55 protein-coding genes (2 of these 55 cut by a window edge) are annotated in these 56,059 nt (G+C 64.9%); 34 read left to right on the top strand and 21 right to left on the bottom strand.

The genetic code is table 11. The features are described from left to right. Together RB623_RS15210 and RB623_RS15205 are read left to right on the top strand one after the other, a co-directional pair. Positions 1–170, top strand: partial view of an ABC transporter permease gene (locus RB623_RS15210; protein ID WP_308057714.1) — the 3' portion only. The gene continues 709 nt to the left of window position 1, outside the view; the window shows 170 of its 879 coding nt (coding positions 710–879); the start codon falls outside the window, past its left edge; its stop codon occupies positions 168–170. After that, positions 170–805 (top strand): hypothetical protein, encoded by a 636-nt coding sequence (locus RB623_RS15205; protein WP_308057713.1) that lies wholly within the window; start codon positions 170–172, stop codon positions 803–805. Before RB623_RS15210 ends, RB623_RS15205 begins: the two co-directional genes overlap by 1 nt. A 164-nt stretch (positions 806–969) precedes the next feature. Here the strand turns inward: RB623_RS15205 and RB623_RS15200 are convergent, their stop codons facing one another. Next, positions 970–1,911, bottom strand: coding sequence for a LysR substrate-binding domain-containing protein (locus RB623_RS15200; protein WP_308057712.1), 942 nt, complete (start codon positions 1,909–1,911; stop codon positions 970–972). Positions 1,912–2,030: 119 nt separating this feature from the next. Here RB623_RS15200 and RB623_RS15195 point away from each other — a divergent pair, with 119 nt between their 5' ends. From RB623_RS15195 to gph, 9 genes are all read left to right on the top strand, one after another. Further along, positions 2,031–3,080 (top strand): class 1 fructose-bisphosphatase, encoded by a 1,050-nt coding sequence (locus tag RB623_RS15195; RefSeq protein ID WP_308057711.1) that lies wholly within the window; start codon positions 2,031–2,033, stop codon positions 3,078–3,080. 11 nt (positions 3,081–3,091) lie between these two features. Next, positions 3,092–3,964: a phosphoribulokinase gene (locus RB623_RS15190; RefSeq protein ID WP_308057710.1), complete on the top strand. Its 873-nt coding sequence runs from the start codon at positions 3,092–3,094 to the stop codon at positions 3,962–3,964. 213 nt (positions 3,965–4,177) lie between these two features. After that, positions 4,178–6,181: a transketolase gene (gene tkt / locus RB623_RS15185; RefSeq protein ID WP_308057709.1), complete on the top strand. Its 2,004-nt coding sequence runs from the start codon at positions 4,178–4,180 to the stop codon at positions 6,179–6,181. Between the two features lie 149 nt (positions 6,182–6,330). Further along, positions 6,331–7,410, top strand: a complete 1,080-nt coding sequence (gene fba / locus RB623_RS15180) for a class II fructose-bisphosphate aldolase (protein ID WP_308057708.1) — start codon at positions 6,331–6,333, stop codon at positions 7,408–7,410. A gap of 35 nt (positions 7,411–7,445) precedes the next feature. Continuing rightward, on the top strand, positions 7,446–8,903 hold the full coding sequence (locus RB623_RS15175) for a form I ribulose bisphosphate carboxylase large subunit (protein WP_308057707.1): 1,458 nt from the start codon (positions 7,446–7,448) through the stop codon (positions 8,901–8,903). Between the two features lie 175 nt (positions 8,904–9,078). Then, on the top strand, positions 9,079–9,501 hold the full coding sequence (locus RB623_RS15170; RefSeq protein ID WP_308057706.1) for a ribulose bisphosphate carboxylase small subunit: 423 nt from the start codon (positions 9,079–9,081) through the stop codon (positions 9,499–9,501). Between the two features lie 153 nt (positions 9,502–9,654). After that, complete coding sequence (cbbX, locus tag RB623_RS15165) at positions 9,655–10,602, top strand: CbbX protein (RefSeq protein ID WP_308057705.1); 948 nt, start codon at positions 9,655–9,657, stop codon at positions 10,600–10,602. Continuing rightward, the gene (rpe, locus tag RB623_RS15160; protein WP_308057704.1) at positions 10,599–11,279 is read left to right on the top strand and encodes a ribulose-phosphate 3-epimerase; all 681 of its coding nucleotides are present in this window, start codon (positions 10,599–10,601) and stop codon (positions 11,277–11,279) included. The genes cbbX and rpe overlap by 4 nt, the downstream gene beginning before the upstream one ends. 36 nt (positions 11,280–11,315) lie before the next feature. Beyond that, the gene (gene gph / locus RB623_RS15155) at positions 11,316–12,017 is read left to right on the top strand and encodes a phosphoglycolate phosphatase (RefSeq protein ID WP_308057703.1); all 702 of its coding nucleotides are present in this window, start codon (positions 11,316–11,318) and stop codon (positions 12,015–12,017) included. A 7-nt stretch (positions 12,018–12,024) separates the two neighbouring features. On the opposite strand, the gene RB623_RS15150 is transcribed toward gph, so the two are convergent. Then, entirely contained in the window at positions 12,025–12,402 is a 378-nt protein-coding gene (locus tag RB623_RS15150) for a cytochrome c family protein (RefSeq protein WP_308057702.1), read from the bottom strand. Positions 12,403–12,687: 285 nt separating this feature from the next. On the opposite strand from RB623_RS15150, the gene RB623_RS15145 reads away from it, so the two are divergent. From RB623_RS15145 to RB623_RS15125, 5 genes are all read left to right on the top strand, one after another. Continuing rightward, positions 12,688–12,897, top strand: coding sequence for a hypothetical protein (locus RB623_RS15145; protein ID WP_308057701.1), 210 nt, complete (start codon positions 12,688–12,690; stop codon positions 12,895–12,897). Further along, positions 12,897–13,913, top strand: a complete 1,017-nt coding sequence (locus RB623_RS15140; protein WP_308057700.1) for an ABC transporter substrate-binding protein — start codon at positions 12,897–12,899, stop codon at positions 13,911–13,913. Before RB623_RS15145 ends, RB623_RS15140 begins: the two co-directional genes overlap by 1 nt. Next, positions 13,910–14,758, top strand: a complete 849-nt coding sequence (locus RB623_RS15135) for an ABC transporter permease (RefSeq protein WP_308057699.1) — start codon at positions 13,910–13,912, stop codon at positions 14,756–14,758. The genes RB623_RS15140 and RB623_RS15135 overlap by 4 nt, the downstream gene beginning before the upstream one ends. A 155-nt stretch (positions 14,759–14,913) precedes the next feature. Then, complete coding sequence (locus RB623_RS15130) at positions 14,914–15,690, top strand: ATP-binding cassette domain-containing protein (RefSeq protein ID WP_308057698.1); 777 nt, start codon at positions 14,914–14,916, stop codon at positions 15,688–15,690. Between the two features lie 35 nt (positions 15,691–15,725). After that, the gene (locus RB623_RS15125) at positions 15,726–16,664 is read left to right on the top strand and encodes a quinoprotein relay system zinc metallohydrolase 2 (protein ID WP_374121682.1); all 939 of its coding nucleotides are present in this window, start codon (positions 15,726–15,728) and stop codon (positions 16,662–16,664) included. A 43-nt stretch (positions 16,665–16,707) separates the two neighbouring features. On the opposite strand, the gene RB623_RS15120 is transcribed toward RB623_RS15125, so the two are convergent. Further along, positions 16,708–17,775 (bottom strand): sodium:proton exchanger, encoded by a 1,068-nt coding sequence (locus RB623_RS15120; RefSeq protein WP_308057696.1) that lies wholly within the window; start codon positions 17,773–17,775, stop codon positions 16,708–16,710. Between the two features lie 183 nt (positions 17,776–17,958). Continuing rightward, the gene (locus RB623_RS15115; protein WP_308057695.1) at positions 17,959–19,656 is read right to left on the bottom strand and encodes an amidohydrolase; all 1,698 of its coding nucleotides are present in this window, start codon (positions 19,654–19,656) and stop codon (positions 17,959–17,961) included. Between the two features lie 198 nt (positions 19,657–19,854). Between RB623_RS15115 and RB623_RS15110 the strand changes: the two genes are divergently transcribed. Further along, the gene (locus tag RB623_RS15110; RefSeq protein WP_308057694.1) at positions 19,855–20,709 is read left to right on the top strand and encodes a quinoprotein dehydrogenase-associated SoxYZ-like carrier; all 855 of its coding nucleotides are present in this window, start codon (positions 19,855–19,857) and stop codon (positions 20,707–20,709) included. 351 nt (positions 20,710–21,060) lie between these two features. Here the strand turns inward: RB623_RS15110 and RB623_RS15105 are convergent, their stop codons facing one another. Beyond that, complete coding sequence (locus RB623_RS15105; RefSeq protein ID WP_308057693.1) at positions 21,061–21,414, bottom strand: hypothetical protein; 354 nt, start codon at positions 21,412–21,414, stop codon at positions 21,061–21,063. Positions 21,415–22,277: 863 nt separating this feature from the next. Here RB623_RS15105 and RB623_RS15100 point away from each other — a divergent pair. From RB623_RS15100 to pqqE, 8 genes are all read left to right on the top strand, one after another. Further along, complete coding sequence (locus RB623_RS15100; RefSeq protein WP_374121681.1) at positions 22,278–24,053, top strand: methanol/ethanol family PQQ-dependent dehydrogenase; 1,776 nt, start codon at positions 22,278–22,280, stop codon at positions 24,051–24,053. A gap of 172 nt (positions 24,054–24,225) precedes the next feature. Continuing rightward, entirely contained in the window at positions 24,226–24,762 is a 537-nt protein-coding gene (locus RB623_RS15095) for a c-type cytochrome, methanol metabolism-related (protein WP_308057691.1), read from the top strand. Between the two features lies 1 nt (position 24,763). After that, the gene (locus RB623_RS15090; protein ID WP_308057690.1) at positions 24,764–25,621 is read left to right on the top strand and encodes a substrate-binding domain-containing protein; all 858 of its coding nucleotides are present in this window, start codon (positions 24,764–24,766) and stop codon (positions 25,619–25,621) included. A 19-nt stretch (positions 25,622–25,640) separates the two neighbouring features. Next, a complete protein-coding gene (locus tag RB623_RS15085) occupies positions 25,641–26,213 on the top strand; it encodes a PQQ-dependent catabolism-associated CXXCW motif protein (RefSeq protein WP_308057689.1) in 573 nt (190 codons plus the stop codon). 391 nt (positions 26,214–26,604) lie between these two features. Next, a complete protein-coding gene (pqqB, locus tag RB623_RS15080; RefSeq protein ID WP_308057688.1) occupies positions 26,605–27,540 on the top strand; it encodes a pyrroloquinoline quinone biosynthesis protein PqqB in 936 nt (311 codons plus the stop codon). Positions 27,541–27,577: 37 nt separating this feature from the next. After that, on the top strand, positions 27,578–28,360 hold the full coding sequence (gene pqqC / locus RB623_RS15075) for a pyrroloquinoline-quinone synthase PqqC (RefSeq protein ID WP_308057687.1): 783 nt from the start codon (positions 27,578–27,580) through the stop codon (positions 28,358–28,360). Then, positions 28,357–28,686, top strand: coding sequence for a pyrroloquinoline quinone biosynthesis peptide chaperone PqqD (pqqD, locus tag RB623_RS15070; RefSeq protein ID WP_308057686.1), 330 nt, complete (start codon positions 28,357–28,359; stop codon positions 28,684–28,686). The genes pqqC and pqqD overlap by 4 nt, the downstream gene beginning before the upstream one ends. Beyond that, entirely contained in the window at positions 28,683–29,813 is a 1,131-nt protein-coding gene (gene pqqE / locus RB623_RS15065) for a pyrroloquinoline quinone biosynthesis protein PqqE (protein WP_308057685.1), read from the top strand. Before pqqD ends, pqqE begins: the two co-directional genes overlap by 4 nt. 48 nt (positions 29,814–29,861) lie before the next feature. On the opposite strand, the gene RB623_RS15060 is transcribed toward pqqE, so the two are convergent. The 3 genes from RB623_RS15060 to RB623_RS15050 form a co-directional block, all read right to left on the bottom strand. Then, entirely contained in the window at positions 29,862–31,379 is a 1,518-nt protein-coding gene (locus RB623_RS15060; RefSeq protein ID WP_308057684.1) for a DUF1254 domain-containing protein, read from the bottom strand. Between the two features lie 15 nt (positions 31,380–31,394). Further along, positions 31,395–32,804, bottom strand: a complete 1,410-nt coding sequence (locus RB623_RS15055; RefSeq protein ID WP_374121678.1) for a DUF1254 domain-containing protein — start codon at positions 32,802–32,804, stop codon at positions 31,395–31,397. Positions 32,805–33,148: 344 nt separating this feature from the next. Then, positions 33,149–33,301: a hypothetical protein gene (locus RB623_RS15050; RefSeq protein ID WP_374121677.1), complete on the bottom strand. Its 153-nt coding sequence runs from the start codon at positions 33,299–33,301 to the stop codon at positions 33,149–33,151. Positions 33,302–33,445: 144 nt separating this feature from the next. On the opposite strand from RB623_RS15050, the gene RB623_RS15045 reads away from it, so the two are divergent. Continuing rightward, entirely contained in the window at positions 33,446–33,772 is a 327-nt protein-coding gene (locus RB623_RS15045; protein ID WP_308057682.1) for a hypothetical protein, read from the top strand. A gap of 126 nt (positions 33,773–33,898) precedes the next feature. Here the strand turns inward: RB623_RS15045 and folP are convergent, their stop codons facing one another. From folP to RB623_RS15020, 5 genes are all read right to left on the bottom strand, one after another. Beyond that, positions 33,899–34,768 carry a dihydropteroate synthase gene (gene folP / locus RB623_RS15040; protein WP_308057679.1) on the bottom strand — a complete coding sequence of 290 codons (870 nt, stop codon included), beginning with the start codon at positions 34,766–34,768 and terminating at the stop codon, positions 33,899–33,901. A 357-nt stretch (positions 34,769–35,125) separates the two neighbouring features. Beyond that, positions 35,126–36,166 (bottom strand): Gfo/Idh/MocA family oxidoreductase, encoded by a 1,041-nt coding sequence (locus RB623_RS15035; protein WP_308057678.1) that lies wholly within the window; start codon positions 36,164–36,166, stop codon positions 35,126–35,128. Positions 36,167–36,293: 127 nt separating this feature from the next. Further along, positions 36,294–36,986, bottom strand: a complete 693-nt coding sequence (locus tag RB623_RS15030; RefSeq protein WP_308057677.1) for an amino acid ABC transporter permease — start codon at positions 36,984–36,986, stop codon at positions 36,294–36,296. After that, complete coding sequence (locus RB623_RS15025; RefSeq protein ID WP_308057676.1) at positions 36,983–37,648, bottom strand: amino acid ABC transporter permease; 666 nt, start codon at positions 37,646–37,648, stop codon at positions 36,983–36,985. Before RB623_RS15025 ends, RB623_RS15030 begins: the two co-directional genes overlap by 4 nt. Before the next feature lie 71 nt (positions 37,649–37,719). Next, positions 37,720–38,535, bottom strand: a complete 816-nt coding sequence (locus RB623_RS15020) for a transporter substrate-binding domain-containing protein (protein ID WP_308057675.1) — start codon at positions 38,533–38,535, stop codon at positions 37,720–37,722. A 320-nt stretch (positions 38,536–38,855) separates the two neighbouring features. Between RB623_RS15020 and RB623_RS15015 the strand changes: the two genes are divergently transcribed. The 5 genes from RB623_RS15015 to RB623_RS14995 are packed head-to-tail and all read left to right on the top strand — an operon-like array spanning position 38,856 to position 44,620. Next, positions 38,856–41,276, top strand: a complete 2,421-nt coding sequence (locus RB623_RS15015; protein ID WP_308057674.1) for a pyruvate dehydrogenase complex E1 component subunit beta — start codon at positions 38,856–38,858, stop codon at positions 41,274–41,276. 11 nt (positions 41,277–41,287) lie between these two features. Next, complete coding sequence (locus RB623_RS15010; RefSeq protein ID WP_308057673.1) at positions 41,288–42,055, top strand: E3 binding domain-containing protein; 768 nt, start codon at positions 41,288–41,290, stop codon at positions 42,053–42,055. Positions 42,056–42,090: 35 nt separating this feature from the next. Then, entirely contained in the window at positions 42,091–43,197 is a 1,107-nt protein-coding gene (locus tag RB623_RS15005; RefSeq protein ID WP_308057672.1) for an Ldh family oxidoreductase, read from the top strand. Next, the gene (locus tag RB623_RS15000) at positions 43,194–43,802 is read left to right on the top strand and encodes an SDR family oxidoreductase (protein ID WP_308057671.1); all 609 of its coding nucleotides are present in this window, start codon (positions 43,194–43,196) and stop codon (positions 43,800–43,802) included. The genes RB623_RS15005 and RB623_RS15000 overlap by 4 nt, the downstream gene beginning before the upstream one ends. A gap of 41 nt (positions 43,803–43,843) precedes the next feature. Further along, positions 43,844–44,620: an SDR family NAD(P)-dependent oxidoreductase gene (locus RB623_RS14995; RefSeq protein ID WP_308057670.1), complete on the top strand. Its 777-nt coding sequence runs from the start codon at positions 43,844–43,846 to the stop codon at positions 44,618–44,620. 51 nt (positions 44,621–44,671) lie between these two features. Here the strand turns inward: RB623_RS14995 and RB623_RS14990 are convergent, their stop codons facing one another. From RB623_RS14990 to RB623_RS14960, 7 genes are all read right to left on the bottom strand, one after another. Next, on the bottom strand, positions 44,672–45,490 hold the full coding sequence (locus RB623_RS14990; protein WP_308057669.1) for an aldolase/citrate lyase family protein: 819 nt from the start codon (positions 45,488–45,490) through the stop codon (positions 44,672–44,674). A 22-nt stretch (positions 45,491–45,512) separates the two neighbouring features. Beyond that, a complete protein-coding gene (locus RB623_RS14985) occupies positions 45,513–46,604 on the bottom strand; it encodes an NAD(P)-dependent oxidoreductase (protein ID WP_308057668.1) in 1,092 nt (363 codons plus the stop codon). 196 nt (positions 46,605–46,800) lie between these two features. Continuing rightward, positions 46,801–48,075: a mandelate racemase/muconate lactonizing enzyme family protein gene (locus RB623_RS14980; RefSeq protein ID WP_308057667.1), complete on the bottom strand. Its 1,275-nt coding sequence runs from the start codon at positions 48,073–48,075 to the stop codon at positions 46,801–46,803. 22 nt (positions 48,076–48,097) lie between these two features. Then, on the bottom strand, positions 48,098–48,958 hold the full coding sequence (locus RB623_RS14975) for a carbohydrate ABC transporter permease (RefSeq protein WP_308057666.1): 861 nt from the start codon (positions 48,956–48,958) through the stop codon (positions 48,098–48,100). A 181-nt stretch (positions 48,959–49,139) separates the two neighbouring features. Then, complete coding sequence (locus RB623_RS14970; RefSeq protein ID WP_308057665.1) at positions 49,140–50,042, bottom strand: sugar ABC transporter permease; 903 nt, start codon at positions 50,040–50,042, stop codon at positions 49,140–49,142. Between the two features lie 271 nt (positions 50,043–50,313). Beyond that, on the bottom strand, positions 50,314–51,627 hold the full coding sequence (locus RB623_RS14965) for an extracellular solute-binding protein (RefSeq protein WP_308057664.1): 1,314 nt from the start codon (positions 51,625–51,627) through the stop codon (positions 50,314–50,316). Between the two features lie 115 nt (positions 51,628–51,742). Then, positions 51,743–52,444 (bottom strand): GntR family transcriptional regulator, encoded by a 702-nt coding sequence (locus tag RB623_RS14960; RefSeq protein ID WP_308057663.1) that lies wholly within the window; start codon positions 52,442–52,444, stop codon positions 51,743–51,745. Positions 52,445–52,515: 71 nt separating this feature from the next. Between RB623_RS14960 and RB623_RS14955 the strand changes: the two genes are divergently transcribed. The 3 genes from RB623_RS14955 (at position 52,516) to RB623_RS14945 (ending at position 55,563) form a co-directional block, all read left to right on the top strand. Then, a complete protein-coding gene (locus RB623_RS14955; protein WP_308057662.1) occupies positions 52,516–53,538 on the top strand; it encodes a C-terminal binding protein in 1,023 nt (340 codons plus the stop codon). Between the two features lie 139 nt (positions 53,539–53,677). Then, positions 53,678–54,448, top strand: a complete 771-nt coding sequence (locus RB623_RS14950; protein WP_308057661.1) for a GntR family transcriptional regulator — start codon at positions 53,678–53,680, stop codon at positions 54,446–54,448. An 80-nt stretch (positions 54,449–54,528) separates the two neighbouring features. Continuing rightward, positions 54,529–55,563: a LacI family DNA-binding transcriptional regulator gene (locus RB623_RS14945; protein ID WP_308057660.1), complete on the top strand. Its 1,035-nt coding sequence runs from the start codon at positions 54,529–54,531 to the stop codon at positions 55,561–55,563. 336 nt (positions 55,564–55,899) lie between these two features. Here RB623_RS14945 and RB623_RS14940 read toward each other — a convergent pair whose 3' ends face one another. Beyond that, positions 55,900–56,059 carry the 3' portion of a mandelate racemase/muconate lactonizing enzyme family protein gene (locus RB623_RS14940; RefSeq protein ID WP_308057659.1) on the bottom strand. 1,004 nt of this gene lie beyond the right edge of the window, so 160 of the gene's 1,164 nt are visible here — the last part of the coding sequence; its start codon lies beyond the right edge, outside the window — the gene reads right to left on this strand; the stop codon is at positions 55,900–55,902.

The raw sequence follows: 56,059 nt of genomic DNA, 5'->3' as shown, positions 1-56,059 counted from the left end.
TCACCTACGCGGTCGAGCTGATCCGCTTCGCCTTCTACGGGCAGATCGAGTGGACGTCGTTGGCGGTGGTGATTGGCTTCACGGCGATCTTCCTCGCCGCGGCGATCATCGCCTACGACCCGTCGCGCGGGCTGGTCATCCGCAAACAGGATGCTGGAGGAAACGGCTGATGGGAAAAGCTGCCATGTTGCGCGCCGTCGCCGCCGCCTTGCTCACCGGCTGTCTCGCGACGCCGTCGCATGCCGCCCAGAACCAGGACCCCGACTGGCCCTGCATCCAGCGAAAAGTGCCGGAACTGTCGCCCGCCCAGATCTGGAACGGACCCGAGCTGCCGGCGACTGCCGCCGACTGGTCGAAGGATACGGACATTCCAGAGCTGGTGCGCGAACTGGCGGCGCGGCGCGTGCCGATCGCCAAGGCCGAGAAGGAGATCCGGGATTTTGCCGCGGCCCTGCCGAAGGACAAGGCCGGCGAGCAACTGGCAAAACTGTTCCAGGGGCTGTTCGACCATATGAACAGCGAGCGCTCGCAGGTGATGTCGGGCATAGGCCGCTACGCGCGCAACCAGGTGCTGCTGGCCGAACGCCTGCGCAAGGAGGGTTCCGAGGTCGACGCGCTCAGCGCCAAGCCCGACGCCGATCATGCCGCTGTGGCGCGGCTGACCGACCGGCTGGTCTTCGAGACCCGCATCTTCGAGGAACGCGTGCAGTCGCTGACCTATGTCTGCGAGGTGCCGACGCTGATCGAGCAGCGGCTCTACGCGCTGGCCAAGGTGGTGGCGGAGGAGATGAAAAAGGGGCAGTAGGGCAGTAGGGCAGTAGGGCAGTAGGGCAGTAGAAAGGGATCGCGATTTCGCGAGGCCGTCAACGGATCGCAGCGACAGCGCTCCTTTGGACGAGTTTCAAGACCAATGCCGGGAGCGGACATCCCTACTGCCCTACTGCCCTACTGCCCTACTGCCCTACTGCCCTACTGCCCTACTGCTTCCGAATACAATTTCCCCAGCAGCGGCAGATACATCGCGCCCTTGCGCATCAAGAAATCGTGGAACGTCTGCATGGCCGGCGAGATCGCCCGGTCGGCGCGCATCACGGCGAACCATTGCCGGCGGATCGGCATGCCAACCACGTCGAGCACCACCAGCCGGCCCCATTCCACCTCGGCCGCGATGGTGTGGGCGGAGATGAAGGCGATGCCGAGCCCGGCCATGACCGCCTGCTTGATGGTTTCGTTGGAGCCCATCTCGACGCCGAGATCGTCGATGCGGCCGGGGATCTCGCTGAAAAATATCTCCAGCGAGATGCGCGTGCCGGAACCGGGCTCGCGGATGAGAAAATGTTCTTCCGCGATGCGTTCCTTGGGGATCTCGCGCGTCGTGGCCAGCGGATGGTCGGGCGGCGCGACGATCACCAGCGGATGGTCGCCGAAAGCGGAGGCGCGCACCGGCACGTCCTTGGTCGGACGGCCCATCAGCACCACGTCGACATCGTGATTCTTCAGGCTGGCGATGGTCTCGGCGCGGTTGCCGATCAGCAGACGCATGTCGATGTCGGGATATTCCTTCATGAAGGCCGCCATCAGCCGCGGCGCGAAATATTTGGCGGTAGAGACCACGCCCAACCGCAGGCTGCCGGCGCGCAGTCCCTTTATCGCGTCGATCTGGTCCGCCAGCATTCGCAGCCGCTCGTCGATCACCCGCGCGGTCTCGACGAAGGCCAGTCCTGCGGCGGTGGGACGCATGCCGTCGCCGGTGCGGTCGAACAGCGCCAGCCCCGCCTCCTCCTCGACCTGACGCAACTGGATCGTCACGGCTGGCGGCGACAGACCCAAGACATTGGCGGCATTGATGATTTTTCCGCCAGAAACGATCGCCTGGATGGCTCGGAACTGCTTCAGGGTCAGGTTGCGCATGGCCAAGAATAAAGGATTTTTAGCTTCAAAGTAAAGTTATTAAAGTTTACTTATCGGCGCGTGACTGCTGTCATCCACATGCCGGCCAAGAGGAGGCCCGGCGGTCCGGGAGGACAATCATGACAGCGGCGACGCTCGACGCGTTTCTTAATTCCTATGCGGGAACCGATAGCCCGATCCGTTCGGCGGTGGCCGAGACGGTCCGGCAGTTGGTGCAGGCAGCGACTTTAGTGCGCGGCACGATCAACCAGGGCGTGCTCGGCCATGCCTTCGCCGGCACGCGCGGCAGCGCCAATGCCGGCGGCGACGAGCAGAAGGATCTGGACGTCTTCGCCGACGACATCTTTCTCGCGGCCATGCGTCACGCGCCCGTGGCGCTCTATGCCTCGGAGGAGCTGGACCAGCCGGTGCTGCTCGACCGCGAGGCGCCGCTTGCCATCGCCATCGACCCGCTCGACGGCTCCTCCAACATCGACGTCAACGTCTCGATCGGAACGATTTTTTCGCTCCTCCCTGCGACTGGCGCGCCGGACCAAAATCCGGCCGCCTCTTTTTTCCAGGCGGGATCGAACCAGCTCGCGGCCGGCTTCTTCATCTACGGCCCGCAATTCGCGCTGGTGCTGACGCTGGGCAGCGGCACCCACATCTTCGTCCCCTCGCCCCGGCTCGGCACCTTCGTGCAGGCCTATGAGAGCCGGACGATCCCGGAGCGCACGCAGGAATTCGCCATCAACGCGGCCAACTACCGGCACTGGGACGAGGCGGTGCGGCTCTATGTCGACGACTGCCTGAAGGGCAGCGAGGGCCCGCGCGACAAGGACTTCAACATGCGCTGGATCGCCTCGCTGGTGGCCGATTGCTACCGCATCCTGATGCGCGGCGGCGTCTATCTCTATCCCGGTGACCGCCGCAAGGGTTATGGCCATGGCCGGCTGCGGCTGGTCTACGAGGCCAACCCGATCGCCCTGCTGGTCGAGCAGGCCGGAGGCGCCGCCTCCGACACGGTCAGCCGCATCCTCGATGTCGTGCCGCACGGCCTGCACCAGCGCACGCCGCTGGTGTTCGGCTCGGAGCGCGAGGTGAAGCGCATCGGCCGCTACCACACCGAGCCGTCGAGCATCGGCGAACGCGCGCCGCTGTTCGGCAATCGCGGCCTGTTCCGCGCCTGAGGACCGGTCCCATGTCGGCAAAACACCCCATCATCTCGATCACCGGCTCGTCCGGCGCAGGCACCACGTCAGTGAAGCGTATCTTCGAGCAGATATTCCGCCGCGAGAAGATCGAGGCGGCGTTCATCGAGGGCGACGCCTTCCACCGCTACGACCGCACCGGCATGAAGGAGAAGGTCGCGGAGGAAGAGGCGAAGGGCAATCCCAACTTCACCCATTTCAACGCCGAGGCCAACGAACTCGCCGTCCTGGAAAGCGTGTTCGAGGAATATGGCCGGCGCGGGTCGGGCAAGACGCGGAGTTACGTGCACGACGAGGACGAGGCGAAAATTTTCGGCTCGCCGCCCGGCACCTTCACCGACTGGCGCGAGTTCGAGCCGAGCGACCTGCTGTTCTACGAAGGCCTGCACGGCTGCGCCGTGACCGGCGAGATCGACCTGGCCAAGCACGCCGACCTGAAGATTGGCGTCGTCCCGGTCATCAATCTCGAATGGATCCAGAAAATCCATCGCGACCGGGCGACGCGCGGTTACTCCACGGAAGCGGTGGTCGACGTGATCCTCAGGCGCATGCCGGACTATGTCCGCTACATCGTTCCGCAATTCGCGCTGACCAACATCAACTTTCAGCGCGTGCCGATCGTCGACACGTCGAACCCGTTCATCGCGCGCTGGATCCCGACGCCGGACGAGTCGATGCTGGTCATCCGCTTCGCCAATCCGCGCGGCATCGATTTTCCCTACCTGCTGTCGATGATCCACGACTCGTTCATGTCCCGGCCGAATTCCATCGTCGTGCCCGGCAACAAGCTGGATCTGGCCATGCAGCTCATCCTGACGCCGCTGATCCTGCAGCTCATCGAGCGCAAGCGTCGGGTGTCGTGAGGGGATGATGATGTTGTTGTTTTTGCTGAAGGTTTTGACCCCCACCCCTAACCCCTCCCCACAAGGGGGAGGGGGACCAGGTCGCCGCATTCCGAGCCACAACCTTTGGAGGCTGGTGCCAGTGAGCGCTGCCGCAAAGTCCCCCTCCCCCTTGTGGGGAGGGGTTAGGGGTGGGGGTGCCTTCACTCACGACCGCCACTTTGGGAGGAACTCATGAGCCAGGCCGCGATCAAGCAAGCCGCCGCGCCCGCTGTCTCCGAACGCGACATGGCCAACGCCATCCGGGCGCTCGCCATGGATGCTGTGCAGAAGGCGAATTCCGGACACCCCGGCATGCCGATGGGCATGGCCGATGTCGCGACCGTGCTGTTCAACCGCTTCATCACCATCGACCCGTCGCGGCCAGACTGGCCCGACCGCGACCGCTTCGTGCTGTCTGCCGGCCACGGCTCGATGCTGCAATACGCGCTGCACTACCTCATCGGCTACGAGGACATGCCGATTGAGCAGATCAAAAGCTTTCGCCAGTTCGGCAGCCGCACCGCCGGCCATCCGGAATTCGGCCATGCGCTGGGCATCGAAACGACCACCGGGCCGCTCGGCCAAGGCATCTCCACCGCCGTCGGCATGGCGTTGGCGGAGCGTATGCTGGCCGCCCGCCACGGCACCGACCTCGTCGACCATTTCACCTATGTGATCGCCGGCGACGGCTGCCTGCAGGAAGGCATCTCGCACGAGGCGATCGACCTCGCCGGCCATCTTGGTCTTTCCCGGCTGATCGTGTTCTGGGACGACAATTCGATTTCCATCGACGGTCCGACCTCCCTCTCCACGTCGATGGACCAGCCGGCCCGCTTCCGGGCGGCCGGCTGGGCGGTTTTTGCGGTCGACGGCCACGACGCGGAAGCGGTGGCCGAGGCGATCGAAAAGGCGCGGCGCTCGGAAAAGCCCTCGCTGATCGCCTGCAAGACAGTCATCGGCAAGGGCGCGCCCACCTTGCAGGGCACCGAAAAGACCCATGGCGCGCCGCTCGGCGACGCCGAGATCGCCGCCACCCGCGAAAATATCGGCTGGGCGCATGCGCCGTTCGAGGTGCCCGAAGAAATCCTCGCCGCCTGGCGCGAGGTCGCCACGCGCGGCCGGGCCGCGCGGCGCGCCTGGGAGCATCGGCTGGCGGCCTCGCCGCAGGCAAAAGCCTTCGAGGAGGCCATCGCCGCAAAACTACCCGACAGTCTGGTCGAAGCGTTGACTGCCTTCCGCAAGGAACATGTCGAGAAGACAACAAAGGTCGCGACGCGAAAGGCGTCGGAAATGGCGCTGGGCGTCATCAATGCCGCGACCGAGCTGACCGTCGGCGGCTCGGCCGACCTCACCCATTCCAACCTGACGCTGACCAAGGGTCTGGGCCGCATAGCGCCAAACGACTACGCCGGCCGCTACATCCATTACGGCATCCGCGAGCACGGCATGGCGGCGGCGATGAACGGCATCGCGCTGCATGGCGGCTTCATTCCCTATGGCGGCACGTTCCTGTGCTTCACCGACTATGCGCGCGGCGCGATGCGCCTGTCGGCGCTGATGGGCCAGCGCGTCATCTATGTGGTGACCCACGACTCCATCGGCCTCGGCGAGGACGGCCCGACGCACCAGCCGGTCGAGCACCTGGCAATGCTGCGGGCGACGCCAAACATCGACGTCTTCCGCCCCTGCGACATCGTCGAGACCGCCGAATGCTGGGAACTGGCGCTGCAATCGGAAAACCGGCCGAGCGTGCTGGTGCTGTCGCGCCAGAACCTGCCGATGCTGCGATTGGCGCATACGGCGGAGAACCGTTCGGCGCGCGGCGCCTACCTTTTGCGCGAGCCCGACGGCCGGCGCGACCTGACGCTGATCGCCACCGGCTCCGAGGTCGAGATCGCGGTCGCGGCTGCCGAGATCCTCCAGGCCGATCACGGCCTCGCGGCGGCGGTCGTGTCGATGCCGTGCTGGGAACTATTCGAGGAGCAGGACGACGACTATCGCAGCGCCGTGCTGGGCGACGCTCCGCGCGTCGCGGTGGAAGCCGCCGCGCGCATGGGCTGGGACCGCTGGATCGGCGAGAGTGGCGCCTTCGTCGGCATGACCGGTTTCGGCGCCAGCGCGCCGGCCCCCGACCTCTACAAACATTTCGGCATCACGCCCGAGGCGGTCGCCGAAACCGCCCTGAAGCTCATCTGAGGAGACCTGCCATGTACGGTGGCGAAACTGGAATTGGACGCCCTTCCCCGAAGCAGCCCGCCAAGCCGGACGGCGAGCGCAAGGAGGTCGGCAAGCCGGGCGACCAGGCAACGCAGAACACAAATTCGAACGGAAGGGGCTGACCTGACATGGCCAAGATAACGCTGCGCCAGTTGCTCGACCACGCCGCCGAACATGGTTACGGCGTGCCGGCCTTCAACATCAACAACATGGAACAGGGCCTCGCCATCATGGAGGCGGCGAAAGCCTGCGACGCGCCGGTCATCATCCAGGCGTCGCGCGGCGCCCGTTCCTACGCCAACGACATCATGCTGTCGAAGATGATGGACGCGCTGGTCGACATCTATCCGTCGATTCCGCTCTGCATCCACCAGGACCACGGCAACAACGAAGCCACTTGCATGTCGGCCATCCGCCACGGTTTCACGTCCGTGATGATGGACGGCTCGCTGGAAGCCGACGCCAAGACGCCGGCGAGCTACGATTACAATGTCGCCGTCACCGAGCGCGTGGCACGCATGGCGCACTGGGTTGGCGCGTCGGTCGAGGGAGAACTCGGCGTGCTGGGTTCGCTGGAAAGCGGCCATGGCGAGGCCGAGGACGGCCACGGCGCGGAAGGCGCGCTGTCGCACGACCAGTTGCTCACCGATCCCGACCAGGCCGTCGATTTCGTGCTCGCTACCCGCGTCGACGCACTGGCGATCGCCTGCGGCACCTCGCACGGCGCCTACAAGTTCACGCGCAAACCCGATGGCGACATCCTGGCCATGCGCGTGATCGAGGAGATCCACGAAAAGCTGCCAAACACGCATCTGGTCATGCACGGCTCCTCGTCGGTACCGCAGGAGCTGCAGGACGTCATCAACCGCTATGGCGGCGAGATGCCCCAGACCTATGGCGTGCCGGTGGACGAGATCGTGCGCGGCATCCGCCACGGCGTGCGCAAGGTCAACATCGACACCGACTGCCGCATGGCCATGACAGGCCAGTTCCGCAAGATCGCATCCGAGACTCCCAAGGAATTCGACCCGCGCAAATTCCTGAAACCGGCGATGGACGCCATGCGCGACCTCTGCCGCGACCGGTTCGAACGCTTCGGCACGGCCGGCAATGCTTCGAAGATCAAGGTGATCCCGCTCGACGAGATGGCGAAACGCTACGCCGCCGGGAAGCTCGACCCGCTGATCGCCACCGCCAAAGCCGCCTGACAAGCGGTCCCACAAAAAGGAAAGGACCCCGAGCAATGGCCAAGTCAATGACCGTGACAGGCGCCGCCCGCTACAGATCCGGCGTCATGGAATACAAGAAGATGGGCTATTGGGAGCCCGACTACGAGCCGAAGGACACCGACGTCATCGCGCTTTTCCGCATCACCCCGCAGGACGGCGTGGACGAGATCGAGGCCGCCGCCGCCGTCGCCGGCGAAAGCTCCACCGCCACCTGGACGGTGGTGTGGACCGATCGCCTCACCGCCAAGGAAAAATACCGCGCAAAGGCCTACCGGGTCGACGCGGTGCCCAACGCGCCCGGCCAGTTCTTCGCCTATATCGCCTATGACCTCGACCTGTTCGAGCCGGGCTCGATCGCCAATCTGGCGGCATCGATCATCGGCAACGTTTTCGGCTTCAAGCCACTGAAGGCGTTGCGGCTTGAGGACATGCGCCTGCCCGTCGCCTATGTGAAGACGTTCCAGGGGCCGGCCACCGGCATCGTGGTCGAGCGTGAGCGCCTCGACAAGTTCGGCCGTCCGCTGCTCGGCGCCACCGTCAAGCCGAAACTCGGCCTGTCCGGCCGCAACTACGGCCGCGTGGTCTATGAGGCTCTGAAGGGCGGGCTCGACTTCACCAAGGACGACGAGAACATCAACTCGCAGCCCTTCATGCATTGGCGCGACCGTTTCCTGTGGTGCATGGAAGCCGTCAACAAGGCGCAGGCCGAGACCGGCGAGATCAAGGGCACCTATCTCAACGTCACCGCCGGCACGATGGAAGAGATGTACAACCGCGCCAACTTCGCCAAGGAACTCGGCTCCAACATCGTCATGATCGACCTGGTCATCGGCTACACGGCGATCCAGTCGATGGCCCATTGGGCGCGACAGAACGACATGATCCTGCATCTTCACCGCGCCGGCCACTCGACCTATACAAGGCAGAAGGGACACGGTGTGTCGTTCCGCGTCATCGCCAAGTGGATGCGGCTCGCCGGCGTCGACCACATCCATGCCGGCACCGTGGTCGGCAAGCTGGAGGGCGACCCGGCGACGACCAAGGGTTATTACGATGTCTGCCGCGAGGACTTTAACCCGATGCGGCTGGAGAACGGCATCTTCTTCGACCAGCACTGGGCCTCGCTCAACAAGCTGATGCCGGTGGCCTCGGGCGGCATCCATGCCGGCCAGATGCACCAGTTGATCGACCTGCTCGGCGAGGACACCGTGCTGCAGTTCGGCGGCGGCACCATCGGCCACCCGATGGGCATCGCGGCCGGCGCCACCGCCAACCGCGTCGCGCTGGAAGCCATGATCTTCGCGCGCAACGCCGGTCGCGACTACGTCCGCGAGGGACCGGAGATCCTTGCGGAAGCCGCCCGCCACTGCCTGCCGCTGAAGCAGGCGCTGGATATCTGGAAGGACGTGACCTTCAACTACGCCTCCACCGACTCGCCGGACTTCGTGCCGGTGGCGACGGCGGCGGAGTAGCGCCGACGCTTACCCTCCCCCTTGTGGGGAGGGTCGACCGCGCAGCGGTCGGGGTGGGGGTAAAATGCCTGAGATGATTACCCCCACCCCGTCTCCTGAATTTCGCTGCGCTCAGTTCATTCGCCGACCCTCCCCACAAGGGGGAGGGTGAGCGGCGCAACCAGGAGCAACCACCATGCGCATCACCCAGGGAGCATTTTCGTTCCTGCCCGACCTGACCGACGACCAGATCCGCTCGCAGGTCCAATACTGCATCGACAATGGCTGGGCGGTCAGCCTCGAATTCACCGACGACCCGCACCCGCGCAACACCTACTGGGACATGTGGGGCCACCCGATGTTCGACAATCCGGATGCCGCCGCACTCCTGCTGGAGCTGCGGGAATGCCGGAAAGTCTATGGCGACCGCTACATCCGCGTCGTCGCCTTCGACGCCACTCATGGCTGGGAGTCGGTTAAGCTGTCGCTCATCGTCAATCGCCCGGCCGAAGAACCCGGCTTCCGCCTGTCGCGGCAGGAAGGCGCCGGCCGGCTGGTGCATTATACGACGACGCCCTACGCGGCAGATCGGCCGGCGGGGAATAGGTATGCGAGCTAGCGCCCACCCTCCCCCTTGTGGGGAGGGTCGACCGCGCAGCGGTTGGGGTGGGGGTACCGCGTTCTATCGACACCCCCACCCCGTCTCAGAGTTTTCGCTTCGCTCAATCTCTTCGCCAACCCTCCCCACAAGGGGGAGGGTGAAGGAGTTGCCATGTCCGCCCTTGCCGAAGCAGCGCCTCCAACTGCCGAAATCCCCGCCGCCGTCGACTTGCGCGAGGAATTTGAATCCTCTGGCGTCAAGGACGTGCTGGCCGAGCTCGACCGCGACCTGATCGGGCTCGCGCCGGTAAAAAAGCGCATTCGCGAAACCGCCGCCCTGCTGCTGGTCGAGCGGGCGCGAAAACGCATGGGGCTCGCCCACGAGACGCCGACGCTGCACATGTCCTTCACCGGCAATCCCGGCACCGGCAAGACCACCGTGGCCATGCGCATGGCCGACCTGCTGCACCGGCTGGGTTATATCCGAAAGGGCCACCTCGTCTCGGTGACGCGCGACGATCTCGTTGGCCAGTATATCGGCCACACCGCGCCGAAGACCAAGGAGATCCTGAAGAAGGCGATGGGCGGCGTGCTATTCATCGACGAGGCCTATTACCTCTACCGGCCGGAAAACGAGCGCGACTATGGCCAAGAGGCGATCGAGATTCTATTGCAGGTGATGGAGAACCAGCGCGACGACCTGGTGGTTATCCTCGCCGGCTACGCGCAGCGCATGGACCGCTTCTTCGAGAGCAATCCAGGCTTCCGCTCGCGCATTGCGCATCACATCGACTTTCCGGACTATACCGACGACGAGCTGTTCCGCATCGCCGAGACAATGCTCGGCCAGCAGAACTACCATCTCGACAATCCAGCCGCCGAGGCCATGACCGCCTATATCGCAAAACGCCGCGGGCAACCGCATTTCGCCAATGCCCGCTCGATCCGCAACGCGCTCGACAGGGCGCGGTTGAGGCAGGCGAACCGCCTGTTCGAGACCGCGACGGGGCCGCTCGATGCCGAGGCGCTGTCGACAATCTCGGCGGAAGACATAAAAGCAAGCAGGGTGTTTTCCATGCCCGGCAACAAGGCATCCGGCCTTGGGAAAGGTGACCAATGAAGACGATCATCGCCCCATCCATCCTGTCGGCGGACTTCTCCCGCCTCGGCGACGAGGTGGAAACGGTGGTGGCGGCCGGCGCCGACTGGGTGCATCTCGACGTCATGGACGGCCATTTCGTGCCCAACATTACTTTCGGTCCACCGATAGTGAAGGCGATCCGCAACCGCACCGACAAGGTGTTCGACTGCCATCTGATGATCTCGCCGGCCGACCCGTACATCGCCGCCTTCGCCGACGCCGGAGCCGACATCATCACCGTGCATGCCGAGGCCGGCCCGCACCTCCACCGCTCGCTGCAGACGGTGAAAAGCCTCGGCAAGAAGGCGGGCGTGTCGCTCAACCCGGCGACGCCGGTGGCGGCGATCGAGAACGTGCTCGACCAGCTCGACCTGATCCTGGTGATGACCGTCAATCCCGGTTTTGGAGGCCAGGCGTTCATTCCGGAAATGCTGGACAAGATCGCAAAAGTGAAGGCGCTGGTGGGACGGCGGCCTATCCACATCGAGGTCGACGGCGGCATCGCGCCCGACACCGCGCCGCTGGTGGCGAAAGCCGGCGCAGACGTGCTGGTCGCCGGCTCGGCGGTGTTCAAGGGCGGCTCTGAGGCCGCCTACCGCGCCAACATCGAGGCCATCCGCAGCGCCGCTGACGGGGTTTTGAGCAAGGCGGCGTGAATATAATTGGCACGGACAGCTATTGGGAGGGAATTCATGGACGCCAGCACGCCGAAGCCGCCACGGATGCCCAAAGCCATCCTGTTCGATCTCGACGGTACGCTGGTCGACTCCGCGCCGGATATAGCGGCCGCCGTCAACGAACTGCTCGCCGCCTCCCGCCTGCCACCGCTGTCCGTTGCACAGGTAACGGGGATGATCGGCGGCGGTGTACGCAAGCTGGTGGAGCGGGCCTTCGCCGCCTCGCGCGCGCCGCTCGCTGGCGAGGCGCTCGACCGGGCGGAGCGCGACATGGCGCCGATCTACCTGCGTCATCTCACCCGCCTCACGCGGCTGCTGCCCGGTGCGCGCGAGGCAATCGTGCATTTTTCAGGCGCAGGCATCCCGATGGCGGTGGCCACCAACAAGCCGCAGGTGGCTGCACGCACCATCCTGCTGCATTTCGGCCTGTTCGAGCGGCTTGGTGCGCTGGTCGGCGGCGACGCAGTCACGCACAAGAAGCCGGCGCCGGACGCATTGCTCGCGGCGCTGGAAAAGCTCGGCGTCGCGCCTGCCGACGCGCTGATGGTCGGGGACAGCATCTCGGACGTGAAGGCCGCCCGCGCCGCCGGCATGCCGGTGGCGCTTATCCGCGGCGGCTACACGGAGACGCCGGTTGAGGAGCTTGGCGCAGATCTTGTCTGCGACTCCCTGCTCGACCTGCCGGCGGCGCTGGAGCGGCCGGCGGTGGCGGCGTGAGGCCGCCTCAAGGATACTGCTTCAGATAGGCGATGACGTTGGCGATGTCGGCGTCGTCCTTGAGGCCAGGAAAGGCCATCTTGGTGCCCTTCACCATGGCTTTCGGGTTCTTCAGATATTCGGTCAGCTTGGCGTCGTCCCAGACCAGGCCGCCCTCGCCCGCCGCGATCATGGCCGGCGAGAACTTGAAGCCGGCATGAGTGCCGGCCTTGCGGCCGATCAGGCCCTTCAGGCCAGGACCGACCTTGTTCTGGTCGGCATCGGCGACGTGGCAGGCCTTGCATTTGGCGAAAACCTTTTCACCGGCGGCGGCGTCCTGCGCCGATGCCTGGCCGGTCGCCAGTGCCAGCAGCGAACCGGCGATCAAAACTGCGGTGAAGCGCATGGCATTTCCTCGTTGATCCTCAAAGTGCCCTGAGTGACCCGCGTCGAAGCTAGATGCGGCCTGCCATAAGTCAACCGTACAAAGGTCCAGTATGCCCGCTCGCGCCGGCACACGACGAGCGCGCCTCGCGACGCTTGCCATCGTGTTGACGCTTCGCGGCCGAACGCGTAGCCTTTCGCGGGCTTTCCCCTCGGGCACCTGTGGGAAGCACGGCTGGTCGTGTGACTCCGCATTGCGGGCTGCGGCCGCGGCGGGGCGTGCGATTGCGCGGCGGGAGGTGCTGCAATGGATCTTGTCGATCTCGTGCTGACGGTCTGTCTGATCGCCCAGCCGAATGTCTGCCACGACGAACACCTCTATTTCGAGCGGCGCGGCGGCCTGACGCAGTGCACCTTCCTGGCGCCGCCAGAGATCGCGAAATGGTCCGAACAGCACCCAAAGCTCAAGGTCGTACGCTGGAAATGCGTCTTCCCCGACCAGGGCAAGGATATCTGATGCCTCCGCTGCCCGGCGCCACGATGCCGTCGCGGCGCCATCTGCTCCATCTTGCCGCGCTCGGCACGGTCGCGCTCGCCTGCCCTCCGGCGCGAAAGGCCTTCGCCTCCGTGCCCGAAATCCGCGTCGGCGTGCTGAAGTTCGGCACGGTCAGTTGGGAACTGGACACGATCAAGCACCATGGCCTCGACGCCGCCAGCGGCGTCGAGCTTGCAGTGACATCGTTTGCCGGCGAGGACGCCACCAACGTCGCCTTGCTGGCGGGCGAGATCGACGTCATCGTGTCTGACTGGCTGTGGGTGTCGCGGCTGCGCTCGGAAGGCTCGGACCTGACGCTCGCCCCCTATTCCACCGCCGTCGGCGCGATCATGGTAAAGCAGGACTCGCCGATCAAAACCCTTGCCGGTCTTGCGGGCAAAAGGCTCGGCGTCGCCGGCGGGCCGCTCGACAAGAGCTGGCTGCTGCTCCAGGCGCTGGCGAAGCGCGACCACGGTCTCGACCTCGCATCTGCCGCCGATGTCGCCTATGGCGCGCCGCCACTGATGTCGGAGAAGGCGATGTCCGGCGAGTTCGATGCCGTGCTCAACTTCTGGCATTTCTGCGCGCGACTGGAGGCGAAAGGGTTCCACCGGCTCGCCGGTGCCAACGACGCGGCGCTGGCGCTCGGAGCGTCGGGACCGGTGTCGGCGCTCGGCTACGTGTTCCACGAAGAATGGGCGTCCGCCAATGAAGCGGCGGTGCGCGGGTTCCTGAAAGCATCGGCGGCCGCCAAGACGCTGATGAAAAATTCCGACGCGGAATGGCTGCGGCTGGCGCCGCTCGTGCGCGCCGAGGGGAAGGAACTGGAGACGCTGCGCGACCGTTATCGCGAGGGCATCCCGGCCCGATCCGCAACAGAGGAGGCCGCGGACGCCGAAAAACTCTACGCGGTGCTGGCGGAGATCGGCGGCGAAAGACTGGTCGGCGGCGCGAATGAGATGGCGCCCGGCACCTACTGGACGGGCCTGACGCAATGAGCGCCGGTGAAACCGGCCAGGCCCCCGACACCCGGAAGGGAGCCGCCTCCGGCGTAACGTCCGCCAACGCGGACCGGCGAAATCCCTCCGCCGCGCTGGTGCCGACGCTGACCGTCGCCGCCTCCCTTCTCGGCCTCGGGCTGATCTGGGCGTTCGCTGCGGCGCTCTGGCCGAGCCGCGCCTTCCCCACGCCCGCCGCGGTCTGGCAGGTGTTCTTGCACGACATGGCGACGGGCGAACTGCCCTTTCATCTTGGCATGACGCTGCTGCGCGTCGCGGCAGCCTTCATCGTCGCCATGGTGGTCGGCACCGTCATCGGCATCCTGCTCGGCAGCGACCGCCGCGCCGACCGCTTTTTCAATCCGTGGGTCGTCCTGTTCCTCAACGTGCCGGCGCTGGTGGTCATCGTGCTCGCTTACATCTGGTTCGGCCTCAACGAGGTGGCGGCGATCGGCGCGGTGGCGGTCAACAAGATCCCCAACGTCGTCGTCACGCTGCGGGAGGGCACGCGGGCGCTCGACCCGCGCTACGCCGAGATGGCGGCAGTCTACCGCTTCGGCCCGCTGGAACGCGTGCGACACGTCCTTTTGCCGCAACTGCAGCCCTATATCGCGGCCGCCTCGCGCTCCGGCATCGCGCTGATCTGGAAGATCGTGCTGGTCGTCGAACTGCTCGGCCGCTCCAACGGCGTCGGTTTCCAGATCTATCTCTACTTCCAGCTCTTCGACGTCGCGGCCATCCTGGCCTACACGCTGGCCTTCGTGGCGATCATGCTGCTCATCGAACTCGCTTTGGTGCAGCCGCTTGAACGGCATGCGACCCGTTGGCGCCGGCGGCCGGCTTAGGGTCTGTCGAGATTCAGGTTAGGGCGAGTCGAAAATGGCGGATTTCGAGAACCGGAACGGAGTGTACGTTCCGCTACATGAGTACCGGAAGCGCAGACAGCCACCATTTGCAGACCGCCATGGCCTGGATATCAACAGACCCTAGAGCAATGTCCATGATCCATGCGAGCCGGGACGCGGACGACGAGATGGACGGCCAGCCTTCGGCTGGCGCAAGATCGTCGCTTGGCGTCGACATTTCCGAAAAGACGTTTTTGTCCGCCGACGGCGTACCACTGCCGGCGCTGCGCGATCTCGCCTTCGAGGTACGCGCCGGCGAGTTCGCCTGCCTGCTCGGCCCGTCCGGCTGCGGCAAGACCACGACCTTGCGCATCCTGCTCGGGCTCGACCGCGATTTTTCAGGCGCCATCCGCCTGCCGGAGGGCGGCTGCATCGCTGCCGTATTCCAGGAGCCGACGCTGCTGCCGTGGCGCAGCGTCGAGGACAATGTGCGGCTCGCGCTGCCGAAGCCGCTGCGCGGCAAGGACCTGACCCCGCTGTTCGAAACCCTCGGGCTTGCGGCGATGCGTAAGCTCTTTCCGAGCGAACTATCGCTCGGGCTGGCGCGGCGAGCCGCGCTGGCGCGCGCCTTCGCCACCGAACCCGACATATTGTTCCTCGACGAACCCTTCGTGTCGCTCGACGAGCCGACCGCCGAGCGGCTGCGCCATCTCTTGCTGTCGGTCTGGTCCGAGCGGCCGACGACGGCGCTGATGGTCACCCACAATCTGCGCGAGGCGCTGACGCTGTCGGACCGCATCATCGTGCTGTCTGAGCGCCCGGCGCATGTGATCGGCTATTTCGACGTGCGCCTGCCGCGAAACTATCGCAATCCGACGGTGATGACCGACCTCGTGCGGTCGTTCTATGAAAAATTTCCAGAAAGGGCGTGATGCGCACCGCCCGTATAGATCCGCATCGCCGGAACATGCTCGGCGGCTTTGCCTGCCTCGCCGCCGGCGCCCTTCTGCCGCCCTGCTGCCTGAGCAACACGGCTCGCGCGGCCGGCGCCGAACTCGCGCTGGTCGAACTCGGCGACGGCGTCTTTACCGTGCAGGGTGTTGACGAACTGACGACGCCGGAAAACCGCGGCGCCATCGCCAACCTTGGCGTGGTGGTCGGCGTCGACGCCGTGGCGGTGATCGACAGCGGCGGCAGCCTTGCCGAAGGCGAGGCGCTGCTCAAGGCGATCAAGGGCGTCACCGCAAAACCGGTGCGCTACCTGATCAACACCCACATGCATCCCGACCACATTTTTGGCAACGCCGCCTTCCGCCCGACAGGAGCGACCGTGGTTGGCCACCAGAACCTCCCGGCGGCACTTGAGGCGCGCGGCGCCTTCTATCTGCAAAGCTTTCGCGAGCAGCTCGGCGAAAAGCTGATGCAAGGCATCGAGATCATCCCGCCGGCGCTGCTGGTGAAAGACCGGCTGGAGCTCGACCTCGGCGGGCGAAAGCTGGAGCTGCGCGCCTGGGAGGCCGCGCATACCGACAACGACCTCACGGTGCTCGACACCCGCACCGGCGCGCTGTTCGCCGGCGACCTCGTCTTTTTGAATCACCTGCCGACGCTGGACGGCTCGCTGCTCGGCTGGATGCGCCAGCTTGATGCGCTCGCCGCCATCGGCGCCAAAACCGTCGTGTCCGGCCACGGCCCGGCGCCATTCGGCTGGCCGCAGGCGCTCGACGCCGAACGCCGCTATTTCGAGGTTTTGGCCACCGACCTGCGCAAGGCGATCAAGGACGGCGTGCCGCTGGCCGAGGCCGTCGAGACGGCCGGACTTTCCGAGCGCGCCAACTGGGCGTTGTTCGACGACTACAACGGCCGCAACGCCACGGCCGCCTATGCGGAGTTGGAGTGGGAGTGAGATAGCGGCCGTTAGAGCGCTGCGTCTCGACCCAAACACCGCGTCAGCCCCACCAAAAGATGGTCGCGACGATGACATAGAGTCCAACGAGCGCCGCGCCGTCAACGATGTCCGCGCGGCCGTCCACGGTCACCACTGTGACCACGAGCACCGAGAGGAAGAGCGCGGCCGCGAGAATCGGCGGGATGGCCAGGGTGAACGGTGTGCTGCCGAACGCGAAGCTGACGAGAATCAGGATCGGGATCAGCGCCACCGCGACCTGAAGCGCACTGTTGAGCACCACGCTCACCGCAAGATCCGCCTTGCCCTCTGCCGCGAGCCGAATGCCGACGACGTTCTCGACCGCGTTGCCGGCAATGGCGACGACGACGAGGCCTGCGAAGGCTTGGCTGATGCCGAGCGCCTCGATCGCCGGCTCGAGGGCTTCGACGAACCAGTCCGACACCAGCACGGCCGCGACCCCGCAAACCACCAGAACACCAATGGCCGTAGCGAGCGGCCAAGCGCGGGAACGCTTGCGCGCCTCGGCGGGCACCATCCGCTGGCCTGCGGTCAGCATCGTCCACGTCTGGACCGCCAGCACGAGCAGCAAGATGATCGCGCACACCACCGCCAGCGGCTGCTCATGCGCGCCCGCCGGAAGATGCAACTCATGTGCGAGCGTCGGCAGGACCAGCGCGCAGACCGCCAGCAAGAGCAGGATCGCGATCATGCGCGGGCTCCTCGCCTCGAACACCAGCAGTTGGCGCCTGGCGCCACCCACCAGGAAGGCAAGCCCAAGGACCAGGAGCGCATTGGCGAGGATAGAGCCGATCAACGAGGCCTGGACCACTGCGACGAGGCCCGCCTGCAGCGCGAAGATTGCCACGAACAACTCGGGCAGGTTGCCCACGGCCGACTGCACGATACCCGTCGCCGCAGGCCCGAGATGGTTGCCCAACTGATCTGTTGCTTCGCTGATCACATGTGCGACGCCCGCCAGCGCAAGCGCACAGGCGGCAAATTTCAGAGTCGGCCCCGCACTCGCGAAATGCAACGCAGCGGCAAGTCCCACGAGGCCCGCCGACACGGCCATGGCCATCTGTTCTTTTCGCTCGATCGATGCAAACATTCGCCTTCTCCCTCCGGAGCGCCGCACCGCGAGAATGCGGCCGGCCAGCATATCAAGGCGCTTGGTTTCGGATCCAACGTCCGCCGCCGCCAGATCAAACAATCGTGACGTGCAAGCTCGCGCCGCCCAGGCACGTTTGATATGAAACTCGGCGGGCGAGCCTCGAAGGACGCACGATCTGAGCTACTTCCCCGCCACCCCCTCTGCCTCATACACCGCTTCGCCGTCGATCAGCGTCACCAGCACCTTGCCGGACGCAATCTCTGTGGCCGGTATCTTGGTCACGTCGCGGTCGAGCACCACGACATCGGCGCGCTTGCCGACCGTCAGCGTGCCGGAGTCGGTCTCGTCGAAGGCAGCATAGGCGGCGTTCACCGTATAGGCGCGCAGCATGTCCATGACGTCCAGTTTATGTTGCGGCGTCAGCACCTTGCCGTTCGGATCGGCGATGTCCTGGCGGGTCACGCCGGTCTGGATCGCCTCAAGCGGGTTCATCGACGAAACGCTCCAGTCGCTGGAGCCGACGATGGTCGCGCCCGCCTTCTTCAGCGCGCCGAACGGATAGAGCCATTCGGACCGTTCCGGCCCGATCTTCGGCTGCGTCAGGTCGACGATGTAGGTGTCCGGATAGACCCACAGCGCCTGGATGTTGGCGACCACGCCGAGTTCCTTGAAGCGCTCGATGTCGGCCGGATCGATCAGCTCCAGATGGGTGATCTGGTGGCGGCTGTCGCGCTTGCCGTTGGCCTTTTCGACCGCCTCGAAGGCGTCGAGCGCCATGCGCACGGCGCGGTCGCCGATGGCGTGCGCGTGCAGTTGCAGGTGGACGCGGTCCGCGGCGATCGCAATGCCGTTGAGTATCTCGGGCGTGAACAGCGCGTCGCCGGCCGAATTCGAGCCGACATAGGCCTCCAGTAGCGCCGCGGTGCCGGTCTCGATCACCCCGTCGACGAAGAGTTTGACCGACGTCACTTCAAGATGCGGCGAGGTGTACTGGTTCTTCAGTTTTTGCACGCGGTAGACGCCGTCGGGCCCTTCTTCCGCGTCGATCTTCACCGCCGCCTCGACCCTGAGCTTGAGTTTGTCCTCGGCGTCGGCGCGCTGGTAACCCTTCAGCATCCACTCTTCCGTCGAAGGGTCGATGATGGCCGTGATGCCAAAACTCATCGCCTCGGCCTGGCCTTTCGCCAGGCCGGCGTCGACCTGCGCGTCCGGATATTCCGGCAACAGCGAGGACACCAGGCTCATGGCGTTCTCGCGCAGCAGGCCGGTCGGATTGCCCTGCGTATCGCGCTCGATGCGTCCGCCTTCTGGGTCTTTCGTGCTGGCGTCGATGCCGGCTAGCTTCAGCGCCGCCGAGTTCGCCCAGCCCGAATGGCCGTCGACATCGTCGAAATAGGCAAGCCGGTCGCCGGTGATCGCGTCCAGCGCCTTGGCCGAGGGCTCCTTGTAGACGCCGACACTCCAGCCGCCGCCGCGCAGCCAGACGTCCTTCGGCAATTTCGCCATGGCCGGCTCGATCGCGGCGCGCAGCCCCGCTTCATCCGAAACATCCGTGAGGCTGATATCCTCGGCCTGCGTGGCGCTCCAGATCAGATGGTTGTGGTCGTCCTGGAAACCGGGCAGCACCAGCGCGCCGGCCGGCAGGTCGTAGACCTTCGCGCCTTTAAGATACGGCTCGATGTCGGCGTCCGACCCCACCGCCGCGATTTTTCCCTCGACCAGCGCGATCGCCTGCGCCTCGGGTTTGGCGCCGTCCATGGTAAGCACACGCGCACCGCGCAGCACCACGGTCTGCCCGTCCGCCATCGCACCCGTCGCGCCGAGCGGCACGGCGAGCAAGGCCGCAAGCACGCTGATCCTTTTTGGCTTCTTGAACACGGCCGTCCTCCCTTGTTCCGTGCATCGGACAAAGGTCGCAAGCCGCGCGCGAGGCGTCAAGGAGGGCGGCATCTTCCGAAACGGGGGCGTCACGCCGCTTCTGCGTCCATCTCACGCACCGCTGATTTGCCAATCACCCCGCCGAGGCATAATATCTCTCCCAGCCTGGGCACCACCTCTCTCCCGGTGGAGGCATTGATGCGATTTCACACTCTCGCGGACCGGCGTTCCGGCTCCCGCTGGCTTTCCCTGCTTGCGGCGATCGTGCTGGCGTTCGCCGGCCTGTCCGGCAAGGCCGCTGCCCAGCAGACCATGGCGTCGTCGGAAAAAATCTGGACCGGCCTGAAGGGCGACGTGTTCGGCGACCGCACCATCCTGGCCGACACCGGGCTGGTGCGCATCGAGGCGCCGAAGCGCGCGCAGGACGCCGCCCTCGTGCCGGTCGACATCTATATCGACCCGGCCAAGGCGCCGGACGGGGTCAAGGGCGTCACCATGATCATCGACGTCAACCCCGCCCCGGTGGCGGCGACCTTCACCTTCGGTAAAGACGCCGGCGTCACGCATCTGTCGACCCGGGTGCGCGTCGACGACTATTCGTGGATCCGCGCCATCGCCGAGACCGGCAGCGGCGAACTGCATATGACGCAGACTTTCGTAAAAGCCTCCGGCGGCTGCTCGGCGCCCGCGGTCAAAAATTCCAAGGACGCGCTGGCCTCGATGGGGCAGATGAAGCTGCGCCAGTTCCCGGCCGAGGAAACCATGTCGAAGGCCGAGGAACTGCAACTGATGATCCGCCATCCCAACAATTCGGGGCTGCAGCGCGACCCGCTGACGCAATATTTCATCCCCGCGCATTTCGTCCAGAAGCTGACGATCTCGCAGGCCGACAGGCCGATCCTGTCGATGGAAGGCGGCATCTCGATCTCGGAGGATCCCAACTTCCGCTTCGACTTCGACGTCCAGGGAACTGGCGACATCCGCGTCGAGGCGGTCGACACCGACGGAAAAGTTTTCAAGGACGAATGGCCGCTGGAAGCGACGGGGCTGTGAGTGGCATCAACGTCAAGGTATGACGGCGAATTGCCCCTCTCTTGGATTTTATACGACTTGGCGTCGCTTCTTCCTCACCTATCGGCTCGGCGCTCCGCCAAGATCGTGAAAATCCATTCTCCCCCGCAAGAGGGGAGATAGGAACTGCCGTGATCTCACCATTAGTCGCCAAGGTTGGAGACTAGCGGATACGGCGACGCGCGATATCTCTCCCCTCGCGGGAGAGAAAGCGATTTCAACATCTTAGCTGGAGCAGGGCGAAGCCCGTCAGCGACAGCTAAGTGTTAGAAATCGCAAGTGAGGGGATCGCGACCCACCCGATTTGGTATCGCTTATGTCGCGGTTGCGGCCTCAAAAACACCGCACATCCGCTTCGGCCTGCGCCCGGCGCAGCGCCGAGCCCGCGGTCTTGGCCGGCGCGCTCTCGCGAAACAGCCCGCTGGCCTCGCCGTTCAGTTGCGCCATGCGCCGGAACGTCTCGGCCCTCTCATAGTCATCGTAGGGCATGATCGAGGCGATCACGTCGATCGAGCAGGAGCAGCGTTCCAGCGAATCGCGCGTCTGGCCGTTGGACTGCATGCAACCCAGGACGTAATCGGCAAGCGCGGTGGTCGGATAGTCGCCGGCGGCGTTGGCCGGAAGGGCGCCCGCGATGCCCGCGGCGAGACAGAACATCAGGCGGAACGGTCTTGCTCGCCAGCGCATGGAAAACTCCTCCGCTTCGGCCATCTCCCCAGGCGGCGCGGCGCCGGGCGGAACAGGCCGGATTCTATAGCCGGCGCGGGCGGATTGCCAACCGTTTTGCCCGCACCGAAGGCTCCGGCCCGATGATGTGGTGCAGATAGGACGAAAGGCTATAGGACCAAAGGAGGATTGGCAGACAGGCCGACTTTTCGCCCCGCAACGGATTTGAAGACCCTGTTGCGAAGAGCTCGCGGCCACGCGCCTCGATACAGTTCAAATCTTCGACGAAAAATCCCGCGCCCCGTCAGGCAATGGCAAGAACTCGATCGTCCACCTTGCGGTGCGATAGTTTCGGAACCGGGCGAGCGATGCCTGATTTTGACTTCCTCTATACGTCTGGAACCCACTCACGGGAAAGCAATACCGGAGATTTGAACAATTTTAGATTTTATTCGATCTATATTGCGCTGCACAAAAATGATATCTTGCATTGCACCATCCGCAGGGGCTTTTTGCTTGCCTGCCTCGGTCAAATGACATAGGTTTTCCCTGTTTCCGGCTTCAAGGGCGTCACCGTCTAAAGGGAGCGGCGACAGTCTTTCGTAGGCCAAGTGAGGTGGGCGGTAACGGTGCCCTCCGCTCATCTGGCTTAGGTCGTGACACGCTGCCGGAAATACTTCCCACCACATGAATCGCTTGGGCAAGCCCTTGTGGGCAAGACAATTGATTCCTGATTGTGAACCCCGGGAGGATATTCGATGCGTGTACTCAAGAAGGCCACCCTCATTCCATTGACCGCGGCGCTGCTGACCGGCGCCTCGGCCTATGGAGCGTGGGCGAACGACGACTTGCAGAAGCTTGCCTCTGACCCCAAGAACTGGGCGATGCCGACAGGCGATTATGCCAATACCCGTTACTCGAAGCTGAACCAGATCACCAAAGACAACGTCAAGAACCTCCAGGTCAAATGGACGTTCTCGACCGGCGTCCTGCGCGGCCACGAGGGCGGCCCGCTGGTCATCGGCGACGTCATGTATGTCCACACCCCGTTCCCGAACATCGTCTACGCCCTCGATCTCAAGAACGACGGCAAGATCCTCTGGAAATACGAGCCCAAGCAGGATCCGAACGTCATCCCGATCATGTGCTGCGACACGGTCAACCGCGGCGTGGCCTATGGCGACGGCAAGATCATCCTCAACCAGGCCGACACAATGCTGACGGCACTGGACGCCAAGACCGGCAAGGTCGCGTGGTCGATCAAGAACGGCGACCAGATCGACGGCGGCAAGGGCGAATCCTCGACCCACGCTCCGATCGTGGTGAAGGACAAGGTGATCGTCGGTATCTCCGGCGGCGAGTTCGGCGTGCGCGGCTGGGTCGCGGCCTACAATCTGGCCGACGGCAAGCAGGTGTGGCGCGGCTACTCGATGGGCCCGGACTCCGACACGCTTCTCGACCCCGAGAAGACCATGGCGCTCGGCAAGCCGGTCGGCAAGGACTCGGGCATCAGCACCTGGGAAGGCGAGCAGTGGAAGACCGGCGGCGGTGCCACCTGGGGCTGGTACGCCTATGATCCCAAGTCCAACCTGGTGTTCTACGGCTCGGGCAACCCGTCGACCTGGAACCCCGTGCAGCGGCCCGGCGACAACAAGTGGTCGATGACCATCTTCGCCCGCGACGCGGACACCGGTGTTGCCAAGTGGGTCTACCAGATGACCCCGCACGACGAGTGGGACTATGACGGCGTCAACGAGATGATCCTCGTCGACGGCATGGACGTGGGCGGCGCCAAGCACGACGTTCTGGTCCACTTCGACCGCAACGGCTTCGCCTACACCATGGACCGCAACTCCGGCGAGCTGCTCGTCGCCAAGCCCTACGATCCAAAGGTCAACTGGGCGACCGAAGTCGTGATGGACAAGAACAGCGACCAATATGGCCGCCCGCAGGTCGTCGCGAAATACTCGACCCAGCAGAACGGCGAGGACGTCAACACCACCGGCGTCTGCCCGGCGGCGTTGGGAACCAAGGACCAGCAGCCGGCGGCCTATTCGCCGAAGACCGGCCTGTTCTACGTGCCGACCAACCATGTCTGCATGGACTACGAGCCCTACCGCGTCAGCTACACCGCCGGCCAGCCCTATGTGGGCGCCACCGTGTCGATGTATCCGGCGCCCGACAGCCATGGCGGCATGGGCAACTTCATCGCCTGGGACGCCGCCAAGGGTGAGATCGTCTGGTCGAAGCCCGAGCAGTTCTCGGTATGGTCCGGCGCACTGGCGACCGATGGCGACATCGTCTTCTACGGAACGCTGGAAGGCTACATCAAGGCGATCGATAAGGACGGCAACGAACTCTACAAGTTCAAGACCCCGTCCGGCATCATCGGCAACGTCAACACCTACGAACATGGCGGCAAGCAGTATATCGCCGTGCTGTCGGGTGTCGGCGGCTGGGCCGGCATCGGTCTCGCCGGCGGCCTGCTCGCTCCGGAGAACGCGGCGGCATGGCACGGCGCGGTCGACCAGGGCCGTGAGCAGGGCGACGAAGCGCAGGTGGTCGGCACCGCCGGCCTGGGCGCGGTGGGCGGCTATGCCGGTCTTGCCGAGTACACGACGCTGGGCGGCCAGCTCACCGTCTTCGGTCTTCCGGAGTGATCTCCGGGAACCATGAACTGGCCCGCGCCTTCTAGGCTATAGGCCACGAAAACGGAGCCCGGCCCGACACGATCCCCGGTCGGGCTCCAGATTTCGCCACCCACAACGAACTGTCACCGCCGCATTGCGACAGCAGAGCTGTGTCCGTGGCGAACGAAGGAAGAGGTCCATAATGAAGTTTCGCACTACGATGTCGCTGCTTGTCTTGCTCGCCCTGTCTTCGGCCGGCCCTGCCTTCGCGCAGAGCGCCAGCGAGCCGGACAGCAAGGAGAAGGCTGCGGCGGCGAGCGACGACGGCGGCAAATACATGGACGCCGACGGCAACCCCACCTTCAAGATTCAGGACGACGGCACGGTCGACTGGTATACGTTCAGCGGCTACCGGCGCTTCAATTCCGATTGCCATGTCTGCCACGGGCCGGACGGCGTCGGCTCCACCTATGCGCCAGCCCTTGTCGACTCCATCAAGACCATGGACTACGGCACCTTCCTGTCGATCGTCGCGGAGGGCCGCAAGAACCTCGGCGCCGGCAAGGAAAGCGTCATGCCCGCGTTCGGCGACAACAAGAACGTCTATTGCTACATGGATGACCTCTACGTCTATCTGCGCGCCCGCGCCGTCGGCGACTTGCCGCGCGGCCGGCCGGCCAAGAAGGCCGACAAGCCGGCGGCCGCCAAGGAGCACGAAGCTTCGTGCATGGGCGGCTGACATGAGTGTTCGCGGCGCCCCACGGCTTTTCGCCTCGCTGGTGCTCTGCGGCGCGCTTGCGCTGCCGTCCGCCGCCTTGGCCCAGAGCGCCGGCGTCGGCGCCGCCGGCGAGTTGGTCGATCCGGACGTTCTGCGGGTCTGCGCCGACCCCTCCAACATGCCCTTCACCGACGAGAGCGGAGAAGGATTTGAGAACAAGCTGGCGGAGCTGGTCGCCGAAAAGACCGGCCGCAAGTCCGTCTCCTACACCTGGTTCCCGATGGTGATGGGGTTCGTGCGCAATACGCTGCGCGCCAACCGCTGCGACATCATCATGGGCTACGCCCAGGGCGACGAACTGGTGCAGAACACCAACGCCTATTACCGCTCCGCCTATGTGCTGCTCTACAAACGAGGCTCCGGTCTCGACGGCGTCGAGACGATTGAGGACCCCAAACTGGCCGACAAGCGGATCGGCGTGGTGCAGAGCACCCCGCCGTCGTCCAACATGGCCAAGGCCAATCTGATGAAGAAGGCCAAGGTCTACGGGCTGATGGTCGATACCCGCTTCACAGCCTCGCCTGCCGAGCTGATGGTCAAGGACATCTTGTCCGGCGAGATCGACGCGGCGGTGGTGTGGGGCCCGATGGGCGGCTACTACGCGAAATCCAATGCCGACATCGCCGTGGTGCCGCTCACCAGGGACAAGGCGGGCTCGCGCATGACCTATCGCATCACCATGGGCGTGCGGCCTTCCGACCAGGAATGGAAACGCACGCTCAACCGGCTGATCAAGGACAACCAGGCCGAGATCAACAAGATCCTGCTCGGCTATGGCGTGCCGCTGATCGACGAACAGGACAAACCGATCACGCAATAGATGCGGCGGACCGATCGGCATGGACAGAAGGAGGAAGAAGGCAAGACAGGCATTTTCGATCCTGATGGCCGCGCTGCTTTGTTCCGCCTTGCCGGCATCCGCCGGAGCGGTGGAAGAACCCGCCGGCTACCGGATGGAAAACTACCGGGCGCCCGTGCCGGAAACGCTGAAAGGCGCCAGGGTCGTGACCACGCAGGAAGCCGAGGCGCTGTGGCGGCAGAAGACGGCGATTTTCATCGACGTCATGCCCGACGCGCCGAAGCCGGCCAACCTGCCGAAAGGCACGATCTGGAAGGACAAGGAACGGCGCGACATACCGGGCAGCATCTGGCTAGCCAATGTCGGCTACGGCGAGATCAACGCGGAGACGGCCGCCTATTTCAAGGCGGGCATCGAAGCCCAGATCGGATCCGACAAGAAAAGGCCGATCCTGTTCTACTGCATGACCGACTGCTGGATGTCGTGGAACGCGGCGAAGCGGGCGGTGGAATGGGGCTTCGGCGGGGTGCTCTGGTATCCGCCGGGCTCCGATGGATGGGAAAAGACCGGACTGCCGCTTGAGAAAAGTCGGCCATGGGAGGCGAAGAAATAAAACTCGACTGAGACACGCCACATTTGTATGTTTTCGTATTGTCCAAGAACCTTCTTATTTGTTTGTCCATTTTCGACTGATGGACGTGTCGTCGCGTAACGGTGCCTCGCGGCGGCAATGATGGCGAAATCCGGCCGAAAGGGCCGGGAAAACAGGAGGAACGCATGAAGAAAAGCTGGAAGAAGCCTACGATGTGCCAGGTCGCGGCCGGCATGGAAATCTCGCGGTATCTGCCTGCCGAGATCGCTCCCAAGAAGTAGGCGACCGCGGCGGCGCGCGGCCCTGCCAGCAGGGCGCGCGCCGCATACCGCATTCTCGAGTTCGAGCTCGCGGCCCGTTCGCGAGACAGGTGAGTGTTGGCCTGGCCACAAACTGCAAACGGATCGCGGCCATGCGCCTGAAAATCGTCGGATCGGCGGCGGGCGGCGGTTTCCCGCAATGGAACTGCAATTTTCGGCTGAGCCGCGCCGCGCGCGCCGGCGAGCCGGGATTTCTGTCCCGCACCCAATCCAGCCTGGCAGCCTCCGCCGACGGTTCCGGCTGGGTTCTGTTCAACGCCTCGCCCGACATCCGCCAGCAGATCGCCGCGACGCCGGAACTGCAGCCTGCGCCGGACGCGCCGCTGCGCTCCACGCCGATCCGCGCCGTGGTGCTCACCAATGCCGATGTCGACCATGTCGCCGGCCTGCTCAGCCTGCGCGAGCGCGAGCCGTTCGCCATCTACGCCAGCCGGCGGGTGCTTGACGTGCTGGCCGCCAATTCCATCTTCAACGTGCTCGACCCCGCGCTGGTGCCGCGCCGGCTGCTGCCGCCCGGCGAGACCGTAGCCATCCGCGACGCGCAAAACCGCGAGACCGGCGTGTCCGCCGAGAGCTTTTCCGTGCCCGGCAAGATCGCGCTCTACCTGGAAGATTCCAGCCGCCCGGACGCCGATTTCGGCTCCGAGGCCGGCGACACGATCGGCGTGCGCATTGCCGCCGGCGCCGGCCGTTCCGCCTTCTACGTGCCCGGCTGCGCCCGCATAGACGAGCGCTTGCGCGGGCGGCTCGACGGCGCCGCCTGCCTGCTCTTCGACGGCACCGTCTTCACCGACGACGAGATGATTTCGGCCGGCGTCGGCCAGAAGACCGGGCGGCGCATGGGCCATCTCGCCATGTGGGGCGAGAACGGCTCGGTGGCCGGGCTCTCCGGCCTGAAGATCGGCCGTCGCGTCTTCGTCCACATCAACAACACCAACCCTGTCCTCGACGACACCTCGCCGGAGCGCGCCGCGCTGCGCGCCGCCGGTTGGGACGTCGCCCATGACGGCATGGAGATCGTGCTGTGACCAATTTGCACGAGAAACGCGCGAAGCGGAGGTCCGCATGAACGTCATGACAGTCGGCATCGCCCCCCGCAGCTTCCACGACGCCGCCAAGGACGGCCTGTCGCCCGCCCAACTGGAGGCCGTGCTGCGCAAGGTGGGCGCCGAGCGCTACCACAACCGCCACCCCTTCCATCACAAGATGACCTCCGGCGCGCTGTCGAAACTGGAGATGCGGGCCTGGGCGCTCAACCGCTACTGCTACCAGGCGGTGATCCCGCGCAAGGACGCCACCATCCTGGCCCGCGCCGAGGACCCCGCCTTCCGCGCCGAGTGGCGAAAACGCATCGAGGACCATGACGGCGACGACGGCTGGAGCGGCGGCATCGCCCGCTGGCTTTATCTCGCCACCTCGCTTGGGCTCGACGCGGAAGCCGTGAAGAGCGAGCGGCTCGCCTTGCCCGCCACGCGCTTCGCCGTCGGCGCCTATCTCTCCTTCTGCGCCAACCGCACGCTCCTGGAAGCGGTCGCCTCGTCGCTGACCGAGCTGTTTTCCCCCGTCATCATCGGCGAGCGCGTGCCGGCGATGCTGGCGAAATACGACTACATCACCGAGGACACGCTGGCTTATTTCAAGAAGCGCCCCGAGCAGGCGTCGCGCGATTCCGACTTCGCGCTCGCCTATGTGATGCGCCACGCCGACACGCCCGAGCGCCAGCAAAGCGTGATCGACGCGCTGGTGTTCAAATGTGATATCCTCTGGGCCATGCTCGATGCGCTGGAACACGCCTATGGCGGCGCCGGCCACATCCCGCCCGGCGCCTATCGGGAGGACGGCGCATGACGGTCGCCTTCACACCCCCGCCTTCACCGGCCACCCTGCCCCGCGCCCGCGCCCTCGTCTCGCCCCACTCCATCCCCGCCCTGCCGCGCCACGTCCGCATCCAGTACGACCCGGTGCGCCAGGCCGATGCCGTGCTTGCGCCCGAAAAAGTGTTCTGGCCGAACGACATCAGCCTCGACATTTTGCGCCGCTGCGACGGCAGCGCTACAGTCTCGCAGATCGTCGCCGGCCTCGCCGCCGAATATGACGCGCCGGAAGCGGACGTCGCGGCCGACGTCGAAACCTTCCTGCAGGAATGGTCCGACAAACTGCTGGTGAAGCTATGACCGAACTGCTGCCCCCGATCGGCATGCTGGCGGAACTCACCCACCGCTGCCCGCTGCAATGCCCCTATTGCTCCAACCCGACCGAGCTTTTGAAAGCCAACCGCGAGCTCGACACCGAGACCTGGGCCTGGCTGTTCCGCCAGGCCGCCGATCTCGGCGTGCTCCAGGTGCATCTCTCCGGCGGCGAGCCGACGCTGCGCCGCGACCTCGAACAACTCGTCTCCGGCCTTGCCGGGCGCGGCGTCTACACCAACCTGATCACCGCCGGCGTCGGCATCGCCGAGGGCCGCATCGAGGCGCTGGCCGAGGCCGGGCTCGACCATCTGCAATTGAGTTTTCAGGGCGCGCGGCCGACTACCACCGAGCTCGTCTCCAACCATGCCGGCAGCCACGAGAAGAAGCTGGAGACGGCGCGCCGGGCGCGCGCCGCCGGCCTGCCGCTCACCGTCAACGCGCCGATCCACCGCCACAACATCGAGGAAGTGCCGGCCTTCATCGAGCTGGCGCTGTCGCTCGGGGCCGAACGGCTTGAGATCGCCAATGTGCAATATGCCGGCTGGGCGCTGGTCAACCGTGACGCCCTCATGCCCGACCGGGCGACGGTAGAGCGGCAGGCGGAGATCGTCGAGGAAGCGCGCGAAAGGCTGACGGGCATCCTCAATATCGACTTCGTCACGCCCGACTATTTCGCCACCTACCCGAAACCCTGCATGGGCGGCTGGGCGCGCGACGCCTTCATGGTGGCGCCGGACGGCACGGTGCTGCCCTGCCATGCCGCAGCCTCGATCCCGCAGCTCACCTTCGAAAAATTCGGCGACCGCACGCTGGCCGAAATCTGGCGCGATTCGCCGGCCTTCAACGCGTTCCGCGGCACCGACTGGATGCAGGCGCCCTGCAGAAGCTGCGAGCGGCGCGAGATCGACTGGGGCGGCTGCCGCTGCCAGGCAATGGCGATCGCCGGCGACGCCGCCGCCACCGACCCGGCCTGCGCGAAATCCCCGCTTCACGCCCGCATGGCAAAACTGATCGAGGAGGCGCAGGCCAGCGCCGCCGGACACGACCGCGCCGAACCCTTCGTCTACCGCCGCATCGGAGCCATGGCGCGACTGAGGGAGTTGGTGGAGTGAGGGCGTTCCGGCAAAAATGCGCTCGCCCAAGCCCCAACTCGCCCCAGTTCAGCCCGCCTTCTGTACCGGAGGCGGCGTCCATGAGCCGTCCATGACCGGCGCTTGCGGCCAATAGGCGCGCACGTAGAGCGAGAAGTCGCCCTTGGGCGCCGGCAGCCAATTGGCGCGCTGCACCGCGTCCGCAGGCTCATCGGCCTGGACGTAGACCGTCAGCGAGCCGTCTGCGGCTAGACTTAAATCCTTGTTCTTGGTGCCGACCGAGAAGCGGTTGATCGGGTTGGCGATGAAGAAGTGGTGCTCGTTGTAGATCGAGAGCGACCAGAAGCCGTTCACGGGCGGCGTTCCGTCCTTCGGAAACGTCACCGTGTACCGGTTGTCACTGTTCAACCGTTCGCCCGAGGCATCGAGGTCCTGATAGAAATACTTCGTCTCGTCGGGCGAGTTGACGAGGATGTTCGACTTTGCAACGGCGGTGCGCGTAAAGTAGTCCGTTCCGAACGCGGACTCGTTGGAGATCGTGCTCCAGTGGTGCGGCAGTTGCTGGCCATAGTTGCGGAACTGGAACAGCGGGTTCACCAGCTTTTCTTCCGCGTCCTTGGCCGCCTCGATCATCCCCTGCTTCATTTGCGGATTATCCTTGGCGGCCGCGAGCACCGCGAGTACCTGCGCGTAGCGCGCCTCCTCGCCGGGCAGCGGCGGCGCATCGGCCAGCACAGCCGGCAACTCGTCGAAGAATTTTTCGGGAAACACCCACCGCGTTTCCTCTTCGCCGGGCGGGGCGCCGGGAACTTTTGGCAGCTTGCTCCACTCGATACGTTTCATCCGTCCGTCATAGTCGGCGAGCGGATACATCATGATTCCAGTCAGGACATCCTGAATCGCCCGCTTGTCTTCCGGCGTGTCCTCCTGGGCGATACGTGGTGCGGCCAGACCGGTGTTACTCGACGACCGGAAGACGCGCGTGATTCCCTTAGGCACCTCATCATGCCAGTCAGGCCCGACAAGAAGGTAGAAGCCGGGAGTGCTGCCGTGCATCTTGCCGAGCTGGGCGAAGCTGTCGGTGCGCAGGTCGACGATCTGATAGACCCAGAACCGGTCGCCGAAATCCGGCACCTGGATGACGACAGGGGAAACATCCAGCGCGAGCAACCCGAGACCGTAAACGACGTCCTGGTTGGGACAGGCGACATTGCGCTCTTCCGGATTGACATAGTCCGTGAGCATGGTGAGTTCATTGAGCGGCGCCTCGAGCAGCGGGCCGCTGTACCTATGTTCCTTGAACTTCGAGAACGCCAGCCGGCGGTTGTACATGTTGACCAGCGGCCAGGCCCAGAAGAAGGCATCGCGCGCGACGTGGTCGGCATAAGCCTCCGTGATCTTGACGCGCGCATCCGGCCCGGGCCGCAGCGCCCGGCCCCAATCGGGCGAGGGCGGCAACGGTTGCGGGTTGAGCTCCGACGCCTCAGCCGTACCGACGCCGCCGCTGGCGTCGACCGCCGAAGCTGCTGCAAGCGTCGCGGCGGCGAGCAACATGTCTCGACGGTTAAGGCTGGGATTGCTGGTCATGGCTTGCTCCTTCCGCTAGTTCATCTTCTCGACGTCGGGAAGCGTCCAGGCCTTCTTCTCAAAAAGCGCCTGGGTCGGCGAGTAGAGCCGGAACAGCAGCTCGAAGCCGCGCTGCGGGTCGGTCGGGACCCAGTTCGACTCCTTTCCTTCCGGCGCCTTGGGGCCGAAAAAGATGTCCGTCGATCCATCGGGGTTCGTCTGCACTTCCGCGGTATTCGACGCGCGGCTGGCACGGTCCATGTTCTTGACCAGTGCATGCGTCTCCCGATCGTAGACGGTCACCGACCAGTACAGTTCCACAGGCACGTTCGGCGGCACGTGCAGTCGGTAGCTCTTGTCGCCGGCCAGCGGTTCGCCATCCTTGTCCTTGTTCGCGATGAGGTAGGTCTGTGCGGTGCCGAGGCGCTTTATTCCGATATAGCCCATGCTGTAGGTGAGGGCGCGATAGTCGACCGGGTAAATGTCCGTCTCGGCGTATCCCGAGGATCCAGCCTTGACGAGATCGGGAAAGGCCGGCACGGCCCAATGCGCCGTGGGGAAGAACGGCGGATAGCCGGCCTCATACATGTGATCGAGGAAGGCTCTCGCTTCGGTTGCCGCGGCATTCAGGATCGCAGTCGTTTCGGCATCGGGAGCGAAAGGCTTGCCCTTCTCTATCCCGATGGACTTGAGCTGATCGATTATCGCCTTGTCGCGCGTCAGCCACGGCTCACTTTGCACGATGCGATCCAGCGACTGGAAGAAGCGCATGTCGTAGGGAATGGTCGAGTCGTAGAGAACGTCCGTCGCGTCGGTGTATTTCGTCTCGGGAGGACTTGCCGCCTGTGAGAGCGGATAGACCTTGAGCCGCTTCCCGTAGGCCACCGCATTGGCGATGTCCGCATCGCCATGACTCGCGAGGTTCGAGCGGAACAGCGCATAACCGGCGAAGGTCTCGGATTGGACGGCGATGTATCCGTCGGGCACACTCTCTTCATAGCCTGGCGGCAGAATCAGGTACTTGCCGCCAGCGCCCTTGTCCGCGCCATAGGGTCCCGCGTCTTCGAGTGGCATCTGCCAGACGGTGTCGATATTGGCGGCGAACGAGCCTCCGTCGGCCGGCGGAACGTCGATCACGATCGGCCCCGCTTCCTTCGTGTCGAAGAAAATCATCAAATAGATCGCATCGGGATTGGGTGTGAGCGTCTGGTTGTGCCAGTCGACCGGACGGGACCAATATGTGACCTGGTTCACCTTGCCCTCGGTCTTGGTCAGCATCTCCCGCAACATGAGATCGTAGTTGACCGCAGGCATGCCCCAGATGACCGCCTCGACGGCGCGGCGCTCGATGGCCCGCTTCTGCAGTTCGGCGGGAGAAAAGTCTTGTGCGTGTAGGAGCCCGGAAGCCATCACGAGAGCCGCCGCAGCCAGGATCAGTCGCCACATCGCATCCTCCCGGTGTCGATCGCTACGCGATCATGGCGGGAAGGCTCGGCGGAAGCAAGCGCGCAACCGTTACGCAGAAATATAGCGCCGCGATATAGGCGCAGTGTACGGCTTACTTGCCGCGCAATATCGACATTAAATCCAGACTGTAGGGAAACGCTTCTCTCATGCAAAGGACACCATCCGAATCCTTTATCGGTAGCGCTCGATAATCATGGACGTTCTAAGCCTGCGACCTGCGAGGAACGATATTTTTGTGCGTAGCGTCCAACTTGAGTTTCACACAATCTCGGTCAGCATTCGAGGCTCAAACCTGGCCTCTGGCTCAATCCGCAAAAGCTGCCTTACTCCCTCTCCACCATTGCATCCGCAAAGGCCAGCGCGTCGCGGTTCATCGCCACATTGTGCACCTTGAAAATCAGCGCACCCTTAATCCGCAGGATGACGCTGGTGGCGACGGTGCCGGTATCCTGCGCCAGCCGATCGGCGCCGGCCACGTGGCGGATAAGGACAATATCATTACAGATTTCCTAGCGTAATAGCTCACCCTCAAGTAACGTCGGCTGGGCATTGTCCCGGCTTCGCGAAGCAATTTCAAGCTTGAGGCTCAAGACATGTCTTGAAACAAGGAGCGATATACGATGATGACATATCACTCGAAGGGCATGCTGCTAACGCTTGCGATCGTTGGCTGCGTTGTAGCTCGGAGCGGGAACGCGGCAGAAGAACCCCGCCTCGGAACTATCGTTCCCGAGGGCGAAATGACCATCTTTTGTCAGAAGGCGGTCGCGGCGAAATTTGAAGTGCAGCCCGAGGACATTACGACCGATCCGCCAATTCGACGTGGAGGAAAGCTTCTGGTGTTGGGCACTGTGGATAGCGAAAACGACGACCGCGATACCGGCTTCGATTGCCGGTTCGAAGAGAACGGAGCCTATCTCGGCACAATTGGCGCCCCCGCCGATTGACAGTCGGGAGGCGAATCTCTGGCGGTATTGTCGCCATCTATCGTCGCAGCATGACTGCCGGCAAAACTTGGGGAACATCAAAGCGGCTTTGGAGATGGCCGCTGATCTCCACCTGCTACCAACTCTTCAGGGTCGGGTTATCCCGACCTGAGACGCCTCTTCTTTACCTGAAAGGCTGGCCCTCTCCACCATCGCATCCGCAAATGCCAGCGCATCGCGGTTCATCGCCACATTGTGCACCCTGAAAATCAGCGCGCCCTTCATCCGCAGGATGACGCTGGTGGCAACGGTGCCGGTGTCCTGCGCCAACCGGTCGCCGCCGGCCACATGGCGGATCATGCGCTTGCGCGAGGTGCCGACCAGCAACGGAAAGCCCAGCGTTTTCAGCTCGCCGAACCGCGCCATGACTTGCAGGTTCTCCTCATAGTCCTTGGCGAAACCGAAACCGGGGTCGAGCACGATGCGGTCGTTCGCAATGCCCGCCGCCGCCGCGATCGCGAGCGAGCGTTTCAGGAAAACAAACTGGTCCTCGATCGGGTCCGGCAGCTTTTCGCGGTCGCGGCCGGTATGCATGATGACCAGCCCAGCCCCGGTGTCGGCCGCGACTTTTGCGATGTCCGGCTCGCGCTGCAGCCCGTGCACGTCGTTGACGATGTGGGCGCCGGCCGCCACCGCCAGCCGCGCCGTTTCGGCCCTGTAGGTGTCGACCGAGATCAAAAACCCTTCTCCGGCCAGCGCCTCGATGACCGGAAGAATGCGCGCCTGCTCCCGCTCAGGCGACACCGGCGTGGCGTTCGGCCTGGTCGACTCGCCGCCGACGTCGACGATCGCCGCGCCCTCGCCGATCATCCTTTTCGCCTGCTCGATCGCCAGCTCCGGCCGGTCGAATTCACCCCCGTCCGAAAAACTGTCCGGCGTCACATTGAGGATGCCCATCAGGATCGATTTTTCGCCGATGTCGAGGTGTCGTCCGTGGGCAAGCTGCCAGATCGTCATTGCAAGATTTCCGTCAAACGACATTTACGCGGGGCGGTGTCCGGGCCGTCAGGGCGAAACGCGGCGGCACGCATGGCCGGACTTTCGCCCCTTTCGGCAGGTTCCCGAGCTCCAAAGTCAGGTTCCTGAGCCTCATTGTCAGGTCCGTCAAGATATTTCGTCGCTTCTCGACAATCAAACCCTTGATAAATATGGATTTTCCGGACCTGACATTTATTTTGGACGCGATCCAGGCGAAACCGCCTGAATTCGCTAAGTCCCTGACAATTCTCCACTTTCCGTGACGCCGCAGGCCCCGGCCGTCTTCTTCGAGACGAGGCCACGGGTCTTCTGGTCGAAACGCCGCCATGGCCGCCCCTACCCCTTGCGCCGCCATGTTTCCGGCTCGACGGCGCGTTTTTCTTCCGCCGCCTTGTACGCCGCCTCCACCAGGGCAAAAGTCTTCAGATTATCCTCTCCGGAGGTATCCGCCGGCACCCCGCGTTTCAGGCAATCGAGAAAATGCTGGCAGGCATTGAAGGCGCCTTCCTGGCTGGCGTGCCAGGGCTCGCTGGTCCATGCGCGCAGCGGAGAACCGATCGATTCTTCAAGCACTTGGCCGCCGCTGGTGACCGACATGCGCAGCCCGATATTGACGACGATCGCGCCATTCTCGCCCTCGATTTCGAGCAGGGTTTCGGGAAACGGGTCCGGCAGTTTGCGCGAGCCGTAGGTGCATTCGACGACGCTGACCGCGTCGTTTTCGTGGCGCAGCATCATTGTCGCGGTCTCCTCGGCCCTGACCTTCGGGTTGCGGCGCTGCGTCTCGCAGGAGAGATGCCTGACCTCACCCACGAAATAGCGTGCAAGATCAAGCACATGGATGCCGACATCGGCGATCGCCAGGCGCTCCTCGTCGTAGAAATAGGGCTGCGTCCTGTAGACGTCATAGCCGGTGCGGAAGTTGATGCGCGCCCAGGTCGGCTGGCCGATGGCGCCGCTGTCGATCACCCGGCGCACATGCCGCATCGGCGTCTGGAAGCGGAAATTCTCGTGCACGGCCAACCAGATACCGGCTTTTGCCGCGGCGTCGACGATCGCCACGCAATCGCCCCAGCTCGGCGCGAAGGGCTTCTGGACGATGGTCGCGATGCCCCGCCCGATCGACAATTCGCAAAGCGCCCGGTGCGTCTCATGGCGGGTGACGATGTCGACCAGGTCCAGTTTTTCGGCGTCGAACATTCCTGCCGCATCGGTATAGAATGGAACCCCGAAATTCCGCCCCGCAGCCTCGGCCTTGGCCGGGTCGACGTCGCAGACGGCGGCAAGAACCGCGCCGCTCGATTTCAATTCCTCCCATGAATTCAAATGGTTCTGCGCATAGAAGCCGCAGCCGACGACACCGACGCGAATGGTCATTTGTTCCCTATCCCGCAACGATTGGAGTTTTCAGCACGCCGATAACGGCCGCCTCGATCTCTACCACGCCGCCGGCTTTCATGAATACCCGCGGCTTCGCCGGCGGCCAATCGGCCCGCGGGCCAACTCAGGCGGAAGTCATGATCAACGGCTTTTCCGGCGTGCGCACCATGCCGGCGGAGAAGCGGCGTTCGAGATAACCCGCATAGAGCGATAGCGGCCAGCATAGGGAAAAGTAGATCAGCGACGCCGTGCCAAACACCCAGACCGGCTCGAATGTGACGGTGTTGACCTGCACCGAGGCGCGGGCGACCTCGGTCAGGCCAATCAGCGAAGCGACCGAGGTCGATTTCACGATCTGCACCATGAAACCCACGGTCGGCGGCAGCATCAGCCGCACCGCCTGCGGCACGATCACCAGCCGAAGCGTGCGGACGAAACGGAAGCCGAGCGCAGTCGAAGCCTCCCACTGGCCTTTCGGGATCGCCTCGATGGCGCCGCGAAAAATCTCGCCGAAGAAGGCGCCGCCATTGAGTGTGAAGGTCAGCGCCGCGGCGGTCCAGGGGTCTGGCCGGTAGCCGAGCAGCGACGAGCCGTAATAGGCCATGAACAGTTGGATGAGCAGCGGCGTGCCCATGAAGAACTGGATGTAGGCACCAGCCAGCCAGCGCAGGATTTTCGATGGGGCGACGCGGATGGCGGCGACCACCATGCCCAGCACGCCGCCACCGACGAACGCGACGAGGGCCAGCAGGATCGTCCAGCGGGCGGCCATGAGGATGAACCAGAACTCGTTCGGGCCGAATTCGCGCAGGCTCATTGCTTCCACCTGAACAGCAGGCGGCCGAGGCCGGCAAGCAGCAGGCTCGCCGCCTGGACGACGACGAAATAGATGACGGCAACGAGGATGTAGACCTCGAAGCTGCGAAAGGTCTGCATCACCAGGTTGTTGGCGATGGCGGTAAGCTCCTCGGCGGCGATGGCGCCGACGATGGACGTGCCCATCAGTTGCAGGATGAACTGCGCCGACAGCGACGGATAGACGGCGCGCACGGCCGGGACGAGCACCACATGCCGGATGATGCGGTAGGAACTCAGCCCCAGCGACTTGGCCGCCTCGATCTGGCCGGCGGGAATGGACTCGACGCCGGCCCGCAGGATTTCCGTCGCATAGGCGCCGAGATGGATCGACAGCGCAATCACCGCCGACGTGCCCGGCGTGAACTTGAAGCCGATCAGCGGCAGCGAGAAGAACACGATGTAGAGCTGGATCAGCAGCGGCGTGTTGCGGATCAGCTCGACATAGGCGGCGATTGCCGCCGACAGCCAGCGCGGACCGAAGCCGCGGCCAACCGCGCCGAGAATGCCGATCATCGTGCCGAACAGGATCGACAGCACCGCGTATTGGAGGGTCTGCACGAGCCCCCACAGCAGCCTGTCGAGATGCACCAGAACGGGGCCGAATTGCAGGGCGGTCGTCATGGACATCCGTCGCGTGGCAATGAAAGCCGGGGCCGTCGGGGGCCCCGGCGATAAGGCTAACAGCAATCCGATCAGAAAACCGGCAGCGCCGGAAGCGGCTGGTTGCGGTATTTCATCGACAGGTTTTCCAGCGTGCCATCGGTCTTCAGCGTGAACAGCCAGGTGTTGATCCACTGGCGCAGATTGTCGTTGCCCTTGGCGACGCCGATCCCGAAATAGAAGGTCTTCAGAATGTACTTCTGCTCGAAATCGTCGCCGTTCTGCGCCTTCTTCAGGTAGATCTCGCCGTAGTCGCCGCCGCCCATCGCGTCGATTTGGCCGGACACCATGGCCTGCAGCAGCGAGGAATAGTCGTCGAAACGCAGGATCTCGATGCCGGGGTTGGTTTCCGCCGCCTTGGTCAGCAGGCCGTCCTCGCCGGTGCCGCGGGTGAGGCCGACCTTCTTGCCGACCAGGTCCTCCGGCCCCTTGATGGCTGTGCCTTTCGGCGCGATCACCACCGCCGACTGCCCGGCGTAAGGAATCGAATAGTCGATCTGGATGGCGCGGGCCGCGGTGATCGAGAAGATCGAGACGACGGCATCGACCTGTTTGGTGAGCAGCGACGGGATGCGGCCGGGCGAGGTGACCGTGACGAACTCGACCGGCACGCCGAGCGCCTCGCCCATCTTGTTGGCGACCTCGATGTCGAAGCCGGTCGGCTTCAGATCCTTGTCCAGGAAACCGTAGGGCGGCGTGGTGGTGTCGATGGCGACGATGAGCTTGCCGCGCGAGATGATCTCGTCGACCGTTTGCGCATAGGCCGGCGAAACAAGCGATGCCGCCGCGCACACGACAAGGGCCCCGAGCATCACGCCCAGCGAACCCCACTTCGATAGAATCCTCATGAACTCCTCCCGATGCATGTGACGCGCCGATCGCCCCCAACCCGAAAAAGCGGCGCGCGACATCGCGTTTCAGCCCGCCGGTCCGATATGGGCGCTTCGCTCTCCGCAAGCGCGATAAAGCCGTTCCTCCCGCTTTATAAAAACTATGCTATTATAATCTAATGGCCTTGTCCACGCGCGGCGCTACCGATATTGGCGATTGTTAACAAAAAACATTGCCAGCGGCCAGGGCGCCGATTGCGAAACCAGGCCGTCATACTATAATGCTATTATAACAGTCTTCGCCGGCCCGTCGGACACGGCCACGATCAGGTGGGGAAATGACCCGTTCAAGCAGCGCCGTCGCCGGCCCCGTTCACGCGGGGCGCAATCTGGACATCCCGCTCCTGCTACGCCTCTACGAGCAGATGGTGCTGCTCAGGCGCTTCGAGAGTGTCGCGCAGACCGCCTGCCGCAAGGGCGAGACACCCGGTTTCCTGCATCTCTATATTGGCGAGGAGGCAACGGCCGTCGGCGCCTGCGCGCACCTGCGGCCCACCGACTGGGTTACCTCGACGCATCGCGGCCATGGCCATGCGCTGGCCAAGGGTATGCATCCAAACATCCTGATGGCCGAGTTGTTCGGCAAGCGCGACGGCTGCTGCGGCGGGCGCGGCGGCACCATGCATCTCTACGACCGCTCGGTCGGCTTGTTCGGCACCAACGGCATCGTCGCCGCCGGCATCAGCCATGCGACAGGCGTCGGCATTAGCGCTCGCGCCCAGGGCCGCGACGACATCGGCGTCGCCTTCTTCGGCGACGGCGCGACCAACCATGCCGGCTTCCATGAATCGCTGAACTTCGCCGGCATCCAGCGCGCGCCGGCGGTGTTCGTCTGCGAGAACAATCTTTACGCGACCGCCACGCCGCTGAAGACCGCCACGCTCAACCCCGAGATCGCGACGCGCGCCGCCGCCTACGGCATTCCCGGCGTCGCGGTCGATGGTAACGACGTGCTGGCGATGTATGATGCGATGCGCGACGCGGTGTATCGGGCGCGGCGCGGCGACGGGCCGACGCTGATCGAAGCAAAGACCTACCGCACCGTTGGCCACCACGAGGGCGACCATGTCACCGGGACCTACCGCACCCAGGCGGAAGTTGACGAATGGCTGGGCCGCGACCCGGTGACCACCTTCCGCAAGAAGCTGCTGGAGGAATTCGAGGCGGCCGCCGCCGCCGAACTCGACGCCATCGACGAGCGGATCGAGAAGATCGTGCAGGAGGCGCTGGAGTTCGCGCGGCGCTCGCCCGAGCCGGATTCGGCGACCGCGTTCCATCACGTCTTCGCCGAGCCGCTCAACCCGCCCGACGCTCTGGCGGCAAAGCCGAAGACCGGCGGCCCGGTGACCAGCTGGCTCGACGCGGTGCGCGATGGCATCGCGGAAGAGATGCGCCGCGACCAGGCGATCCTGTATTTCGGCGAAGGCACTGGCGAGCGCGGCGGCACGTTCGCCCACACCAAGGGACTGTGGGCGGAGTTCGGCCCCAATCGCATGGTCGACACGCCGATCTCCGAGCAGGGTTTTACGGGTGCCGCCGTCGGCGCCTCGGCCACCGGCGCGCGAACGGTCGCCGATTTGATGTTCGCCGATTTCATGTTCGAGGCCGGCGGACAGATCGTGCTTCAGGCGGCGAAACTGCGCTACATGTCGAACAACCAGATGAACGCGCCGATGGTGGTGCGTGTCGGCGCCGGCGCGGTGCGCAGCGCCGGCCCGCATCATTCGGGCGCCTACCACCCCGTCTGGGCGCATGTGCCCGGCCTCATCGTCTGCGTGCCGTCGACGCCGGCCGACGCCAAGGGCCTGATGAAGACGGCGCTGCGGGCTTCCGACCCGGTGATGATGATGGAGATGAAGGCGCTATTCGCCACCAAGGGCGAGGTGCCGGAAGGCGAGCATCTGGTGCCGTTCGGCGTGGCGCGGATTGCCCGCAGCGGCAAGGACATCACTATTGTCTCCGCCGGACAGCTCGTGCACCGCAGCCTGGAGGCGGCGGAAACGCTTGCAGCGCAAGGCATTGAGGCGGAAGTCATCGATTTGAGGACGATCGTGCCGCTCGACGTCAAGACGGTGGCCGAGAGCGTCGCCAAGACGCACCGGCTGCTGATCGTCGACGAGGGCTGGGCGATGTGCGGCGTCGGGGCCGAGCTGGGCCAGGCGATGAACGAGATCGCCTTCGACGAGCTCGACGCGCCGGTCGCCCGGCTGCACACCGAGCCGGTTTCGCATCCGCTGGCCCCCTCGCTCGAGCGCATGATGCTGGTCGATGCGGCGAAGATCGTGGCGGCGGCCAAGGATGTCCTGGCCGGCCGTGCGCCGGTGCCGTGGCACTGGCGCTATCCGGGCCTCGCGGCGGCTGCGACTGCCGCGGCTTCTTCGGCCCCCGCCCCGGCGGCTGCGGCGAACACCAACCTCCCGGCACCCGCGCCAGCCGCAACACCAGCGCCGGGCGCAGCGGCAGGCAATGGCGGCGAGCCGATCACCATGCCGTTCGGCGACCTGACGGTCAGCGAAGGCACCATCATCCGCTGGGCCAAGGCCGAAGGCGAGGTCGTGAAGGCCGGCGAACTGGTGGCCGAGATCGAGACCGACAAAGCGGTGGTCGAGATCGAGGCGCCAGCGGCCGGCAAGCTCGCCATAGAACAAGCCGTCGGCACGGTGGTGCCGATGGGCGGCCGCATCGGCGCCGTGCGCTGACAGGCGTGACCATGACGATCGCCGTTGCTCCCGCGCCTTCCTCTGGCCGCATTCACGCCACGCCCTATGCCCGGCGGCTGGCACGCGAACGAAACCTGCCGCTTTCGGCGATTGCCGGCAGCGGCCCGAACGGCCGCATCACCGCGATCGACCTCGTCAATTTCCGGCAGGCTGCGGAACCTGCCGCGCAGCCCCTCGCCGCCGTGGCAACATCGCCGTCGGTGCCGTCGGCGCCCGACCTCACATCGCAGCAGGCGGCAACGATTGCGCAGCAGGCGGCTGGCAAAGCCGCGCCGACAGCCATCGCGGCCCGCGTCGATTTCGCGGCGCTCGACGCGCTGCTTGAGAGAATTGCGGAACTGAGGCCCGGCGTCGGGCGCGAGGACGTCTGCCTGCGCGCCGCCGCCCTGGCGCTTGGCGATGCCAGGGCGATGCGGCCGGCCAATACGATCCTGCTGCTGACCGCGCCGGACGGCCGGCAGGCCCTGAAGGGCCTCGCCGAGACTTCTCTGGGCGCCATCCCGAAACTGCGCCAAGGCGACGCCACGGCGGACGAGGCTGGCCTGGCGATCTCCTTCATCGGCCGCGCCGGCGTCAGGCCCGTCGCGGCGCAGCTTGTTGGTGCGCCGGCGCGGCTGGTGGTCGGCGCCGTCGAGAAGGACGGCGGCGCCGAATGCCTGCTGAGCTACGACGCCGACACCGTGCCGGACGACAAGGCGGAGGAATTTCTGGTTGGATTCCGCGACCTTGTGGAGACGCCGCTGCGCCTTCTGGTCTAGAAGGGGCGCGGCGAAACTCCACGGGAGGATAATGAATGGCGATCGAACCGATCGAAGGGTTTTTGTGTTCGGCAGCCGAGCTTTCGGCCTATGTAAGCGCGCTGCTGAAGGCCGGCGGCGCCAACGCTGAAAGCGCCGAGGCGGTGGCGCGGGCCGTCGTAGATGCCTCGTCGCGCGGGGTGGACACGCATGGCGTGCGGCTCGTGCCCTGGTACATGCAGATGCTGGAGGGCGGCCGCATCAACAAGACCCCAAAGGTCGCCTTCACGAAAAAAGCCTCGGCGGTCGGCCATGTCGATGCGGATGACGGGTTCGGCCATCTGGCCTCGTTCCGCGCCATCGAGGAAGGCATCGCGCTGGCGAAGGATAGCGGCGTTGCGGCGGTGACGGTGGGACGCTCGACACACCACGGCGCTTCCGGTGTGTATTCGCTGGCGGCCGCGCGTGCCGGCTTCGTGGCCATCAGCACGACCCATGCGGATCCCGCCGTTGTGCCGTTCGGCGGCACAAAGCCGTTTTATGGCACCAATCCGATTGCCTTCGCCGTGCCAGCGCCTGGCGAAGAACCGATGCTGCTCGACATGGCGACAAGCTCGATCCCCTACAACCGCATCTTCCTGCGCCGCGCCACCGGCACGCCTCTGCCGCCCGAAGTCGCGATGACCGCCGATGGTGTGCCGACCACCGATCCGTTCCAGGCGGCCGCCGTGCTACCGGTGGGCGGCGCCGGCTTCGGCTACAAGGGCGCCGGCCTGGCGGCGATGGTCGACATATTGTGCTCGGCATTTTCCGGCATGGGCCACGGTTTTACCATCCCGCCGCTGGCCGGCGACGATTACAGCAGGCCGATCCCGATCGGCCATTTCTTCCTGATCCTGAACCCCGCCATTTTCCAGGCGCTGGCCGCTTTCGACAGCCGCGTCGGCGCTTTCTTGAACGATCTGCGGGCGCAACCGGCGCAGCCCGGCCAGAAAGTGATGGCGCCGGGCGACGTGGAAAAAGCCGAGGCTGCGCGACGTGCAAGAAACGGCATTCCAATAGACCGGACGACATGGGCATCGCTGGCCGAATACGCCGGCCGCTACGACCGCAAGGTTCCAGATGCCCGGGAAACTTCCAGCGGTGCGGGGGCGAAGGCATGAACATCGATCTCGACGGTAAGGTGGCGCTTGTCGGAGGCGCCGAAGGCGTTCTTGCCCCGGCGATACACCAAACGCTTGCCGCCAATGGCGCGAAGGTCGTCGATATCGATCCGGCGAAGCCAGATGCGCCCTACGACGAGGGCGACCCGTTCGTGCTCGTCCTGATCAGCCAGGGCGCCAACGGCCTGCCCGAGGCGGACACGGACAGCGGGAGCGAACGCCGGGATTTCGCCTGCGCGATCAGGCACCTGGCCCCGCGCGTGAAGCGGGTCGTGCTGGTGTTTTCGTCGGCCGGCCTTGTGCCGGTAAAAGGTTTCGCCGAGTTTTCGGCGGACCAGGCGGCGCTGGCTTCAATGACCCGAACGCTGGCGATGGAACTCGGGCCGTCCGTGGCCGTCAATGCGGTGTCGGTCGGAGCCTACGAGGCCGGCGGCGACGTGCGCACGGCGCGTTTCCTCACCCATACGGGCGTCAAGCGGCCGGCCACCTTGAGCGAGATCACGGCGGCGATGCTGTTCCTGGCCGATCCCGACAATGGGTACATGACCGGACACACGTTGAATGTCGATGGCGGCTGGGCGGCGGGCTATGCACGGAATTTTTGAGGACATGACCTTGGTGGCCTTCGTTCAGGAAAGGGTCGAGCATGCGCGCTGATCTTTCGGGGCAGGTCGTCTTCATCACTGGTGCGGCAGGCGGAATCGGCCGCGCAACCGCGCATCGGCTGGCCGCAAACGGCGCGTCGATCGTCGTCGCCGACATAGACGCGGACGGCGCCGGGCGCGTCGCCGCCGAGTTGCCCAGCGCGCTCGCGGTATCGATGGACGTGCGCCGCGCCGAGGACGCGAAGCGCGCCGTCGACGCGACGCTGGAGAAATTCGGCAGGATCGACGTCCTGATCAACAATGCCGGCGTCAACTCGATGAAGGAACGAGTCAACATCGACAAATTCTCGGAGGATGAATGGCGCCGCATCGTCGGCATCGACCTCGACGGTCTCTATGTCGTGAGCCATGCCGCTCTGCAGCCGATGGTGGCGCACGGGCACGGCCGGATCGTCAATATCGCGTCCGTGATCGGCGTTGCGGGGTTTCGGCTGCAAAGCGCCTTCAGCGCGGCCAAGGCAGGCATGATCCACCTCACCCGTTCCATGGCGCTGGAACTCGGACCGAAGGGAATCCTGGTCAATTCGCTGGCCCCCGGCTCGGTGCTGACCGAGGGCACCAAGCAGCTATTTTATGGTGACGACGGCACGTTCCGGGCTCAGATGGCCGGCTTCATGAGCCACATACCGCTCGGCCGGCCGGCGCATGTCGAAGAGATCGCCGAGGGTATCCTGTTCCTCTGCGCGCCGGAAAATTCCTACATGACCGGCCACCTTATGATGGTCGATGGCGGCTGGACGGCGGGGTTCATGTTTTGAGAGTGCTGCGCCCACCTCCCCCTGAGGGGAGGTGAACGCCGCACCCTTCGCCTACCGCCCGTAGGACGACGCCCGCGTCTCGACGGGCACCGGCTCTTTGCCCTGATACTCCCGCCATTCCTTCATCATCTGAACAATGCCCAGGCGATAGAAATAAAGCTCGCTGCCGGAAGCGATCATCGAGAATCCCTCGTCGAAAAGTTCAAGGCTGCTGCGGCCGACGCGCGGCACGGTGGCAAGCGGCTTTCCCGCCTCGCGGGCTGCCGCCATCGCCCGACGGATCTGGCGGTCAACTTCCGGCGCGCCGGTCTGGTTGGGGAAGCCTATGCTGCCGGACAGGTCCGTCGGCCCGATGAAGATGACGTCTACTCCCTCGACACCGGCGATCTCGCGTGCATTCTCGACGCCCATGCCGGTTTCGATCTGCACGACGATCAGCAGATTGTCGTCGGCCTCCTCATAGTAGCGTGGGTAGAGGCCAAAACTCGAGGCGCGCGCCGCGTCCCAGGCGTTGCCACGCTTGCCGCGCGGCGGAAAACGCACCGCCTCGACGATGGCGCGGGCCTGCGCCGCACTTTCCACCATCGGCACCAGCAGCGCGTCGCAGCCTGCCTCGACCAACCGGCGCAGGTAGACTGGATTGTCGGAGGGTACGCGAATAACCATGGTGGTGTCGGTGCAGGCGGCCGCCCGCATCATATCGACGGCGTGCTGCAGTTCGCCCGCCCCATGCTCCTCGTCCATGATGATGAAGTCGAAACCGGCTACCGCCGCCATCTCCGCGAAGGTCGGACAAGCGCTTTGCAACCAGGTGCCGATGGATTTCTCGCCAGCGAGAACACGGGCCTTCAGGCGATTGGGGCGAAACATTCTTTTGGTCCTCGGAGTGAGATCAGGATGAGCGATTGGCGGCGAAACGGGCGAGTTTTGCCTGAAAGCCGGGTCGGTCGAGCACTTGCCGGTTGACGACATTGTCGGGAACGAGGCCATGCGCGGCGCGCAAGATTCCGTTCGACACCGAAACCATGGTCAGGCGCGCGGCGTCACGCGTCGACGGCAGCCAGTGCGGCGTCAGGATAACGTTTTCGAACTTCGTCAGCGGGTGGTCGGGCGGGATTGGCTCGTGCTCGAACACGTCGAGCCCGGCGCCGGCGATCAGGCCATCACGCAGCGCCTCGACCAGTTCGGGCTCGCGCACGATCTCGCCGCGCGCGACATTGATGAAATAGGCGCTGCGTTTCATGCGACGGAAGTCGGCCATGCCGATGGTGCCGCGCGTCGAGGCGTCGAGCCGGTTGTGCAGGCTGACGAAGTCGGAGCGTTCCAGCAGCTCATCCAGCGACGGCACCAGCGTCACGCCGAGCGCGGTGGCTTCCTGTCGGTCGGCGCGCGGCGAAAAGGCGATGATCTCCATGCCCCACGGCCGCATCAGCCGCGCCAATTCACGACCGCTGGCGCCGAGCCCGACGATGCCCAGCATTTTTCCGGGCAGGTCGATGCCCATGGTCCGCGGCTGCAGATCCCAGTGTCCACGATGCACCAGCCGCTCCTGTTCGGTCAGGCGTTTTGCCAGCGCCAGGACGAACAGGAAGGCAGAGGAGGCCGTCGCATGGGCCAGCGTGTCTGGCGCGTTGAACACCGCCACGTCATTCTCGGTGCAGGCGGCAAGGTCGATCTTGTCGATGCCGGCCCCTGCCCTGCCGATGACAGTCAGCCGCTCGGCGCCGTTGGCGAAGGCCGACGCCCTGACCCACGGCCGGAAGATGACGATCGCCTCGGAGCGGGCCACCTGTTCCGGCGTGACTTCCAGCGAATAGAGGCGGTCCCAATAGCCGGTGTCGCCGGGCTGGGGGCTCTGCTCGGTTAGGAAACCCTGCGAGATGAATGATTTGCCGGCGTAGAGATCGAGCGCGATGTCGGGCACGGTGAGCTTTCCGTGGTCGTCCAGATAGTCGCCGGTGTAGTTGACGGTGAAGAGGGTCATGCAGCGCGCTCATTGACGAATGGGCGCAACGCTGGCGCCCCCCTCCCCCTTGTGGGGAGGGGTAAGGGGTGGGGGTGCTGCCGCACACTCCCGATCCGATTACCAAGCAACTCGGGCGCAGGCCGAGCCTGTCTCGACCCCCACCCCTTACCCCTCCCCACAAGGGGGAGGGGGGCGCCAGCGTCACGCCTATCCATCACCACACCTTCAAACTCTCTTCCGTGGTCGTCTCGATCCGCGCATTCGGCCGCGCGAACAAATCATCGCGCAGCTTCGTGCCCAGACCCGGCTTGTCGGGCAACACGAGATTGCCCTCGACCACCTGGATGCGGTCCTCGACCACGTCGTCGTACCAGCCGTCGATGTAGCCGCGCACGGTTTCCATGATCAGGCCGTTCGGCGCGTTGAGCATCATGTGGGTGGCGGCCCACAGCGCCACCGGGCCGATCGTGTCGTGGCAGGTGAAGGGCAGCATCGCCGTGTCGGCCATGGCCGCCACCTTGCGGCCCTCGGTCAGGCCGCCGCCCCAAGAGAGGTCCATCATGACGATGTCGGTGGCCGCCTTCTCGATCCAGGGGCGGAAGCCGAAGCGGGTGAAGACGCGCTCGCTCTGGCAGATCGGCACGCTGGTCTCGGCCTTCAGCCGCACGAAGGCGTCGACATTGTCGGGCGGCATGATTTCCTCCAGCCACATCACGTCGAACGGTTCGAGCGCTTTTGCGATCTTCACCGACGACGGCAGGTCCCAGCGGCAATGGCCCTCGATGGCGATCTGCATCCTGTCACCGACGATGCGGCGGATGTCCTCGACGATGGCGACGCCGGCCTTCAAATCGTCGTTGGAGATGCCAAGCCCGCGCGTGCCGGCGGCGGTCCTGGCGCCCCACACCATGGTGTCGCCGCGCTCGTTGCCGGGGCCGCCGAGCCCGGTGCCGAACTGGTCGAACGGCCAGATCTTCATGGCTGATATGCCCTGCTTCAGCAGGTCCTGCGCCAGTTCGCCGGCCTTGCCGGTCAGCCATGCGTCGAGGTCGCCCGCATGCCGGCCCGAACCGACGCAGGTGTTGTAGACGCGGATGCGATCGCGGCTGCGGCCGCCAAGCAGCGTATGGATCGGCAGGCCGGCGATCTGGCCGAGCAGGTCCCACAGCGCCACGTCGAGCGCCGAGATAGCGCGCATCTCCGCGCCCATGACGCCGCAGAAATTGGTCAGCGCGAACATGTTCTGCCAATGGTTCTCGATGTCGCGCGGGTCGCGGCCGATCAGCAACGGCGCGTAGACGTCATGCACGATCGAGGCCACCGCGCGTGGCAGGTAATAGGTCTCGCCGATACCGGAGAGGCCGGTATCGGTATGGACGCGGACCCACAGGTTGTTGGGCAGCGCCTGCCGCGCCTTTGGGTTCTGCTTCTGCCATTCAGCCGCCGGCAGCGCCTCGAACCAGATCGTTTCGATCTTCGTGATCTTCATGTCTTCTCCCCCTCCCGCAGCCCTAGCCCTTCACCGAGCCGGCGGTCAGGCCGCGCAGCACGTGCCGCTGTATCGCCATGTAGAAAAGCACGGGCAGCACCGAAAACACCACGCCGGCAGCCATCAGCATGAACAGCGGCGTGTCGAGCTGCGTCATCAGCGTCGCGATGCCGAGCGACGCCGTGTAGAGATCATTGTCGATGATCAGCGTGGAGGCGAACAGATATTCGTTCCAACTGGCGAAGAAGGCGATGACGCTGACCGCGACGAGGCCGGGTTTTGCCAGCGGCAGGTAGACGCGCGGCAGCACCGAAAGCCGGTTGCAGCCGTCGATCAGCGCCGCCTCCACGACCTCCTTCGGCACAGCGTCGAAGGCGCTTTTCAGCACCCAGGCGCAGAGCGGCACGACGAAGGCGACATGCAGAAGTGCCAGAGCCAGCAGGCTATCCGTCCAGGCGAGGCTGCGGTAGAGCGCCAGCACCGGCGCCACGACGATCGCCGCTGGCATGATCTGGGTGAACAGCAGGAGCAGGCCGAAGGCGGAACGACCGCGCCAGTTGAGGCCCGACAGCGCGTAAGACGCGGGGATAACGAAGGCCAGCGTGACGGCGACGACAAGTGCCGCCACGAAGGTCGAGTTCACCAGCCAGTGCGCGATCGGCTTCTCGCGGAAAAGCTGGGCGTAGGCATCCCAGTTGAAGCCTTTTGGAAAGAGCGGCGGCGGATAGGACAGGGAAAACTCTGTCGGCTGGATTGCGGAGAGCAGCATCCAATAGACCGGGAAGAAGACCACCGCGCAGACAAGGATCAGGGTGGCTATGCGGAGCCATTCGGCTGCTCGCGAACCCACCGCGCCCTGCTGAGAGAGTTCGGTAGCCGTCATCTCGGCGACCGGAATTGGCTGATGACATTCCGCCCCCTCCACCACGCTTCGCGTGGTCCCCCTCCCCCGTGAACGGGGGAGGATCCGCGTTGATGGCGGCCGCGACCTTGGATCCTCCCCTGCGAAGCGGGGGACGGGGACCGCCGAAGGCGGTGGAGGGGGCATATGACGTTAGCCACGCTCATTCTTCCCTCGCCAGCCGCCGCTGGATAATGACAAACGCGATCGTTGCCAGCGCCGAGATTAGAAATCCGATGACGGCAAAAGCGCCGGCGTAGCCGAAATTGTAGAAGCGGAAGGCCTGCAGGTAGATGGCGACCGCCAGAGTGGTCGTGGCGTCGACCGGCCCGCCTCCGGTGATCAGCCAGATCAGGGTGAATTGCTGGGTCGAGAAGATGAAGGCGAGCACGGCCAGCAGCGCGATGGTGTCGCGGATGTCGGGCAGCGTAACATGGAAGAACTGGCCGATCGGTCCCGCTCCGTCGACCCGCGCCGCATCATAGAGTTCGTCGGAGACATTCTGCAGGGCGGCCAGCAGCACCAGCGAATAGAAGGGAAACCCCTTCCACACTGTCACGATGATGATGGTCGCCATGGCCAGCGTCGGATCGAGCAGCCATTGCTGGTTGTCGCCCACCCAGGGCAGCAAGCGCGCCAGCCGGTTGAAGACGCCGAAGGTGGGATCAAGCATCAGTACGAAGGTGATGGCGACCGGTACGTCGGGGATCGCCCAGGGAACGGTGAGGATGGAACGAACGACACCGCGTCCGCGAAAACTCCAGTTCATCAGAAGAGCGACTGCGAGTGCGACGAGGAGGATGATCACGTCGACGAACAGCACATAGATGAAAGTCGCCTTCAGCATCTGCCAGAAGGCCGGGTCGGCGACCATGAAGCGGAAATTGTCGAGGCCGAGATCGCCGGCTGGCCCTTCGAGGCTGAACAGGCTGCCGCGGACGATGGGATAGAGGATGAAGACGCATTCCAGCGCGAGCGCCGGTAAGATGAGCAGGTAAGGCAGTGCCTTACCGTCGACGAGCGAGCGACGAGAGGTATCGGCGGGGGAGATGGTGGCGACTGACACGCGGGTCTCGGTCAACCGACGCGACAAAGATCGATGGGCGACACAGCGGAACGCCTGCGCTCTACGTTGCCCCCCTCTGTCCTACCGGACATCTCCCCCACAAGGGGGGAGATTGGCTGCTTCGTCGCCTGAGACCATCGCGTGTCGTCGACGATTGACGAAATTAGAACCGCCGGCCCGATCTCCCCCCTCGTGGGGGAGATGTCCGGCAGGACAGAGGGGGGCAACGTAGAGAGCATGTGGTTCAAGCTGCCCCGCTCGGACGACGAAATCAAATCCGCGCCGCCAGCGCTTCCAGTTGCTTCTGCGCCGCGTCCATCGCATCCTTCACCGTGCCGCCCGGCTGCAGAGCGCGCTGGAAATTCTGCATGATGATGCGACCGAACTGGTCGTCGACATAGGCGAAGTCGCCCATGACATCGATCGGCGAGACCTGTTTCGCTTCGTTGTAGCCGGTGACCCAGGGTTTGTCGGCGAGGAAGGTTTTGAACTTTTCCGACTTCGCCGCGAGGTCGTAGGGCGGGATGACGTAGAGGTTGGTCTCCATCAGGTCGGCCATCACGTCCGGCGACATGGCGAACTTTATGAATTCCATCGCGCCGTCCAAATTCTTCGAGGAATTCAGCGCGATCAGCGGATGGATGCGGTCGAGCGAGCGCTTGCTTGCCCATGGCGGCGCGGCCGACAGCAGGTTCGGGTAGATGTCGGGGTTGGTGGCGCGCAGCACGACCACCGTCGGGTTGACGCCGAACGCCTGGGCGACGCGCCCGTCGGCGGCGAGCTTCATGATCGCGCCTTGCGCCGTGCCCTGCGGCACGCCGGCCTCATAGAGCGCCTTCCACAGTTCCAGGCCCTTGACCGTCTCGGGCGAATTGGCGAGCGGCGTCTTGCCCTCCGCCCATTTGCCGTCGAAGGGCAGGCAGAAATTCTGGAGCTGGAACCACCACTCGCCGCCATCGGCGATGGTGTTGGTCAGCGCAATGCCGAACTGCTCCGGCCGCTTGGTCAGCTTCGCCGTGGTCTCCACCCATTCGTCGGCGGAGGTCGCGGGCTTCACGCCGGCGTCGGCGAACAGTTTTTTGTTGTAGACGAGGGCAAAATTCACGTCGATCGCCGACAGGCCGTAGAGCTTTCCGTCCTGCTTCAGGAATTCATGGCCGCCGCTTGGCGTGATGCCGAGTTCGGCGACGATCGGATCGAGCGGCTCGGCCAGCTTGAATTTGCGGATGGTCTGGGCGGCGAGGTCGGGCATCGCCATCAGCACGTCGGCGTCGATGCCTCCGGCCTGCGCCTGGATGACGACATTCGACGCAAACTGGCTCGCGGGCCAGCCGGTCCACTCGACCAGATATTTCGACTGCGACCGGTTGAACTTGTCGAAAAGGGCATTCCAGCCCTCCTTCTCGCCCGGCTGGAACTGCTCCCAGCTCATCACCTTTAGGACCGCCCGGTCCTGCGCGAAAACGCGCCGGGAGGGGACGATCGCCGTCGCGCCGAGCACGGCCGCGCCAGCCATGAAACCCCGCCGCGACAGGCTTGGATTGAAGACCGCGATGCCGCGATCACCGCGCGAAGACTTCGGCATGCCACTCCTCCCTGGCTTGCCCGGCAGCGTCACAAGACCCGTTGCGCCGGGAACTGTTTATTGTTTACAATCCGAGCGTAGAGTCTGGAATGGGCATGTGTCAAGGCAAGACCGATCAGGACGGGGACGAAACGCGGCCGCTGGCGTGCAGGCTGGCGAGCAGACGGTCCTTGGCGCGGTTGATGTGGGTTTCGATGGTCTCCTGCGCGATTGCCGTGTCGCCGCCGCGGATCACGTCGAGCAGCAGCATATGATCGCGGTGCCAACTGTCGAGATAATCGTCAGGCAGCGCATCGCGCAGCATCAGGAACATCATCAGTTGCGAGCGCAGCGTCTCCCAGGTGCGGTAGAGCCGCCGGTTGCCGGAAGCGCGGAAGATCGCGTCGTGGAACTCGATGTCGAGGTCTGCCACCAGCCGCCGGGAGACGTCCGCCCGAGGCGTCGCGCGGAAACGCTCGAGCACCGCCTCGATCTCTGCCAGTTCCTTCGCGCCTGCCTTGCGGCTCGCCTGCTCGATCGCCAGCCGCTCAAGCGCCAGCCGCAGGCTGTAGATGTCCTCGACGTCGTCTTGCGAGACCTCGCCGACGGTGGCGCCGCGATGCGGCTCGTGGACGACCAGGCCCTCCTGCTGGAGCCGAAAGATGGCCTGCCGCACCGGGCCGCGGCTCACCTTCAGCGACGCCGCCAGATCCTCCTCGATCAGCCGCGCACCCGGCCGGATCTTTCCGGACAGGATAGCGTCGCGGATGGCGTCCACCACGTCGTCGGTGAGGACGCGGCGAGGCGTCGGCGAAAGGTCGTAGGAATCGTCGCTCATCGTCAATTGGATACAATCAACGGGAAACATCCGCCAGCTTCCGCTGCTGGCCGTGCAAGCAGAGAGGGTTCATGCACATCCTGAAAGTAAACACCTACGCACCGGACACGGCGCTCTACCAGGCGTTCGGGCCGGACGTGGTCTTCGACATCCACCGTTCGAGCGCGGAGGCGACCGAACCGCCGTCGCTGGAGCGCTGCCGGGCCGCCGACGCGGTCATCAACTGCGCGGCGACCTTGCAGATCGGCGTTCCCGTCGAGGCGTTCGAGCGCTGCAAGATCGTGGTGCGCGAGGGCGTCGGCTACGACACGCTCGACCTCGCCGGCTGGGGCGCGCGCGGCGTGCCGGTCTGCAACGTGCCCGATTACGGCACGACCGAAGTCGCCGACCATGCGCTCGGTCTGCTGCTGTCGCTGACGCGCGGCACGACCAGCTACCAGGAAGCGGTGCGCGACCGCACCGACGGCTGGCACTATGCCGCGGCGCCCCTGGTGCGCCGCCTGCGCGGCCAGACTTTTGCCGTGCTCGGGCTCGGCCGCATCGGGCTGGCGACGGCGCGCCGCGCCGCCGCCTTCGACATGAAGGTGATCTTCTACGATCCGTACCTGCCGAACGGCGCGGAACTCGCCGTCGGCTACGAGCGCGTGCGCAGCCTCGACGAGGTGATGGCGCGGGCCGACATCTTGTCCGTGCATACGCCGCTGACCGAGGAGACGCGCGGCATGGTCGGCGCGGCCGCGCTCGCCAAAGCCAAGCCGGAACTGATCGTCATCAACACGGCGCGCGGACCGATCGTCGACCTCGACGCGCTGGCGGAGGCGCTGAAGGCCGGCCGCATTGCGGGCGCAGGTCTCGACGTGCTGCCACGCGAGCCGGCCGATCCCGACCATCCGCTGATCAAGGCGTTTCGGGCGCGCGAGCCATGGACCGAGGGCAAGCTGTCGCTCACCCCGCACTCCGCCTTCTACAGCCCTTCGGCGCTGGAAGACATGCAGCGCAAGGCGATCGAGGTCATCGTCACCTATCTGCGCGAAGGCGTGTTGATGAACTGTGTCAACCAGGAGTTCTTGCGGACAAAACCACAGGCGTCCTAGCTGCCAAATCCGGCGTCGAGGTGCCATATTTCGCGCCGCCGGCCAAATTCGGTACCCACAACAGCCGGACGATCTTGCCTTTTCGCGCGTTTCGCTCAAACAGGTGCTGGCAAGCCGCAAGGCTTCACGGAACCAGTAAATGCGCGATTCGAACTCGCTCCTCGAGCTTTTCCCAAAACGCGCCCTCGCGCGCGAAGGCGGACCGCTCTATCGGCAGCTCGCCGATATATTGCGCAGGCCGATCAGCGACGGCGTGCTGGCGGTCGGCGAGGAACTGCCGAAGGAGGCCAGCATCGCCGAACATTTCGGCGTCAGCCTGATTACGGTCCGCCACGCGCTGCGCGATCTCGAGGGCAACGGTCTGATCCGCAAGCGCTCGGCCAAGCCGGCGGTGGTGGCCGCGCGCGAGACCGAGACCGGTCCCGTCTGGCACATGGCGAACTTCACCGACATCGCCGCCTTCGCGCGTGATGCCTCGCTCGACGTGCTCTCCTACCGCCGCGAAACCTCTTCCCTGCTCCAGCACTATCTCGGCGCCCGCAAGGGCGAAGCCGGCTACTGCCTGCGTTCGGTGCTTAAGGCGGGCGACGAGAAGAAAGCCTACGTCACCACCTATTTCCCCGCCGAGATCGGCGAGAGGCTCAGCCGCCGCGATTTCACCGACGTGCTGATCTTCGACACGGTGCAGCGCAAGTTCGGACTGCGGCTGGCGGTAGCGCATATGACCGTGCGCGCCGAGGTGGCGGACGAATCCATGGCCGAGGCGCTCGACGTCGAACCGGGTTCGGCGCTGCTGACGGTCGAGATGCTCTACCAGGCGTCTGACGGCCGCAATGTCGAACTGTCGGTGGCGCGCCACCCCGCCGACCGGTTTTCAATCACCTACGACGCACCGAACGATCGCGGCTGATGCCTTCTGCGCACGCCCGCGCGGATGGCCTGTAAACCCCGCGGGGCTCTCGCTATGGTGTCATGAAGCAGGACACGGCGATGGCGGACAAACCCGACAATGGCGACAGGAAGGCGGGCGAACGGCTCGGCGTGCGCGAGATCGCCAAGCGTGTGGGCGTCGCGCCGATGACGGTGTCGCGTGTGTTGTCCAATCCCGACATGGTCTCGGCCGAGACGCGCTCGAAGGTGATGCAGGCGATCGAGGAAGCCGGCTTCGTGCCCAACCGGCTGGCCTCCTCCATGCGCGGCAACGGCCGCATGATCGGCACGGTCGTCCCGCCGCTGATCAATTCAGGCATCGCCGAACAGGTGCAGGGCATGTCGGACGAGTGCCACGAAGGCGGCTACTCCATGCTGCTGGTGCAGGGCGAATTCACGCAGGATGCCGAGGAAAAGGCGATCCGCACCCTGCTCGGCTGGCGCCCGTCCGGCATGATCCTGCAAAGTTTCGTGCAGAGCGAGACGGCCCGGGCGCTGTTGCTCTCCAGCGGCGCGCCGGTGGTGGAGATTTCGGAGATCAAGGGCCGAAAGCCGCTGGACATGGTGGTCGGCGTCTCCAACTTCGAGACCGCCTATGCGATGACCATGCATCTCGCAGCCAAGGGTTACAAGCGCATCGGTTTCGTCTCGACGCCGATCCATGGCAACGACCGCCTGCAACAGCGCCGCACCGGCTATCACGCCGCGCTCGCCGAACTCGGTTTTGAGAACCACAGCGACATGGAGGTCGAGGTGCCGATCACGGCCCAGGGCGGCGCCGAGGCGCTGATCGCCCTCACCGACCGGCACGCCGACATCGACGCCATCTTCTTTTCCAGCGACACGCTGGCCGTCGGCGCCATCCAGGAATGCCACCGGCGGCGCTGGCCGGTGCCGGAGCGCATCGCCATCGCCGGCTACGGCGACATGGATTTGGCCGCGCAGCTCGTGCCGTCGCTGACTACCGTAAAGGTCAACCGCTACGAGATGGGCCGCCGCGCCGTGCGGCAACTGCTGGCGCGGCTATCCGGCGACGCAAAAGTGCCGACGATCACCAGCCTCGGCTTCGAAATCGTGGATCGGGAGAGTGCATGAGATAGGTGGGGCCCGGTGCTTGCCGTGCGTCCTTCGAGGCTCGCCCGCGAAAGCTACTTTCATTTTTTCAACGTTTTGCGGGCTCGCACCTCAGGATGAGGGAGGTGGTGCCTGCAACGCCAATCGCCAAAGCTGAACAGTTTTCCGAAGTGCTGGCGAGTGTCCGGTGTCTGCCCGCGAGTAGTCGCGCTTCTATCGGTGAGTATTCAATGTCAACAGTGACGGTGAGCGTTGCAGCCACGACCTTCCTCATCCTGAGGTGCGAGCCCGCAAAGCGTTGATAATGTAAATAAAAACTTTCCGCGGGCGAGCCTCGAAGGACGCACCCGACACACCTCACCCCTTCCTCGTCCCCAATCTCTTCTCCCAGCCCTCTGCATGCACGTTGAGATAGGCATGCGGGTCGTAGGGGTGCTCTCTGATGACGTCGAGGTTGAGATCGATGCCCAAGCCCGGCGCGTCGGGCAGCGACAGATGCCCGTTCGACGGATCGACC

The sequence above is a fragment of the Mesorhizobium sp. LHD-90 genome (genome assembly GCF_030929505.1).
GTDB lineage: Bacteria > Pseudomonadota > Alphaproteobacteria > Rhizobiales > Rhizobiaceae > Kumtagia.
Note: the sequence above shows the minus strand (reverse complement) of the source record. Positions and strands in the feature narration are given on the sequence as shown.

What these genes read in the sequence shown, in the direction of transcription:
- RB623_RS15205 (WP_308057713.1), top strand. Translation starts at nt 170, where the DNA reads ATGGGAAAAGCTGCCATGTTGCGCGCCGTCGCCGCCGCCTTGCTCACC.
- RB623_RS15200 (WP_308057712.1), bottom strand. Translation starts at nt 1,911, where the DNA reads ATGCGCAACCTGACCCTGAAGCAGTTCCGAGCCATCCAGGCGATCGTT.
- RB623_RS15195 (WP_308057711.1), top strand. Translation starts at nt 2,031, where the DNA reads ATGACAGCGGCGACGCTCGACGCGTTTCTTAATTCCTATGCGGGAACC.
- RB623_RS15190 (WP_308057710.1), top strand. Translation starts at nt 3,092, where the DNA reads ATGTCGGCAAAACACCCCATCATCTCGATCACCGGCTCGTCCGGCGCA.
- tkt (WP_308057709.1), top strand. Translation starts at nt 4,178, where the DNA reads ATGAGCCAGGCCGCGATCAAGCAAGCCGCCGCGCCCGCTGTCTCCGAA.
- fba (WP_308057708.1), top strand. Translation starts at nt 6,331, where the DNA reads ATGGCCAAGATAACGCTGCGCCAGTTGCTCGACCACGCCGCCGAACAT.
- RB623_RS15175 (WP_308057707.1), top strand. Translation starts at nt 7,446, where the DNA reads ATGGCCAAGTCAATGACCGTGACAGGCGCCGCCCGCTACAGATCCGGC.
- RB623_RS15170 (WP_308057706.1), top strand. Translation starts at nt 9,079, where the DNA reads ATGCGCATCACCCAGGGAGCATTTTCGTTCCTGCCCGACCTGACCGAC.
- cbbX (WP_308057705.1), top strand. Translation starts at nt 9,655, where the DNA reads ATGTCCGCCCTTGCCGAAGCAGCGCCTCCAACTGCCGAAATCCCCGCC.
- rpe (WP_308057704.1), top strand. Translation starts at nt 10,599, where the DNA reads ATGAAGACGATCATCGCCCCATCCATCCTGTCGGCGGACTTCTCCCGC.
- gph (WP_308057703.1), top strand. Translation starts at nt 11,316, where the DNA reads ATGGACGCCAGCACGCCGAAGCCGCCACGGATGCCCAAAGCCATCCTG.
- RB623_RS15150 (WP_308057702.1), bottom strand. Translation starts at nt 12,402, where the DNA reads ATGCGCTTCACCGCAGTTTTGATCGCCGGTTCGCTGCTGGCACTGGCG.
- RB623_RS15145 (WP_308057701.1), top strand. Translation starts at nt 12,688, where the DNA reads ATGGATCTTGTCGATCTCGTGCTGACGGTCTGTCTGATCGCCCAGCCG.
- RB623_RS15140 (WP_308057700.1), top strand. Translation starts at nt 12,897, where the DNA reads ATGCCTCCGCTGCCCGGCGCCACGATGCCGTCGCGGCGCCATCTGCTC.
- RB623_RS15135 (WP_308057699.1), top strand. Translation starts at nt 13,910, where the DNA reads ATGAGCGCCGGTGAAACCGGCCAGGCCCCCGACACCCGGAAGGGAGCC.
- RB623_RS15130 (WP_308057698.1), top strand. Translation starts at nt 14,914, where the DNA reads ATGATCCATGCGAGCCGGGACGCGGACGACGAGATGGACGGCCAGCCT.
- RB623_RS15125 (WP_374121682.1), top strand. Translation starts at nt 15,726, where the DNA reads ATGCTCGGCGGCTTTGCCTGCCTCGCCGCCGGCGCCCTTCTGCCGCCC.
- RB623_RS15120 (WP_308057696.1), bottom strand. Translation starts at nt 17,775, where the DNA reads ATGTTTGCATCGATCGAGCGAAAAGAACAGATGGCCATGGCCGTGTCG.
- RB623_RS15110 (WP_308057694.1), top strand. Translation starts at nt 19,855, where the DNA reads ATGCGATTTCACACTCTCGCGGACCGGCGTTCCGGCTCCCGCTGGCTT.
- RB623_RS15105 (WP_308057693.1), bottom strand. Translation starts at nt 21,414, where the DNA reads ATGCGCTGGCGAGCAAGACCGTTCCGCCTGATGTTCTGTCTCGCCGCG.
- RB623_RS15100 (WP_374121681.1), top strand. Translation starts at nt 22,278, where the DNA reads ATGCCGACAGGCGATTATGCCAATACCCGTTACTCGAAGCTGAACCAG.
- RB623_RS15095 (WP_308057691.1), top strand. Translation starts at nt 24,226, where the DNA reads ATGAAGTTTCGCACTACGATGTCGCTGCTTGTCTTGCTCGCCCTGTCT.
- RB623_RS15090 (WP_308057690.1), top strand. Translation starts at nt 24,764, where the DNA reads ATGAGTGTTCGCGGCGCCCCACGGCTTTTCGCCTCGCTGGTGCTCTGC.
- RB623_RS15085 (WP_308057689.1), top strand. Translation starts at nt 25,641, where the DNA reads ATGGACAGAAGGAGGAAGAAGGCAAGACAGGCATTTTCGATCCTGATG.
- pqqB (WP_308057688.1), top strand. Translation starts at nt 26,605, where the DNA reads ATGCGCCTGAAAATCGTCGGATCGGCGGCGGGCGGCGGTTTCCCGCAA.
- pqqC (WP_308057687.1), top strand. Translation starts at nt 27,578, where the DNA reads ATGAACGTCATGACAGTCGGCATCGCCCCCCGCAGCTTCCACGACGCC.
- pqqD (WP_308057686.1), top strand. Translation starts at nt 28,357, where the DNA reads ATGACGGTCGCCTTCACACCCCCGCCTTCACCGGCCACCCTGCCCCGC.
- pqqE (WP_308057685.1), top strand. Translation starts at nt 28,683, where the DNA reads ATGACCGAACTGCTGCCCCCGATCGGCATGCTGGCGGAACTCACCCAC.
- RB623_RS15060 (WP_308057684.1), bottom strand. Translation starts at nt 31,379, where the DNA reads ATGACCAGCAATCCCAGCCTTAACCGTCGAGACATGTTGCTCGCCGCC.
- RB623_RS15055 (WP_374121678.1), bottom strand. Translation starts at nt 32,804, where the DNA reads ATGTGGCGACTGATCCTGGCTGCGGCGGCTCTCGTGATGGCTTCCGGG.
- RB623_RS15045 (WP_308057682.1), top strand. Translation starts at nt 33,446, where the DNA reads ATGATGACATATCACTCGAAGGGCATGCTGCTAACGCTTGCGATCGTT.
- folP (WP_308057679.1), bottom strand. Translation starts at nt 34,768, where the DNA reads ATGACGATCTGGCAGCTTGCCCACGGACGACACCTCGACATCGGCGAA.
- RB623_RS15035 (WP_308057678.1), bottom strand. Translation starts at nt 36,166, where the DNA reads ATGACCATTCGCGTCGGTGTCGTCGGCTGCGGCTTCTATGCGCAGAAC.
- RB623_RS15030 (WP_308057677.1), bottom strand. Translation starts at nt 36,986, where the DNA reads ATGAGCCTGCGCGAATTCGGCCCGAACGAGTTCTGGTTCATCCTCATG.
- RB623_RS15025 (WP_308057676.1), bottom strand. Translation starts at nt 37,648, where the DNA reads ATGACGACCGCCCTGCAATTCGGCCCCGTTCTGGTGCATCTCGACAGG.
- RB623_RS15020 (WP_308057675.1), bottom strand. Translation starts at nt 38,535, where the DNA reads ATGAGGATTCTATCGAAGTGGGGTTCGCTGGGCGTGATGCTCGGGGCC.
- RB623_RS15015 (WP_308057674.1), top strand. Translation starts at nt 38,856, where the DNA reads ATGACCCGTTCAAGCAGCGCCGTCGCCGGCCCCGTTCACGCGGGGCGC.
- RB623_RS15010 (WP_308057673.1), top strand. Translation starts at nt 41,288, where the DNA reads ATGACGATCGCCGTTGCTCCCGCGCCTTCCTCTGGCCGCATTCACGCC.
- RB623_RS15005 (WP_308057672.1), top strand. Translation starts at nt 42,091, where the DNA reads ATGGCGATCGAACCGATCGAAGGGTTTTTGTGTTCGGCAGCCGAGCTT.
- RB623_RS15000 (WP_308057671.1), top strand. Translation starts at nt 43,194, where the DNA reads ATGAACATCGATCTCGACGGTAAGGTGGCGCTTGTCGGAGGCGCCGAA.
- RB623_RS14995 (WP_308057670.1), top strand. Translation starts at nt 43,844, where the DNA reads ATGCGCGCTGATCTTTCGGGGCAGGTCGTCTTCATCACTGGTGCGGCA.
- RB623_RS14990 (WP_308057669.1), bottom strand. Translation starts at nt 45,490, where the DNA reads ATGTTTCGCCCCAATCGCCTGAAGGCCCGTGTTCTCGCTGGCGAGAAA.
- RB623_RS14985 (WP_308057668.1), bottom strand. Translation starts at nt 46,604, where the DNA reads ATGACCCTCTTCACCGTCAACTACACCGGCGACTATCTGGACGACCAC.
- RB623_RS14980 (WP_308057667.1), bottom strand. Translation starts at nt 48,075, where the DNA reads ATGAAGATCACGAAGATCGAAACGATCTGGTTCGAGGCGCTGCCGGCG.
- RB623_RS14975 (WP_308057666.1), bottom strand. Translation starts at nt 48,958, where the DNA reads ATGACGGCTACCGAACTCTCTCAGCAGGGCGCGGTGGGTTCGCGAGCA.
- RB623_RS14965 (WP_308057664.1), bottom strand. Translation starts at nt 51,627, where the DNA reads ATGCCGAAGTCTTCGCGCGGTGATCGCGGCATCGCGGTCTTCAATCCA.
- RB623_RS14960 (WP_308057663.1), bottom strand. Translation starts at nt 52,444, where the DNA reads ATGAGCGACGATTCCTACGACCTTTCGCCGACGCCTCGCCGCGTCCTC.
- RB623_RS14955 (WP_308057662.1), top strand. Translation starts at nt 52,516, where the DNA reads ATGCACATCCTGAAAGTAAACACCTACGCACCGGACACGGCGCTCTAC.
- RB623_RS14950 (WP_308057661.1), top strand. Translation starts at nt 53,678, where the DNA reads ATGCGCGATTCGAACTCGCTCCTCGAGCTTTTCCCAAAACGCGCCCTC.
- RB623_RS14945 (WP_308057660.1), top strand. Translation starts at nt 54,529, where the DNA reads ATGGCGGACAAACCCGACAATGGCGACAGGAAGGCGGGCGAACGGCTC.